Source organism: Vibrio sp. L85, assembly GCF_963871815.1.
Classification (GTDB): Bacteria; Pseudomonadota; Gammaproteobacteria; order Enterobacterales; family Vibrionaceae; genus Vibrio; species Vibrio harveyi.
Genome location: NZ_CAWMYL010000022.1, coordinates 173,015 through 230,685, shown reverse-complemented (window position 1 = coordinate 230,685; position 57,671 = coordinate 173,015). Strand labels below are relative to the sequence as shown.

General features: G+C 44.6%; 43 protein-coding genes (1 of these 43 cut by a window edge). 21 read left to right on the top strand and 22 right to left on the bottom strand.

The window, feature by feature from the left end; all coding sequences use genetic code 11:
• Window positions 1-1,064 carry the 5' portion of a GGDEF domain-containing protein gene (locus AACR11_RS05695; RefSeq protein WP_029789418.1) on the bottom strand. The gene continues 274 nt to the left of window position 1, outside the view, so only the first 1,064 of its 1,338 coding nucleotides appear in the window; it begins with the start codon at window positions 1,062-1,064; its stop codon lies beyond the left edge, outside the window.
• Window positions 1,065-1,404: 340 nt separating this feature from the next.
• On the opposite strand from AACR11_RS05695, the gene AACR11_RS05690 reads away from it, so the two are divergent.
• Window positions 1,405-2,229, top strand: coding sequence for a DUF2797 domain-containing protein (locus AACR11_RS05690; protein ID WP_029789419.1), 825 nt, complete (start codon window positions 1,405-1,407; stop codon window positions 2,227-2,229).
• A gap of 79 nt (window positions 2,230-2,308) precedes the next feature.
• On the opposite strand, the gene AACR11_RS05685 is transcribed toward AACR11_RS05690, so the two are convergent.
• Complete coding sequence (locus tag AACR11_RS05685; protein WP_029789420.1) at window positions 2,309-3,544, bottom strand: cysteine desulfurase-like protein; 1,236 nt, start codon at window positions 3,542-3,544, stop codon at window positions 2,309-2,311.
• Window positions 3,528-4,187 (bottom strand): 2OG-Fe dioxygenase family protein, encoded by a 660-nt coding sequence (locus AACR11_RS05680; RefSeq protein WP_005444497.1) that lies wholly within the window; start codon window positions 4,185-4,187, stop codon window positions 3,528-3,530. The genes AACR11_RS05685 and AACR11_RS05680 overlap by 17 nt, the downstream gene beginning before the upstream one ends.
• A 368-nt stretch (window positions 4,188-4,555) precedes the next feature.
• Here AACR11_RS05680 and trxB point away from each other — a divergent pair, with 368 nt between their 5' ends.
• From trxB to cydC, 3 genes are all read left to right on the top strand, one after another.
• Entirely contained in the window at window positions 4,556-5,515 is a 960-nt protein-coding gene (trxB, locus tag AACR11_RS05675; RefSeq protein WP_005444498.1) for a thioredoxin-disulfide reductase, read from the top strand.
• 103 nt (window positions 5,516-5,618) lie between these two features.
• Window positions 5,619-7,406, top strand: coding sequence for a heme ABC transporter permease/ATP-binding protein CydD (gene cydD / locus AACR11_RS05670; protein ID WP_029789421.1), 1,788 nt, complete (start codon window positions 5,619-5,621; stop codon window positions 7,404-7,406).
• Window positions 7,399-9,120, top strand: coding sequence for a heme ABC transporter ATP-binding protein/permease CydC (cydC, locus tag AACR11_RS05665; protein ID WP_029789422.1), 1,722 nt, complete (start codon window positions 7,399-7,401; stop codon window positions 9,118-9,120). The genes cydD and cydC overlap by 8 nt, the downstream gene beginning before the upstream one ends.
• 260 nt (window positions 9,121-9,380) lie before the next feature.
• On the opposite strand, the gene AACR11_RS05660 is transcribed toward cydC, so the two are convergent.
• Window positions 9,381-10,712: a D-serine ammonia-lyase gene (locus AACR11_RS05660; protein ID WP_029789423.1), complete on the bottom strand. Its 1,332-nt coding sequence runs from the start codon at window positions 10,710-10,712 to the stop codon at window positions 9,381-9,383.
• A 15-nt stretch (window positions 10,713-10,727) separates the two neighbouring features.
• A complete protein-coding gene (dsdX, locus tag AACR11_RS05655) occupies window positions 10,728-12,065 on the bottom strand; it encodes a D-serine transporter DsdX (RefSeq protein ID WP_029789425.1) in 1,338 nt (445 codons plus the stop codon).
• A 208-nt stretch (window positions 12,066-12,273) separates the two neighbouring features.
• On the opposite strand from dsdX, the gene dsdC reads away from it, so the two are divergent.
• The 4 genes from dsdC to AACR11_RS05635 all read left to right on the top strand — a co-directional run bounded on the left by dsdC (window position 12,274) and on the right by AACR11_RS05635 (window position 16,538).
• Window positions 12,274-13,221, top strand: a complete 948-nt coding sequence (gene dsdC, locus AACR11_RS05650; protein ID WP_005444507.1) for a DNA-binding transcriptional regulator DsdC — start codon at window positions 12,274-12,276, stop codon at window positions 13,219-13,221.
• A 182-nt stretch (window positions 13,222-13,403) separates the two neighbouring features.
• Window positions 13,404-14,354 (top strand): helix-turn-helix domain-containing protein, encoded by a 951-nt coding sequence (locus tag AACR11_RS05645; protein WP_009698116.1) that lies wholly within the window; start codon window positions 13,404-13,406, stop codon window positions 14,352-14,354.
• 549 nt (window positions 14,355-14,903) lie between these two features.
• Complete coding sequence (locus AACR11_RS05640) at window positions 14,904-15,917, top strand: helix-turn-helix domain-containing protein (RefSeq protein ID WP_017188162.1); 1,014 nt, start codon at window positions 14,904-14,906, stop codon at window positions 15,915-15,917.
• A gap of 234 nt (window positions 15,918-16,151) precedes the next feature.
• A complete protein-coding gene (locus tag AACR11_RS05635) occupies window positions 16,152-16,538 on the top strand; it encodes a hypothetical protein (protein ID WP_029789427.1) in 387 nt (128 codons plus the stop codon).
• 78 nt (window positions 16,539-16,616) lie between these two features.
• Here the strand turns inward: AACR11_RS05635 and AACR11_RS05630 are convergent, their stop codons facing one another.
• The 4 genes from AACR11_RS05630 to AACR11_RS05615 all read right to left on the bottom strand — a co-directional run bounded on the left by AACR11_RS05630 (window position 16,617) and on the right by AACR11_RS05615 (window position 22,376).
• Window positions 16,617-18,551 (bottom strand): diguanylate cyclase domain-containing protein, encoded by a 1,935-nt coding sequence (locus tag AACR11_RS05630; protein ID WP_029789428.1) that lies wholly within the window; start codon window positions 18,549-18,551, stop codon window positions 16,617-16,619.
• The gene (locus AACR11_RS05625) at window positions 18,548-19,720 is read right to left on the bottom strand and encodes a sugar ABC transporter substrate-binding protein (protein ID WP_017188164.1); all 1,173 of its coding nucleotides are present in this window, start codon (window positions 19,718-19,720) and stop codon (window positions 18,548-18,550) included. The genes AACR11_RS05630 and AACR11_RS05625 overlap by 4 nt, the downstream gene beginning before the upstream one ends.
• Window positions 19,721-19,887: 167 nt before the next feature.
• Complete coding sequence (gene serC / locus AACR11_RS05620; protein ID WP_026000106.1) at window positions 19,888-20,982, bottom strand: 3-phosphoserine/phosphohydroxythreonine transaminase; 1,095 nt, start codon at window positions 20,980-20,982, stop codon at window positions 19,888-19,890.
• Between the two features lie 131 nt (window positions 20,983-21,113).
• Window positions 21,114-22,376 carry a DUF945 family protein gene (locus AACR11_RS05615; RefSeq protein ID WP_009698120.1) on the bottom strand — a complete coding sequence of 421 codons (1,263 nt, stop codon included), beginning with the start codon at window positions 22,374-22,376 and terminating at the stop codon, window positions 21,114-21,116.
• Between the two features lie 185 nt (window positions 22,377-22,561).
• Between AACR11_RS05615 and AACR11_RS05610 the strand changes: the two genes are divergently transcribed.
• The 3 genes from AACR11_RS05610 to AACR11_RS05600 all read left to right on the top strand — a co-directional run bounded on the left by AACR11_RS05610 (window position 22,562) and on the right by AACR11_RS05600 (window position 25,752).
• Window positions 22,562-24,502: an ATP-binding protein gene (locus tag AACR11_RS05610; protein ID WP_009698121.1), complete on the top strand. Its 1,941-nt coding sequence runs from the start codon at window positions 22,562-22,564 to the stop codon at window positions 24,500-24,502.
• Window positions 24,499-24,996, top strand: coding sequence for a response regulator (locus AACR11_RS05605; RefSeq protein WP_009698122.1), 498 nt, complete (start codon window positions 24,499-24,501; stop codon window positions 24,994-24,996). Before AACR11_RS05610 ends, AACR11_RS05605 begins: the two co-directional genes overlap by 4 nt.
• A gap of 207 nt (window positions 24,997-25,203) precedes the next feature.
• Window positions 25,204-25,752: a hypothetical protein gene (locus AACR11_RS05600; protein WP_005442235.1), complete on the top strand. Its 549-nt coding sequence runs from the start codon at window positions 25,204-25,206 to the stop codon at window positions 25,750-25,752.
• A gap of 210 nt (window positions 25,753-25,962) precedes the next feature.
• Here the strand turns inward: AACR11_RS05600 and AACR11_RS05595 are convergent, their stop codons facing one another.
• A complete protein-coding gene (locus AACR11_RS05595) occupies window positions 25,963-26,550 on the bottom strand; it encodes a TfoX/Sxy family DNA transformation protein (RefSeq protein WP_005444533.1) in 588 nt (195 codons plus the stop codon).
• A 370-nt stretch (window positions 26,551-26,920) separates the two neighbouring features.
• Between AACR11_RS05595 and AACR11_RS05590 the strand changes: the two genes are divergently transcribed.
• From AACR11_RS05590 to AACR11_RS05570, 5 genes are all read left to right on the top strand, one after another.
• Window positions 26,921-27,841 carry an HDOD domain-containing protein gene (locus AACR11_RS05590; protein ID WP_079325592.1) on the top strand — a complete coding sequence of 307 codons (921 nt, stop codon included), beginning with the start codon at window positions 26,921-26,923 and terminating at the stop codon, window positions 27,839-27,841.
• A gap of 106 nt (window positions 27,842-27,947) precedes the next feature.
• Window positions 27,948-28,853 (top strand): lysine exporter LysO family protein, encoded by a 906-nt coding sequence (locus tag AACR11_RS05585; RefSeq protein WP_005444536.1) that lies wholly within the window; start codon window positions 27,948-27,950, stop codon window positions 28,851-28,853.
• Window positions 28,854-29,064: 211 nt separating this feature from the next.
• Window positions 29,065-29,577, top strand: coding sequence for a hypothetical protein (locus AACR11_RS05580; protein WP_005444538.1), 513 nt, complete (start codon window positions 29,065-29,067; stop codon window positions 29,575-29,577).
• A 121-nt stretch (window positions 29,578-29,698) separates the two neighbouring features.
• Window positions 29,699-31,345 carry a pyridoxal-dependent aspartate 1-decarboxylase PanP gene (gene panP, locus AACR11_RS05575; protein ID WP_029789430.1) on the top strand — a complete coding sequence of 549 codons (1,647 nt, stop codon included), beginning with the start codon at window positions 29,699-29,701 and terminating at the stop codon, window positions 31,343-31,345.
• 311 nt (window positions 31,346-31,656) lie between these two features.
• Window positions 31,657-32,511, top strand: coding sequence for a MurR/RpiR family transcriptional regulator (locus AACR11_RS05570; RefSeq protein WP_005444542.1), 855 nt, complete (start codon window positions 31,657-31,659; stop codon window positions 32,509-32,511).
• Between the two features lie 79 nt (window positions 32,512-32,590).
• Here AACR11_RS05570 and AACR11_RS05565 read toward each other — a convergent pair whose 3' ends face one another.
• Window positions 32,591-33,829, bottom strand: coding sequence for an iron-containing alcohol dehydrogenase (locus AACR11_RS05565; RefSeq protein WP_009702965.1), 1,239 nt, complete (start codon window positions 33,827-33,829; stop codon window positions 32,591-32,593).
• Window positions 33,830-34,189: 360 nt separating this feature from the next.
• On the opposite strand from AACR11_RS05565, the gene AACR11_RS05560 reads away from it, so the two are divergent.
• Entirely contained in the window at window positions 34,190-34,456 is a 267-nt protein-coding gene (locus tag AACR11_RS05560; protein ID WP_005428550.1) for a GrxA family glutaredoxin, read from the top strand.
• A gap of 181 nt (window positions 34,457-34,637) precedes the next feature.
• On the top strand, window positions 34,638-36,320 hold the full coding sequence (locus AACR11_RS05555) for an aspartate:alanine antiporter (protein WP_005444545.1): 1,683 nt from the start codon (window positions 34,638-34,640) through the stop codon (window positions 36,318-36,320).
• 113 nt (window positions 36,321-36,433) lie between these two features.
• On the opposite strand, the gene fabV is transcribed toward AACR11_RS05555, so the two are convergent.
• The 8 genes from fabV to AACR11_RS05515 form a co-directional block, all read right to left on the bottom strand.
• Window positions 36,434-37,636: an enoyl-ACP reductase FabV gene (fabV, locus tag AACR11_RS05550; protein ID WP_005444550.1), complete on the bottom strand. Its 1,203-nt coding sequence runs from the start codon at window positions 37,634-37,636 to the stop codon at window positions 36,434-36,436.
• 178 nt (window positions 37,637-37,814) lie between these two features.
• Window positions 37,815-40,100 (bottom strand): acyl-CoA dehydrogenase, encoded by a 2,286-nt coding sequence (locus tag AACR11_RS05545; protein ID WP_009698128.1) that lies wholly within the window; start codon window positions 40,098-40,100, stop codon window positions 37,815-37,817.
• Between the two features lie 68 nt (window positions 40,101-40,168).
• The gene (locus tag AACR11_RS05540; RefSeq protein WP_079325590.1) at window positions 40,169-40,795 is read right to left on the bottom strand and encodes a TetR/AcrR family transcriptional regulator; all 627 of its coding nucleotides are present in this window, start codon (window positions 40,793-40,795) and stop codon (window positions 40,169-40,171) included.
• A gap of 458 nt (window positions 40,796-41,253) precedes the next feature.
• Window positions 41,254-42,429, bottom strand: coding sequence for a Na+/H+ antiporter NhaA (gene nhaA, locus AACR11_RS05535; RefSeq protein ID WP_005444559.1), 1,176 nt, complete (start codon window positions 42,427-42,429; stop codon window positions 41,254-41,256).
• Between the two features lie 331 nt (window positions 42,430-42,760).
• On the bottom strand, window positions 42,761-43,885 hold the full coding sequence (locus AACR11_RS05530; protein WP_029789434.1) for a lipocalin-like domain-containing protein: 1,125 nt from the start codon (window positions 43,883-43,885) through the stop codon (window positions 42,761-42,763).
• Complete coding sequence (locus AACR11_RS05525) at window positions 43,885-46,338, bottom strand: ABC transporter permease (RefSeq protein WP_009698130.1); 2,454 nt, start codon at window positions 46,336-46,338, stop codon at window positions 43,885-43,887. Before AACR11_RS05525 ends, AACR11_RS05530 begins: the two co-directional genes overlap by 1 nt.
• Complete coding sequence (locus AACR11_RS05520; protein ID WP_005428554.1) at window positions 46,319-46,990, bottom strand: ABC transporter ATP-binding protein; 672 nt, start codon at window positions 46,988-46,990, stop codon at window positions 46,319-46,321. The genes AACR11_RS05525 and AACR11_RS05520 overlap by 20 nt, the downstream gene beginning before the upstream one ends.
• A gap of 129 nt (window positions 46,991-47,119) precedes the next feature.
• On the bottom strand, window positions 47,120-48,496 hold the full coding sequence (locus AACR11_RS05515; protein ID WP_005450606.1) for an MATE family efflux transporter: 1,377 nt from the start codon (window positions 48,494-48,496) through the stop codon (window positions 47,120-47,122).
• Window positions 48,497-48,591: 95 nt separating this feature from the next.
• Between AACR11_RS05515 and AACR11_RS05510 the strand changes: the two genes are divergently transcribed.
• On the top strand, window positions 48,592-50,052 hold the full coding sequence (locus AACR11_RS05510; protein ID WP_029789436.1) for a DUF2867 domain-containing protein: 1,461 nt from the start codon (window positions 48,592-48,594) through the stop codon (window positions 50,050-50,052).
• On the opposite strand, the gene AACR11_RS05505 is transcribed toward AACR11_RS05510, so the two are convergent.
• On the bottom strand, window positions 50,049-51,110 hold the full coding sequence (locus AACR11_RS05505) for a LacI family DNA-binding transcriptional regulator (RefSeq protein ID WP_029789437.1): 1,062 nt from the start codon (window positions 51,108-51,110) through the stop codon (window positions 50,049-50,051). The genes AACR11_RS05510 and AACR11_RS05505 overlap by 4 nt on opposite strands.
• Window positions 51,111-51,342: 232 nt before the next feature.
• Here AACR11_RS05505 and AACR11_RS05500 point away from each other — a divergent pair, with 232 nt between their 5' ends.
• Both AACR11_RS05500 and AACR11_RS05495 read left to right on the top strand, forming a co-directional pair.
• Window positions 51,343-53,445, top strand: a complete 2,103-nt coding sequence (locus tag AACR11_RS05500) for an alpha-galactosidase (RefSeq protein ID WP_029789438.1) — start codon at window positions 51,343-51,345, stop codon at window positions 53,443-53,445.
• A 133-nt stretch (window positions 53,446-53,578) separates the two neighbouring features.
• Window positions 53,579-55,300 (top strand): solute:sodium symporter family transporter, encoded by a 1,722-nt coding sequence (locus AACR11_RS05495; RefSeq protein WP_029789440.1) that lies wholly within the window; start codon window positions 53,579-53,581, stop codon window positions 55,298-55,300.
• A gap of 71 nt (window positions 55,301-55,371) precedes the next feature.
• Here the strand turns inward: AACR11_RS05495 and AACR11_RS05490 are convergent, their stop codons facing one another.
• Entirely contained in the window at window positions 55,372-56,034 is a 663-nt protein-coding gene (locus AACR11_RS05490; protein WP_029789442.1) for a DUF2913 family protein, read from the bottom strand.
• On the bottom strand, window positions 56,034-57,236 hold the full coding sequence (locus AACR11_RS05485; protein WP_005450614.1) for a Bcr/CflA family multidrug efflux MFS transporter: 1,203 nt from the start codon (window positions 57,234-57,236) through the stop codon (window positions 56,034-56,036). Before AACR11_RS05485 ends, AACR11_RS05490 begins: the two co-directional genes overlap by 1 nt.
• Window positions 57,237-57,671 lie beyond the last annotated feature (435 nt).

Genomic DNA, 57,671 nt, shown 5'->3' with positions numbered 1-57,671 from the left:
CGAACCAGGCGATCTTCGGGTTGAATCGAACTTGAGATTACCATGACGAACTCACGCAGAATATCATCACCCATCTGGTGACCGTACTTGTCGTTCACACGTTTGAATTTATCTAAGTCCATATACAAAATGGAAAATGAGTCGTGCCCCCATCGAACCTGTCGAGCTTGCTGCTCTAGCCAACTTTGTACCGCATGACGGTTCATCGCTCCAGTCAATGCATCACGGTGCGCCAGTTCAGCGAATTCATAATTTTGCGCACGTAACGTGTTGTTAACTTTCTCTAGATGACGATGACGTTTTTTCGCTTTGTTGTAAGCCATTTTGTTCTTTCGCATCTCGTGCAGTGAAAATGCCAAACCTAATGCCATCCAGGAGAACAATAAAACAAACAACAGCGTTGATTGCTGGACGTACGCACCTTCAAACTCAATTTTGTCGATCACGATCTTATGTTTACCAAGCGCCGCACCTGCACCTGTCGCTAAATCAATGCGTGTAATGTTAGAAAACTCCGGAGCAGAGTGCTCAATAGCAACATCATTGTCATTCAACCACCATGTCATAACTTGAAGGTTCTTAATTGGGATCTCAATAATCTCACTGAAATCGGAAGGAGAAAACTGCATACCATTGTATTTAATGGTGTATTCATCCGTTGGTATTGAGTAGGCAGAGTTAAAGTTTCTTAAATACAAACGTAGATTTTTGCTTGGGCTTTGCCCATCACCTGCAGCCTCGTAACGGATCTTCAAACGGACCGTGTGGTAACTAGAAAGATCCAACCCCTTGATTGCTTCTTTTACATCGGTGTACACGGAAATTCCACAGTATGGCCATGCGTACTTACTCTCTTTGAGATCACAATTTAAAGTCAAACTGTGGTTTTGATAGGTAATATCTGACTCACTCAGACCGCCCGCAATAGCGTCATTGGTTACATGGATATTGAACTTGTCTGGTGTAACTTCAAGTTTGCGGGTGTCACCAAGCAAGCTATATAACGCCACCAAACTGATGGTGCATATCGATAATGCAAAAATTAATCTATGTATCCATTTCATCACGACCAACCTAGTTACTGAGTATCATTCTGTTTATATCGACCAATGTACTGAATGTTATTTCACTTTTCAAATAAAGTTATTTATCAAGCCAAAAAGTGATTTTTAACTCAAATTCTCACTATTGATACATTACATATGGTTATACAACATGATCTTGCTCCAAAGTAGCCTGTGTATTTTCATTTAGGTGCTTGTGCGAAGCACTTCAAACCCTAATAGAATACATCGATTAAAAAACCAACAAAGAACACTCAAATCCCGCAACTTCGCTCCCTCTTCCTGCCTATCGAGCCCGGTTCGGTATATACTGTGCAAAAACACAATAATGAGTAATGTCATGTCAATAATTGCTACTGGTACGCTAAGTAAGATGCGTGCTTCTCTAGACGGTGCCGTAAGTTACCGTTTACCTATCGGTGATGAAGAAGTGGATCTAAGTCCGTTTCTTGGTCAAACACTTACCTTGACTCACACTGGCAACATTTACTGCTGCTCTTGCGGTAAGAAAACTAAAAAAAGCTATTCTCAAGGCCACTGTTTCGTTTGTATGAAAAAGTTAGCGAGTTGCGACATGTGCATCATGAAGCCAGAAACTTGTCACTACGAGCAAGGTACCTGCCGTGAACCTCAATGGGGGGAAGAGAATTGCATGGTAGACCACTTCGTTTACCTGTCGAATACGTCAAGCTTGAAAGTTGGTATCACACGTCATACTCAAATCCCAACCCGCTGGATCGATCAGGGTGCGACGCAAGGCCTACCGATCTTCAAGGTGAAAACCCGCCATATCTCTGGTCTGATTGAAGTAGAGTTAGCGAAACACATTGCCGATAAGACGAATTGGCGTACTCTATTAAAAGGTGATGGAGAACCAATTGAGCTACAAGAGCGTTTCGCTGAGCTGCTGCCATTGGTGGAAGATAAAATTGCTGAGATTAAGCAACAATACGGTGATGATGCTATTGAAGTATTAAGTGAGAACATCACTTCCCTGAGCTACCCAGTTCAGCAACATCCAACAAAAATCACCTCACACAACTTTGATAAGAACCCTGTCGTCACTGGCACGCTACAAGGCATTAAAGGTCAATACCTAATCTTTGATACTGGGGTGATTAACGTACGTAAATTTACTTCGTATGAGATTGAAGTGAGCGAATAAGCCTCGATTAATTGAATTTAGAGAAACGAAAAAGCTCGAGCCAAGTGCCCGAGCTTTTTGTTCTTTGAGTTTTCGATTCTTACGCGTCCAGTATGCTCTCTAACACATCAAATAACATATCGATCTCAGCTGTGGTGTTGTAGTGCATACAACCAATTCGCACCACGCCACCAGATTCTTCGAGCCCCAATTGGCGAAACAACCCGAGTGCGTAGAAGTGCCCGTTCCAAACGCAGATATTGTGTTCCCCCAACGTTTTAGCAATGAACTCTGGAGCGTATTTATCAAACGTAAGAGCAAACGTGGGTGTCCTCAGTTGGCTACTTTCATCGTTAATACCAAACAGATTCACCCCATCAAGCGCACCCAGACGCTGTAAGAAATGCGCACTTAATCGCTGTTCATGCTGATTATATAACGCATAGCTCTGCTCTAAACGCTGACGAAGTGATGCACCTTCATCACCAAATTGCGCTAAGTATTCGATAGCAGCAGTCACGCCTGCTAAACCTTCAAAACTCTGCGTTCCTGTTTCGAAGCGCCCTGGTCCAATATTCGTTGCGGGTTCCACTTTATACGGTTTGATACTGTGCAACCATTGGTCAGCAATGTAAGCAATACCGACATGTGGTCCAAAAAACTTATATGCTGAACACGCCAAGAAATCACACCCTACTGCTTGCACATCGACTAAGTGGTGCGGCGCATAATGAACAGCATCCACATAAACCTGAGCACCAATGCGATGCGCCAGTTCTACCACTTGATGAATATCGACAATTGAGCCAGTGGTATTCGATGCATAAGTCATAGCGACTAAGCGAGTTTTTTCGCTCAGCAGACTTTGCAGATGTTCTAGATCTAACGTACAGTCATGTTCGTTGATTCTCACTTGGTGAACAATGACGCCTTTGTCTTCTGCGGCTTGCTGCCAGCTAGATACATTGGAGTAGTGATCTAATGCCGAGACAATGATTTCATCTCCCTCTTTCCAATCGCGACTGATCGCACGGCTTAATTGGAAAGTCAGTGACGTCATATTGGCACCAAAAACGATATTACCGGATGAAGGTGCATTGAGCAGTGCTTGCGCAGACTCACGAGCGGATTGCATAACGTCAACCGTCGCTTGACTCGAGAAATAGTGCCCACCGAGATTAGAGTTAAAATGCCCAAGGTAACTCACCATACTGTCTAACACCGACTGCGGTACCTGTGAACCACCAGGACCATCAAAAAACGTTACTGGACGGTCGTTATGGTATTGCGCCAATGCCGGAAACTGCTCTCGAATTTGATTAAGATTGAAGTTCATTTCGTTTGTCCGTCGCTGTCAGTACAAATACATCCATGTGACCTTCTTGATCATTAATCACTGAGCGAATTGGAACGGCATTGTGCCACAGTTTGCTGTCTGCCAGCATTGCTACTTCCCCATTCTCCAGCACTTTACGGAAGAAAGGCGCTTGATTGTGGCTGCTGTAAAGCATGATGTCCCCGCCCATGATGTTGTGACGTCCCACGCCGACAAGCGCGATATGGTCAAAGCCATCTTGGTGCACGCCTTCGGGAGCAACTTGAGTTTCATCATAAATCGCTGTGATTCGAATCTGGTGAATTTCGATTTCCTGACCTTCTGGTAGGTGATTAGCATTAACAAACAACGCGCACATTTCACGGAAGCCGTCACTTGAAAGAATACCTTTCTCAATCGGCTCAAATTGACGAACGACATCACCTTGAAAGCGGTTGATATCCGATGACTGAACAAAGCTGTTCTTGTTTAAATCAATCACTTGACCATTTTCAAACCCCACGACGGAGTAGCGGCGTAAACGATACTGACCATCGGCATGTTCTGTCCGAGGTAGTCCTTCAAAGGAAGGAGAAAGTTGCTCAATCGCGGCCATGCTGAGCTGAGTTAAATGTAGGGTGTTCTCACGTGAATGTAACATCATTGGCTCCTTTAATGAGGCACATCTAGTTTGTTTTGATTAACATTTAATTTACATTCTAGGATACGCAAATATTCTGCAATTACCAGAATTTGACGTTGATAGCTTCAACAAAAACAAAAAAACAACATACATATCTAATATTTTGTTAAATATCAGTCTAAACATTCAGAACGGAGCATTCGCCACATTTGAAACTAGAACTCTCCACTATGAATAGAATTTTATTCTGGAATGGCACACTCGATGATAAACATCAGCAAGTTCTAACCTATAACCAATAATTCGGTTGGCTCCTTTCGTTTATGCTTTTAAAGCACTAAGAATTTCCATACAATCGGAGAAAATGTTCAGCCCTCTATGGAGCCATAATGAGCGACGTAAAACACTGTAAACTATTAATTCTTGGTTCTGGTCCAGCAGGTTACACCGCAGCAGTCTACGCAGCGCGTGCCAATCTAAACCCTGTGCTTGTGACGGGAATGCAGCAAGGTGGTCAGCTAACGACCACAACAGAAGTAGAAAACTGGCCTGGTGATGCAGAAGGCCTTACTGGTCCTGGTTTGATGGAACGCATGAAAGAGCACGCAGAACGATTCGAAACAGAAATCGTGTTCGATCACATTAACGAAGTGGAATTGTCTCAACGTCCATTCCGTCTAAAAGGTGACTCTGGTGAGTACACTTGTGATGCGTTAATTATCTCTACCGGCGCATCAGCAAAATACCTAGGTCTTGAATCTGAAGAAGCGTTCAAAGGCCGTGGTGTATCGGCATGTGCAACCTGTGATGGTTTCTTCTACCGTAATCAAAAAGTAGCGGTAGTGGGTGGTGGTAACACAGCGGTAGAAGAAGCGCTTTACCTATCAAACATTGCCTCTGAAGTTCACCTGATCCACCGTCGCGACTCATTCCGCGCTGAAAAGATCCTCGTGAAGCGTCTGATGGATAAAGTAGAAAGCGGTAACATCATTCTTCATACTGATCGCACTCTAGATGAAGTGCTAGGTGACGACATGGGCGTTACTGGCGTTCGTATCAAAGATGTGAACAGCGGTGCGACCGAAGATCTCGAAGTAATGGGCGCATTCATCGCAATCGGTCACCAACCAAATACACAGATCTTTGAAGGCCAGGTAGACATGAAAGATGGTTACATCATTGTTCAATCTGGTCTTGAAGGAAACGCAACACAAACCAGCATTAAAGGTGTGTTCGCAGCGGGTGATGTGATGGATCATAACTACCGTCAAGCTATTACCTCTGCAGGTACTGGTTGTATGGCTGCACTGGATGCAGAACGTTTCCTAGACGCACTTACTGACAAATAACTTTTCACATTTGTGTCATATCCTTAAAGCCCAGCGGTATTCCCGCTGGGTTTTCTTTTGTATACTACCGCCTCATTAAAACAATTATCATTAAGCCTTCACGATGGATAAGAAAAAGCAAAGCAGCTTGAATAAGTGGCTTAAGCAACAAAGTAAGTTAGCCAAGCGCTGGCTGATGGTTGCGATAGGCCTAGGCGTACTATCAAGCGTGTTTTTATTGGCTCAAGCAGCCCTGCTCGCCTCCATTCTCCACCAGTTAATCATTGAGCATGTCGACAAAAGTGAACTTGTTTGGCACTTCGTCGGATTAGGTGTCACCGTTGTTGGTCGCGCGGCCTGTACTTGGGGACGCGAAATTGCGGGATACCGTTGTGGTGAACAAATCCGCGTTTATATTCGTCAACTGATTCTCGATAAAGTCCACCAACTTGGTCCTGCTTACATCAAAGGCAAGCCAGCGGGCAGTTGGGCAACTCTGATTTTAGAGCAAGTAGAAGATATGCAAGATTTCTTCTCTCGCTACCTTCCACAAATGTCGTTGTCTGTATTGGTGCCTTTCATCATTCTGGTGGTGGTCTTCCCTATTAACTGGGCAGCGGGTTTAATTTTCCTAGTAACTGCGCCATTGGTCCCAATGTTCATGGCCTTGGTTGGTATGAAAGCCGCTGACGCAAACCGCAAGAACTTCAAAGCGCTACAACGTCTTTCTGGGCATTTCTACGACCGCTTACAAGCGATGACAACGATTCGTTTGTTCGATCGCACTAAGTCAGAAACCGAGACATTAAAAGGGGCATCAGAAGTCTTCCGTACACGTACGATGGATGTCTTGAAGATTGCCTTTCTATCTTCTGCCGTGCTTGAGTTCTTCACTTCGATTTCAATTGCGATTACTGCGGTATACTTCGGTTTCAGCTACATCGGTGAACTGAACTTCGGCTATTACGGCGCTGGCGTAACCCTCTTCGCCGGTTTGTTTATTCTTATCCTTGCGCCTGAATTCTATCAACCACTGCGCGATCTAGGCACTTTCTATCATGCGAAGCAGCAAGCAGTCGGTGCAGCAGAAAGCATCGTTGAGTTCTTAGAGCTAGACATTGACCAAGTGAAAGACGGCAATAAAGTCGTTGAGCAAAACGCAGCGATTCACATCGAAGCCAGTGACCTTGTTATCTTCAGTCCAGAAGGCAAACAACTCGTCGGTCCCCTAACCTTCTCTTTAGACGCCAACCAAAGCACGGCATTAGTTGGCCCTAGTGGTGCAGGTAAAACCAGCTTAGTGAACACCATCCTTGGCTTTATGCCATACAAGGGCAGTCTGAAAGTTAACGGTTGTGAATTATCTGAGCTGGACTTGTCTACATGGCGAAAAGCCATCAGTTGGATTGGGCAAAACCCGATGCTTTTACACGGCAGCATTCGTGACAACGTCACCTTGGGCAAGCAAGATATTCAAGACCAACAAGTCCATTCAGTACTCAACGACTCTCACGCCGCAGAGTTTGTTGAAATGCATGGCTTGGATTACCAAATTTCTGACCGCTCCGGTGGTCTATCTGTTGGTCAGGCACAACGTCTTGCACTTGCGCGTGCGATGCTACAAAACGGGCGTTTTTGGTTACTCGATGAGCCAACCGCCAGCTTGGATGCTCGGAGCGAGAAACTTGTGATGGAAGGCATCGGTAAATACACCGAATCCACCACTAACTTGATGATCACTCACCAATTGGCACCACTGCAAAATGTGTCTCAGATTTTGGTGATGCAAGAAGGTCAAATTGTCCAACGTGGTGATTACGAAACTCTGGCATCTCAAGATGGTTTATTTAAAGAAATGTTGGCTGCCAACCTAGCTCAACGTGAATCAGACAAGGGGAACTTAGATGCGTGATTTACTCCCTTATCTAAAACTGTATAAAAAGCACTGGTTTGGTTTGTCGCTGGGTATGCTACTGGCTTTCCTAACACTGGCCGCTTCCATTGGTCTGCTGACCTTATCAGGCTGGTTTATTTCGGCTGCTGCTGTGGCAGGATTGACCATAGCTCGCGAGACCTTTAACTACATGTTGCCTGGCGCAGGTGTTCGTGGTGCGGCAATGGCACGTACGGCAGGTCGTTGGGGTGAACGAGTGGTTAGCCACAATGCGACCTTCAAGCTACTAACGGATCTACGTATCTTCTTCTTCAAGAAGCTTGCGCCGTTGATCCCCGGTCGTGTTTCGACTTTGCGTGATGCAGACTTACTCAACCGTCTAGTGGCGGATGTAGATGCAATGGATCATGTTTATTTGCGTCTTATCAGCCCTGTGATTGTTGGCGTATTCGGCATCTTGTCGCTAACCGCAGTGCTTGCTTTCTTTGACTGGCATCTTGCCCTATTGCTTGGCGGTATTCTAACGGTAATGCTGTTAGTGTGGCCGGTACTGTTCTACAAACTGGGTAAGCATAACGGCGAACATCTGACACAAAATAAAGCACAGCTACGCGTGGCAACACTAGACTGGTTGCAAGGTTACAGCGAACTAAGCTTATTCGGCGCAGAAGAGCGCTACCGCAATGTGATTCTTGAGAAGCAAAAACAACTGCTATCCAACCAGTTTATCAACGCGAACCTAACGGGCATGGCGTCTGGCCTGCTGATGCTAGCGAATGGTTTAACGCTCGTTGCGATGCTGTGGTTTGCTGCGGATGGCGTTGGTGGTCGTGCGCCAGATCCTTGGATTGCGCTGTTCGCATTTGCCACCATGGCGAGCTTTGAAATTCTGATGCCAATCGCCGGTGCTTTCCAATACCTAGGTCAAACACTGACTTCAGCACGTCGATTAAACGAAATCACACTAGCTGAACCAGACGTTATCTTCCCTGAACGTTCTAAACGCGAAGATAAGCCGTTAGATATTGAGTTCAGCAAGGTAGATTTCACCTACCCTGATGGTCAGCAAAAAGTACTGAAAGATCTAACGCTATCACTGCCACTAGGCTCGAAAACGGCGATTGTTGGTCAAACTGGTTCAGGTAAATCAACACTTATTCAATTGCTTTGTCGCTACTGGGATGTAAACCAGGGTCAAGTGAGCATCGGTGGCGCACCTCTGCAAGATTGGAGTGAATCTGATCTGCGCGCGGCAATCACAGTAGTAAGCCAACGTGTTGATGTTCTTAATGGCACATTGCGTGACAACCTGCTGCTTGCAGCCCCTGAAGCCACGGACGAGCAGCTAGCTGATATTCTGATCAAAGTGGACTTGGCGAATCTCTTAGAAGAGCCAGGATTGAACGCTTGGTTAGGTGATGGCGGACGTCAACTGTCTGGTGGTGAAAAGCGTCGAATTGGTATTGCGCGCGCTCTATTGCGTGATGCCCCAATCCTGCTTCTTGATGAACCAACTGAAGGTCTAGACAAACGCACCGAGCAAACGGTAATGGCACTGTTCAAAGAGCACTTTGCGAACAAAACCGTGGTATTTATCACCCACCGTTTGATTGAGCTAGAAAGCATGGACAACATCTGTCTGATGGAGCAAGGCGAGATCATCGAACAAGGTAGCCACCAAGCGCTACTAGCTGAGAAAGGTCGTTACCACCAGCTATTACAATCTCTGTAGTCTGGAATTAACATAAACAAAGGGCTCATCCATTGATGAGCCCTTTTTTATACCAATCACAGTAAGCAAGTGTTCAAAGTTAACGCAGGAAAAACGCTTGAGAACAAGGCTAAAATTTTCGATAAGTAGTTACTCTACAATTAACTTACTTTGAAACGAAAAGTAAACAAAGTTATCAAGCGTTATAACCAGCTAGAATGACCAGCTATTTGCTACGATTGGTATTACTCTCGCAGTTCCCAAAGCAAGAGCAAACTCGATTATCGACCAGATTTCGCAAGGTACGCCGACATTTCAGCCTCTGGCACCATGCCACCACCCGTCGCCCAAACTAGGTGAATGGCGTTCTTCATCTTATCTTCACTAAATTGCATTCGAGCTTGGTAAACTTGGTCTTGTGAAACGTGAACTGCCCCCATCATGCCCGCCAATGCAGAAGGCTCTAAACGAATGTCTTCTTGTTCACTTAGCTCACCCAGATGATGGTACATTCGCTCATCCGTCATGGTGTAGTAACCATCAAGCAGTCTTTCCATTGCTCGTCCCACAAAACCAGACGCACGCCCTACCGCTAGACCATCAGCGGCAGTAATGTTGTCGATACCAAGATCTTGCACCGCGATGTCATCATGTAAGCCAGTGTGCACCCCAAGCAGCATACACGGAGAGTGTGTCGGCTCCGCGAAGATACAATGAACGTGGTTACCAAATGCCATCTTCAAGCCAAACGCCACACCACCAGGGCCACCGCCCACCCCACAAGGTAGGTAAACGAACAGAGGGTGCTCCGCGTCAACGATGATACCCATATCATCAAACTGTTGCTTCAAGCGTTCGCCTGCAACGGAATAACCTAAGAACAAGGTCTGAGAGTTCTCATCATCAATAAAGAAGCAAGTTGGATCTTTCTCCGCTTCTTTGCGTCCCTGCTCTACAGCAACACCGTAATCTTGCTCGTACTCCACCACGTTTACGCCATGAGAACGCAGCTTATTTTTCTTCCACTCTCGTGCATCCGCTGACATATGAACCGATACCGAGAAGCCAAGTTTTGCACTCATGATGCCGATAGACATACCGAGATTCCCTGTCGAACCTACGGCAATGCTGTACTGCTGAAAGAACTGACGAAACTCTTCACTGAACAATTTGCTGTAATCATCACTTTCACTTAGAAGCCCAGCTTCAATCGCCAACTTCTCTGCATGTGTTAGTACTTCATAGATGCCACCACGCGCCTTTATTGATCCTGAAATAGGCAAATGACTGTCTTTTTTAAGCATCAAACGTCCAAGAATTTGAGTGCCGTATTGCACTTCCAAGCATGACTTCATCTTGTCGATTTCAACAACGTTCGATTCAATAATTCCGTTAGAAGCCACCGTTTCTGGGAAGGCTTTCATTAAGTATGGAGCAAAGCGTTTTAGTCGTTCACTCGCGTCTTTGATGTTGGCTGCACCTAAACCAACGTACGGCAGACCTTCTTCAAGTGTGGTGATATTTGGGTTGAACCAAACCACCTCTTCTAACCCAATGAGTCGCTCAACCAAAGGGAATTCTGCTACTAGTGCGTTTACGTTATGCGTAGTCATTATTGTTTACCTTTATTAGATCATGTACGACAGAAGGAATGTGCCTGCTAATGCAACAAAAGAGGCAATGAATGTCGCTGTCGTGTAGTACTTGAAGATTTCTGTCATCGTGGCTCCGCAATATTGCTTCACCAACCAAAAGAGCGAATCGGTCACTATCGTACAACCAATTGCGCCAGAGCCTATAGCCAGAGTAATGATTTCTGGACTTACGTTCGGATAAAGTGGGAGTAATGGAGCCACAATTGCCGTCGCGCCCATCATGGCAACGGTGGCAGAGCCCACTGCCGCATGCAGAATAATCGCGACAAGCCATGCAAGAAGGATCGGATGCATATCGAGATTAGAAAGTAACTGTGCCAATACATCCGCCAAACCACTGCCCTTTAATACGCCGTTGAATGCACCACCAGCGCCAATAATCAGCAAGATGTTAGCAATCGAAGAAAATGCACCTTCCGTTTTCTCAAGCAGTACACTCATGCCCATGTTCTGCTTAATACCTAACATGTAATAAGCAACAAAAGCGGCGATAAACATTGCTGTAATTGGGTTACCGATAAACTCCAAAGTGGTGTACAGCGCACTGCCATGTTCCATATTGAGTTCTGCCGCCGTTTTTAACAGCATCAGCGCAATAGGTAACATCACGGTGAATAGCGTCGCCCCCAAAGATGGTAATTGTGATTCATCTTTCACTTCTAATGAGGTGAACTCTTCAGGTACAGTTTTGAAAGGTAGACGAGCACCCATCACCTTCAAGAACAGCGGACCGCCAACTAAAGACGCAACCAAACCTATGAGTAAGCCATAGAAAATCACAGAACCGATATCAGCACCAAGCTCATTGGTCACAAACAATGCGGCAGGGTGTGGAGGAACAATACAGTGCACGGCCATCAAGGCGGTACAAAGCGGAATGGCGAGATTTAAAAGTGAGGTATTGGTTTTTTTCGCAATCGAAAAAGCCAGTGGAATTAACAGCACTACGCCAACTTCCACGAATAGAGTAATTCCGCAAACAAGGCCGATTAACACCATAATGACTTCAGGTGATAGCCAGCGAATCTTTTGTAGGGTAAGCCCAATTCGCTCAGCCGCCCCAGACACTTCCATCATCTTGCCAAGTATGGTGCCTAAACCAATCACGACAGCAAGAAAACCAAGAGTGCCGCCAATGCCACTTTCGATAGCACTGACCGTCTCTAAAGGTTGCATGCCCATCATCCCACCAACGTAAAAACTGGCGAGTAACAGCGCTAAAAAAGGATGGAGTTTAAACTTAACGATCGCAAAAACGATCATTAAGATACTCGTTATGAGGGTAGTAATGACCCAAAGGTTGGATTCCATGTTCAGACCTATGTTGTTGTTTTAATTGACTGCAATTAAACGAGGAATCCATAGCCCTGACAAACGATCAAAACTCACCTTTAGATGAAGTAAACTTAAACAAAAGCGTGATTTATACGACGTTTAGTGAATTTTTCGACCAATAGATGAATCCAACTATAACAACGCCATTATTATGTGTTCTATCAAGTTCGACTCAATAACGCACATGTATACCAGAGACAATATTTTCGCCAAGAACCAACGCATCAATAGTTTTCAACTTTCCAAGCTTCATACTTTTGAAGTGGCAGCACGACACAGTTCATTTTCTCTTGCAGCAGAAGAACTCTCCATGACGCCCAGCGCCATCTCTCACCGTATCAACAAGCTCGAAGAAGAACTTGGCATTGCCTTGTTTACCCGCTCTCACCGAAAAATCACGCTCACTGAAGAAGGGGAACGTATTTATCTCGCCTTGAACAGAACACTCAACGAGTTAAACCAAGAGGTCATGGAAGTCAGAAATGGCGAAGTCTCCGGAGAGCTAACGATTTACTCCCGCCCTTCTTTTGCACAATGTTGGCTTGTGCCTAGGTTGTACCTATTTAAGCAAAAGCACCCTTCCATCGAGCTGAATATTCTTACTGGCAATGAGAACGTCAATTTCCAAGGTTATGGCATCGATGCCGCGATCTATTTCGATGAGCAAATGCCAGAAAAGTTGTGGTCGAAAGAATTGATGAGCGAAGAGATAATCCCGGTCTGCACTCAAACATATGCAGAACAATTTAACCTATTTGAAAAGCCAGCGAATTTGGTAAACGCCACCCTACTTCACGACAACCAAGCATGGGATTACAACTCCCATCACGATGAATGGACACTGTGGGCAAAGCAAAATGGCATAACAGACATTGACGCTATTCCAAGCATTTCATTCGACCGATCCGATTTAGCCGTCAGTGCTGCTATGCACAATGCGGGGGTTGCTATCGGTCGATTATCGCTGGTGGAAAAACGACTTAAATCCGGCGAACTGATCACCCCTTTTAGAAACCAAACTCTGCAATGCAAACAGAAATATTATGTCGTTACGGCTAACGAAAAACATTCTCGAAAGCTTGAGCTTTTTATTAACTGGCTAATTGAGCAAATCAGTATAACGAGAATATAAGAGAAAATGATTCAGAAGATCTATTACTTCACGCGCCGATTTAGCGTCACAAACAAGTGTTAAGGCTGACTGAAAAACCAGCGCCTTCATTAGAAAGCGCTGATGCTTGAGCTTTGTCTGTCTCTCCCTATAATGACCCAACAATCAATACCCCAAACAGAACAAACTTGGTGAGGTAGTTAATGTTCGGTGATTATCTAAAGCAATTGAGATATCAACTTGGATTAACGCAAAGGGAGCTTGCGACAAAATTAAACTTGGCAAATCCAGAGTTTTCATCTGTGGATTCAGTCACTATTAGTCGCTGGGAAAGGAATGCAACGGCTCCTAAGACCGTCAAAGCAATTAAAGTGCTACGTGAGCTTACCTTAGATCTCAGACCTTTTTTGCTCTCTTTGCCTTCTCCGGAGAACGAAACGTTTTTGGACGATATCATTTATGAACGTTACTACTCACAAAAAGCACTATTACTTTCTTCTGGATATGAAGAATTAAAACCCCAAGAAGAAGCGCCTATTATCGAAGAGGCACTCTTTGCTCATGACATCGACACTCACCTCCCACGGTTACATAACTTCTTCCTAAATGCCGATGCTCACTACCCAGGAATGCTGGACCTTGATTTCTTAGCATTAGATGAAGAAAACAAATTGATAGCCAAGGTGTATAGAGATAGTGAGTCCAACAAGGTAAAAGGACATTCAATTTCCTTCTTATTTAAAACAAAGGACCTCGACGAACACTTTACCAATCCTAACCAAACACTGCCATTTGAGCTCGTGCGGTCTTATTCGGAGCAGTATCAATTCGCCATGTGTTGTTTGAGTCGTTATGCCATGAGTGAACAAGTCTTCATGAAACTGCACCCAACGTTTGTGGATTACATCGCGAGCAAATCCAATATTACTGAGATTTACTACTATGCCTTCGATAACAAATTCAGTGATTATCTAGTGGACCTTGGTGCCAAAAAAGTCGCGTATGACAGCCCAGCTCGGACCGGCTCTGTCAAAATCGGTCGAAAAGCATATCGAAAGTGTTTATTGAAATTGGATACTGCCGTGCTGTTAGCTCAGCCAGCGATGATCTACCTGCTCCACCAACATCAAACCAACATGGCTGCTCAAAGATAAATATAAAATGACTATGCAACGTTATTAACGGCTTTAGTTCGTATATTCCTAAGTATAAGAGGCTGAAATTCACCTAAAGAACACCATTCCATTAATACCTATTATTTTCTTATGAAATATATTCTCTTTGATGAACATTTCTCATTTTTAAGATAATGGCAAAAAATATTAGCTCGAATTAAAATTCAATTATTTTTGTTTGGACATTGATAAATAAAACAATAAAATCATTATTATTCATATGGTTATATGAAAGCAAAATAATATCCTTCATTTTCAACTAGGCATCTCATGCCTATAGAATACGCACAATGCCTTCTCAATTAAACGACAAACATAATACGATTTGCATGATATTTATGAGCAGCACGACATAAATATTAATGCATTTCCAACTTCCTATATGTCTCATCAATTTTAAATGATTGTACCGTACCGGAATACCATTTCTCAAAATTGACACATTTGGCAGAGAAATGTCATGCACATAACTTAAACGAAAAATAACAATTAGCTATGGACATGTTTTAAACCTATGGGGGAAGTAAAGTGTTCGGGAGTTATCTAAAATCAATAAGAACCACATTAGGGTTAACTCAGGAGCAAGCATCAATAAGACTAAATCTATTAGGTGGTGATTTAGCAAATATAGACTGTGTTACTTTTAGCCGATGGGAAAGAGGAATCACTCAACCGAGTCTAAGCCGACGAGTCAGAGTGCTTCGTGCATTTGAAAACAACCTGCTGCCATACCTTTGTAATTTAGGGTTAGATACGCCTTTAAAAGACGAGGTTGAACAGTTTGAATTGTCTTTGAAACAAAGATACCAAGACGCAATGTCTATCATCTCAGGGATTGACTACAAAAATGCTTACCCTGTTGTGTATGATCATATTGAAGAGGAAGAACTGAGCCAAAATAATGAGCAAGAATTCATTAATAGTCTGAACAACTTTCATAATCAGCTTAAGTCTTTAAATATTAAACATAGTCTTGCGACTATTGATTTGGTTGAATATCAGAAAGACAATCGAGCAATTGCTTATAAATACCTTTCCAAAGGTGAGCTAGTCGGTCATAACATTGGTATGTTTTTTACTGTGCCCACATTGGAAAATGAGCTAGATAGAACTAAAAAGCAACGCTTACCTATCGACACGATTGACCTTAGATTAACCAAGCCATTGAGAGAGAAAGGAGTATATTCTTACTACGCCATCAGTCAGCACTCCAAAAATGAACGCGTATTTCGTAAACAGCTGCATACAGAGTTCACTTTCTTGGCTCAAAACGCGCATATCCATCATTATTACGCAAGTGTCACTTTAAAGAGCTCGGTCGATGTGATGTTTAAAATGGGCTTTAGTGTTGCGGCTTACGAAGGAGAAAGCCCGGTAGGTGCAATCAAAGTTGGCGCTAAACGCTATACTCGCGCAATCATGTATATTGAAACCAGTGAGCTGTTTATTCAGCCAGAATTTCTCTATTTATTGACGTGTTGTGGTGTTTGTACTCATCGCCAATGTGACAGTTGTACAGAACACCCTAATTGCATTTGTTAAACAAATACCGGCTTTTACGCTTTGCTGTCGATTGTTAGTTTAGATTCACTGTGCCTTCATATCGCTATCTTTGACTTCTGATAACGGTTCACAGCTCTATAGCGGCATTCAAATGATTGCCGCTATATCACTTAGCAATCAAGATGCTCATCAATTCTCAAATGCTATCCTGCTCAACATCTAAGTCGTTAAGATCTATACCCAAGCGCTTTAATTTATTAGCAGGTGAAACGCATGAAAAAGATTCGCTATCCATTTAATTTGCACGGGACACTCTCAATTCAATATCGGGATAAAGTTAATCCAATATTTCTAGACACTAATGAAGAAAACCAATCCATCATTGATATTGATGACTTTGCAGTAAGAGCATTCAGCTATGAAGCGGAAGATCGTCTATTAAAAATCTCACTACAAAAAGCGGTAAATTTATCTGAAATAGCTGACTGTGATTCAGTATTGACGGGCATCGAACTTAAACAAAATAATATCAAACTTGATATCGTCTATTGCCTATATAACGCAGGCATTGTCAGCTCTAGTATCTCCTATCCTCTCGATGATGATTCGCCGATTGAATCCATTGCTATCGCGAAACCCCTGACTCTACACCTTAACTAACCTAACGTTTAAAACCGGATACGAAAAAGCCCTTAATTCGGCAAGAACAAGGGCTTTTCTGTCTGCGATTACTCATTATTACTTCTGATAGAAGGCGCGTTTTTTCTCATACATAGCTTCATCCGCGATCGAAAACAGATTTTCAATCGACACAGATTCACTTGAAGCCCCTCCAACAGAAAACTGAACTGGGTAGCGGTTATGCTCGGATAGCTCAACCCACTTATTCTGTTGAGATACCTCAAGACGTGTAATCAACTCGTTTAGAGCGTCAATACTCAAGTCTTTTGCAATGACGGCAAATTCATCACCACCAATTCTGTACAACAAGGATTTTCCGTTGAGAACCGACTTGATGAGTTGCGTTGACTTAGCAATCAAAACATCGCCACGGTCGTGCCCATAATTGTCATTGAGGTTTTTTAAGCCGTTTATATCAATCACAATAATAGCCATAGATTGCCAATGTCCTTGAATGACGGATTGGCAAGCAAACTCATAGTCTTCGTCAAACGCCTTACGATTAAAGCACTTTGAGAGTTTGTCTCGACGTGCGAAATCTTCTAACTCCAGCCACGAGTATAACTGCTTCTTAAATAGCTCCAATAAAATGCGATCTTCTCCTGTCATGACATAATTTCCATAACAGAAATAACCAATTTCAGCTCCCGTAGAAGATCGCATGGTTTTCGCATTTTCGCTGCGCGGTTTTTCAAAACTAAAGCGCATGTCTGAGTCAGGAAACAAGCGGGAGAGCCCTGAATTAATCACTTCCGGAATCGCATGGAACCCTACCCCTGCATGGCTAGTGGTAAAGTTAATCAGCGTCATGAGTTTTGCTTGGTGCGCTTCTTCGCGTGTTAAGTTTGCCCGCAACTCCGCCGTTTGCTCTTCAACTCGATGCTCTAGCTTTTGGTTGAAGTTCGCAAGTTGCGCGTTAGTATCTTGAACTTGTTGGTTGGCGTTTCGCAGCGCTTTGTTTCGTACTTCCAACTCATCCATCTGACTGGTCAATTGCGCCCAAAGCGAATCCAATAGGCTCATCAACTGTCTAAACTCTTTAAATTGAAAACGCTTAGGCGATAAATCTGGTCGTTTATTCGTTTTAAATCGACGCACGACCACTTCCATCTGACGAATAGGTTCTGTAAGCCATCGGCTTGCCACAATCGCAATGCATAGAGTCACAACCAAGGTCGCAATGATGATATTTAATAGCTGTTGCTTCGATTGCGTCAGTTCTTGGTTTCGTGCTGCGTCTGACACAGTGTGAATCATAGTCACTTCTAATGGCTTCACAAAACTGTTGTTCTGGACGGTAATTTTACTCAAATGATGCGTGGTATCCCCCTTGGTATTACTCACCGCACCATAGTGGAAGTTAACGCTTTCTTGAGCATATAAGAATGGTTGCGAAATTCGGATTAAATCCTGATATGACACTAAAACAACCAAATAACCTTGCGGCTCATACTCTGAACCTGGCAGCAGCGTGTACGGCAGTAACGGGCTGACAAAGGCGATACCACTTTGCCCCCCATTTAATACCAGCCCCTCATCAAAGTAAGTACTGTGATACATCTTACCTTGCTTATAAATATCTTCAGCGGCTCGAATTTTGGTCAGCAGCTTACTGTTTTCTAGGTGATATACTGAGCCATTGCTTTCGTACATTGGTTGCCAGTTTTTATCGATAATGTAAGTCGTACTGACATTGACCGCCAACTCTTCAAATGTCTCTATCATTTGCCAGATAATGGATGAATACAGGACGTTATCCATGCCTTGAACGAGTAAGCGATCCTTGGAATACCAGCGAGTTAAGTTCGCCACAAAGGTCAGGTCTTCACCTATCGTTTCTTGGATACCTTGATTGGTATTTTCCAGTTTAAGTTCTTTTTGCACCAACAAATCGGTTTGGTGCTTATCGATCATACTGGTGCCCACCCAATAAGCAGGCAGTAACGACCCTACCACCACAATCAAAGTTAAGATGCTACGCAAACTTATCATAAGGATGCTTTCCTACTCTTGTGAATGTGATTTGAATGTTTATTGATGAAGTCCACCACAAATTGAGCGGCGCCGTGTGCAGGCATGCCTGCTTTATAGCGCTTATATCCGCGAATCAACGCTTCCCAAGTCACCGCCATTTCTACGGTACTTGGCATGGCATAAGCGGGGGTCAGCTCTTTGTACAAATCGCTATAGTAGGTGTTCTCTTCGTCATACCATTTGCGGTTGATTGAGCGATTGGTAGAGATCAAGTTCTGGTTGATGATGACGTCTTCAATAAACTCCGGCTTTTGTACGATCATCGCCAGAGTACGCATTGCTTTTTTCTTCGCCGGATTGCGCATTGCTTCAGCATTAAATGCCAACACCTTACCGCCACTCAGTGAGTGCATGTGATGATTATTGTACGTCGGTAAACTGCTGATTCTGAGTTCTGTTGAGAAGTGTTGCTTCAGCTCACCTAGCGCCCAATCACCATCAATGAGATATGGCGCTTTCCCTTCAATGAACAACGCTCGCGCTTGATCTTGGTTGTAATCATCAATCACCACACCTTCTTTAGGTAAACGACCATAAAACTTAAGAGCCGCCGCCAGTGCACCAACATCAATATCGGTGATAGGTTGCGTTCTATGATCGGAAAACATAGGCACAAACGACATCAAGAAGTACATGTTCGGATACTGCATTGCGAGCGTGCTTTTGCCCTGTTTGGCATCTTCAATAAGCTTTTCCCAAGTTGGCTGTACTTCGTTGGTCAGCTTCGTATTCACATACAAAACCAAGTGATTACCTAAACCAAGCGGTACCCCATAAATGGCGTCGTCCACGGTGACGAGTTCCAGAGCTTTTGGCTCTATGCTTTTCTCTTCTAACCAGCTTGGCGGAATTTGGGCGAGATCAAAGTAGTCATGTAGTCCCAAGAAATCAGAAGGAACCCAAATAACATCAGGCACGGTAATACCAGTTTGCTTGGCGAGTAGTAGTTCTGAACGGATATTGTTTACATCGAACTCTCTGATCGCGAGTGTGTTGCCTGTTTCGGCTTCGAAGCGCTCGTTAATTTCTGCGACGGTAGAATATTCAATGCCACTCCAAACTTGGATCTCTTGAGCGGAGACCAAGGAGGAAAACAGAAATAACAACAACAGGCTCAGGTTTCTCACTAGAATTCTCGAAAATTGATGGTATTACAAAAGTAGCGAACGACTGGTGCTTATTCAAAAGTGCCGACAGGAAATGTGCGGGTGCTTCCATTGGTGGTTCACCCTACCATAGAAAGCAAAAAGCGCCGCAATTGCGACGCTTTCAAAGATTATATCACAGTTAGTGATTAAGCGTACTCTTGCTCGAACTCACGCATAAAGTCCACGAGAGCTTGCACTCCTTCAAGCGGCATCGCGTTGTAAATTGATGCACGCATACCACCAACGGCACGGTGACCTTTTAGTGCCTTCAGTCCTTTTGCATCTGCCAACTCTAGGAATGTGCCATCAAGTTCTGGTTTTGCTAGTTGGAACGGTACGTTCATCAGAGAACGATTCGCAGAGTGCACTCCGTTACGGTAGAAATCAGACTGATCGATGTAATCGTATAGCAGTGCTGCTTTTTCACGGTTTACTTGCTCGATCGCTTTTACGCCACCCTGCTCTTTTAACCACTTAAACACTAGACCTGATAAGTACCAAGCGAATGTAGGAGGCGTGTTGAACATCGACTCTTTTTCTGCCAACACTTTGTAGTCAAGAATACTCGGTAGCACTTCTTTCGCCAAACCAAGAAGATCGTCACGAACAATCGCAATTGCAATGCCTGATGGACCAATATTCTTTTGTGCACCAGCGTAAATGACACCGTATTGAGAAACATCAATTTCACGAGAAAGAATGGTCGAAGACATATCTGCAACAATTGGTTTATCCGTTACTGGCAGATCGTTGATTTCAATACCATCAATGGTCTCGTTCGGGCAAAAATGGACGTAAGCCGCATCTGACGAAATTTTCCATTCTGTTGCAGGTAGAACTGCCGCTTTACCGTCAATCACCGTTTTTGCGTTGAACACGTCAGGTTCACAGTACTTTTTCGCTTCTGCTACTGCGCTTTCTGCCCAGTAACCACCATCAATGTAGGTCGCAGTTTCCGCGCTACCTAATAGGTTTAGTGGAACAGCGGCAAATTGAGCACGAGCACCACCTTGGCAAAACAATACTTTATAGTTGTCTGGGATATTTAAAAGATCACGAAGGTCTTGCTCTGCTTCTTCTGCAACCTTAATGAACTCTTTGCTTCGGTGACTGATTTCCATCACTGAAGTCCCAAGACCTTGCCAGTTGATTAGCTCCTTTTGTGCTTGCTGCATGACTGCTTTTGGCAGACCTGCAGGCCCTGCACTGAAGTTAAATACGTTGTCCGTATTTTGTTCCATGATGCTCATTGCTCCTGCTAAGTAAAGATTACGAAATTAATATCACGTTTTTGCAGGGATAAAAACAAGAAAAGAGGTCTTACGACCTCTTTTTAAACTGGAAAAGCTAAAAACTTACTTTGTAAACTTCTCTATTGCATCAATGCAGGCATAAGCAGTGCGATTAAAGGAAATTCTTGTCCATTTTCGAACTTCAATTTCCCATCAGAAATTTGTGCTTTTAGTTCATAGCCCTTGTCTTTTTTCTCAATAAGTTCCATCACCATCAACTCGTCAACGCCTTCTTGAATGAATGGGTACAGATCCACCAACTCATCAGAGAAGTAAGTATTCAGCGAGCCTTTTGTCGCTGTCATTAGCTTCATCGGGTCTTGCGTGATGTGGTCGGTACCTTCCGGCACGGATAATTGCCATTCATTACGGAATTTGCCGTCTCCAAATGCAAGAGATAGCTCGTTGACTGATAGGTTAAAGCCTTTGCTAAACAAAGTATCAATATGCGGCAACAGCTTTTGAATCTCTTGCTCATCTAGCATTGGTGAACTTTGGTAAATCGACATAATTTGATCGAACGACTGGCTGTCAATATCACCGATAGCGAAATCAAGCTTGAAGTTATCAACGTCTGTACCATCCGTTAAACGCATTTGCTTAGCGTCTAATACCAACTGGGTGTTCAGTTTGTCGCCAGATTCATTCAGGGATGTATTGCCACTGTAGCTTGCGTTCTCGATTAGGAACATCGGGGCAAGTTGCGCATCAACAATATCCAGTTTTTGTAGAGAGAAAGATTGCTCCCCTAGCCAGTATCCTTTTGCTTGCTTACCTTTGCCTTCACCTTTCAGCTCTGTTAGATGAATCTCTTCACCATTTTCAAAGTCGATTTGTACCGAAGGAATCGACACTTGGTAGTTTAAATCACCCAGCACAGTCACATTACCTTTAACTTGCGCAGGACTAGATGAAAGGTGCATACCTTGAGCGTCGTTTTGGTAATTCCAACTTGCTAGGTTAAGCGTGAAATCCGTGTTTCCGTTGAGCTGAGTTTTACTGTGCATCGTCAACGGTAGGAAGTCCGCGTCAACGAGTTTAGAATCTGCACTTAAGCTCGTTAAACCATGTGTTACGTCGCTGGTCACATCAAAAGCTGTCGGAAGACCATCACGCTCAAGCTGCGCTTTGATTTCTGGGTCGACAACGGTGTAACGCGTCAGAACGACCGAAGACAGATAACCGCGGTCATATTCCACGATTTCACCTTTGACCATTTCATCGTTCATATTGGCGATGCCATCTTCAATGATAGTTTGACCAATCTGACCAACTGCTAACGGCCAACACAGCGCAAGAGAAATAGCGCCACCAATGGCACCGATTTTTTTAAGATTTTCCATAACGTCACTTATTGAGTATTTGTGCTCAGTCTAACCCAAACCCAAAGCGGATAAAACATTGAGATATATCAGACTATTGATGGTTATTTTAGTTCATTAATCGAGAACAATACTCAGCTCTCAACCATTTCTATATTTAATTGATATGTTGTTGGTGCCAAGTTTTAACCGGAGCTCAAACCACTGTGAACCGTTACGCCGTATTGTGCCTCGACAATAATCCAATCAGTGCCGAACAGTTTCGATTGGAGTTGTCTGCCTTTTCGAGCAAGTTTGATATTCTCTCTGTAGAATCGATAGAAGAAGCGCAGAGCGCTCTCGAATACCTCGAAGAAAGAGAACAAAAGGTTGCGCTGGTTATTGCGAGCCATCATGCACATTTTAATGGCGTTGACTTCCTCATCGGTCTCGACCGCAAGCCACACACTGAGCAAGCTCGCAAAATCCTTATTAGCTGCTCGTCCGATATTGAGGCCATTTTAACCGCCGTCAATGAAGGACGCCTCGATCACTGCTTAACCAAGCCTCTTCCGGATAAGGTCCTGTTCAATACGGCGCAAAAAGAGCTGACCCAGTTCATTCTCCGTCATGATAGAGAAGACTTGCTCAACTACAGCCAAATCCTCGACCAGCATAAATTGCTGCGCGCTCACATCGAAAATCAGATGAGCAACTATCAAGCAGGGTTCTTGAACGACTACCATGCCCTCTCTGATGGGGAACTCGCAGAACAAGTCATCACGGCGTTGCAACACTTCTTTGAACAAAATGACGATACCAAGGCTTGCCGTACCTACTCTCCTGAACACCTACTTACGATTGAAGGCGAGCCAAACAGTTTCTTGTGGTTTATTACCAGTGGTGAGGTAGCGCTCTACAAACGTGATGAACTTGGCATGCAACGTGAAGTGGTGCGCCATTCAAAAGGGAACATTGTCGGCGGCATGTCATTTGTCACCGGAGAGAGTTCGTTTTCAACTGCACTCACCCTAACAAAAACGGAAGTCATCAAGCTTGACAGAAATGTCTTCCGTAAGGTGATGCAAGGTGATTCTAACTTACTACCTCTGTTTACCAACTTGTTGCTACGTCACTTCAACCGACGATTGCAACGCAGTATCAACACTAAGTTGCAACTGCAAAAAACATTGGAATCATTGGAGTCCGCCCACCAGCAACTCATCGAACGCGAAAAAATGGCGATGCTGGGTCAACTTGTTGCGGGTGTCGCACACGAATTAAACAACCCCATTGCAGCTATCTTGCGAGGGGTAGAAAACCTAACTCTGACACTTGAAAACCTACTCACTCAGCTACCTAGTTACGAGGTTCAAGAAAAAGGCATTGGTTTACTGACAAGAGCTCAAAGCGCCAAACCGGCTTCGACCGCAGAACTCAGAGAGCGAGTAAAACAATTGAGTTCCAGCCTTCCCGACAGAACATTAGCAAAGAAAGTCGTTAATCTAGGGCTTGAGGGCGACCAAACTTTGGTTGCACAACTTAACCGTCAAAACGCCGACTCATTGGATTCACTTGGCACGTTAGAACAATATCATCAAGTCGGCGCATCACTTCGCTCAATCAATGTTTGCGCAGCTCGCATCGCTGATATGGTAAAAAGCTTAAAAGGCTACGCGCGCTCAGACGACGAAGGTTTACACTTTGCCAACTTACATGAAGGCATAGAAGATACGTTGGTGATCTTTGAGAACAAACTCAAGATGCATAAGGTCACAACAAACTACGCAGAACTTCCTAATACACTCTGCCAACCCATTGCTTTACAGCAAGTTTGGACGAATCTGATTTCCAACGCCATTGATGCCTTTCCTGATAAAGGCGAACTCACTATTCAATCTCGCTTGGTAGAAAAAAACCAACAAAAGTATGCCGTAATTTCATTTACAGACAACGGATGTGGCATCCCCGAATCGCAACAAAAAGCCATTTTTGAACTCAACTTTACAACCAAGAAAGAAGGTAATTTCGGTTTAGGTATCGGACTGTCTATCTGCCAACAGATTATGGCAAGCCATAAAGGCTGGATAGAGGTGGAATCTGAGCTCAACCATTTCACTTGCATGACCGTCTGGTTACCTATCACTCAAGAAGGAGATGAAGTATGACTAAATATCTGATTTTATGTGTGGATGATGAAAGAGAAGTCTTAGATAGTGTCCTTCAGGATTTGATGCCATTCGAAGAGAATTTCGTTGTTGAGGGTGCGGAATCTGTCACGGAAGCAAAACAGGTGATTGAAGAAATGGCGGAAGACGGTATTCAGCTTGCCTTGATTCTGTGTGACCACATCATGCCGGAGCAAACTGGCATCAGCTTTTTAATCGAACTCAGTCAAAATGGTGACACTAAATCATCTCGCAAGCTGCTCTTAACGGGTCAAGCTGGCTTAGAAGACACCGTTGAAGCAATCAATCATGCGAGCCTCGATTACTACATCGCCAAGCCTTGGAAAGGTGAAGAGCTCAGAGACGCTATTGTTTCGCAACTGACTGCTTTTATGATAGAAAATGATGACAACTTATTATCGTGGACATCCATCCTAGACGCAGAGGCAATCCTCAACGCGATGGCACAACGACGTGCAAGCTTTGGTGAATGAGAGCTGGGATAGAAAAACAAGTCATATTCGTCATCAACATGGCGCGTTTTTTGCTGATAAAACGGCACAATGAGTCATTTGACAAAACATCGACACATTTTTGTTGGTCGTAGACCTTCGTTTTTATTATGATGTCGAACAAATCAGATTACGGTTCAAGTGGTTACTTGGATCCATGGAACTATAAGACAAGGTTTATCGTTAGTTATGCGTAAAACACTATTAGCCGCTGCCCTTTTGTTGGCATCAAGCCAAGCTCTAGCTGCGAACGACTACAACGCTCCAGCAACAATGAGCAACTTTAGCTACGACTACATGGAAGCTCGCATTGGTGCTAGCCCAGTAACGTTCGGTGCTGGTTTCAGCAAATCAATCCACCCAAATGCACACGTAATCGCGCGCATCGACTCTGAGTTTGATGGTGATTTCGATTCAGCAGCAGGTTTTGGTTTCCACTCACCACTAAACAACTGGGCTGACCTAACGGGTGCAATGCTAATGCGCGTTGTACAACCGTCAAACTCAAGCAGCACTGACGTTGGTATGGAACTTAACTTAGGCGTGCGCCAATGGCTTGGTCCTCAACTAGAAGTTGGTGGTAAAGCGGGTTACGTTTCTATCGACAACGATGACGATTGGATCGGTTCTGTTTACGCTCGTTTCCACTCTACAGAGCTATTCTCTCTGGGTGCTGAAGCGCGTATCAACGACTTCTACGGTGATCAAGTAATGTTCACTACTCGCTTTAAGTTCTAAACGCCTACTGAGCGTACTTTCTTAAAGTATGAACTAAAAAACCGAGGCATTTACCTCGGTTTTTTTGTATCTACAAACTGTCTTGTTGCAATGACTAACTCAAATGAAGTGGCCAAAAGCATCAACTTCCTTTTGTCGCTTTCAACACTCACCTTTTATGACTCGCTAACTTCATCCTAAACGAGTCAATCATCGTGAAACTAAAGCGATTTATTCACACATTGCCAGCAGTTGTTTCTTGCGTGGTTCTTGGAGCAGCTTCCAGTGAATACCATCAGTGGCGCCAGCAAACTTCCATAGAAGCTTCACATCAACATCACTACCGTATGTCACTCTTACTTTATTAAATACTTCTACTGGTCCTAGTTCCAAAAACGTTTCTACGTCATCAATACCTGCTTTTTTGACCATACGCTCTAGCGTCAACTGCATATTTGGTAGGTCACGCAAACGTCTACTGGCTGAAGACTTTTGGTATTTACGTTCCTTAATAGAACATTCAATCGATTTTTGTAACAACGCGTCTAGACCCGCAAAACCTGAGTCAAATAGATCGGTTACATCATAGTAGTTAACGGTTGCCGTCGTTTGTTTTTTGACGTGCTTATATTTTTCACAGTTTAGTTGAGTAAATTCTTCATCTAACCCGTTACCACCACGTAAATAACAACAGTCGTTACTTACTAGTGCGAACATTGCGTCGTTGCTGAATAAACCAATCCCGCCAAACATTGAACGTTTTTGGTACTCACTAAAATTGCTTACATAGTTAAAAAAAGCTTGGTCTGTCATGTCCATTGACCTCTGTAATTGGAATAAATTACCCCGATTAGCGATGTCACCAGATGAACAGCAGCTTATAGCGAATTATAAATTGTCGATATGTTGGCGATATTTTTGTGAATTGCGCTCACCAACTGTCTTAATCATACTTAACGTTGAAAAATAAGTTAGGATCTATGTCACAGTTGCCGAACTACAAATTCCACATACGTGATTAGTTTCACATTTACTCATCCTTAAGCGATGTTTTTTTGACACAGCAACTGCCAAAAATCAAACATCATGGTGATAAATGCGGCAATTGCGAACGTGAAATAGGTATTTAATTGATAAGCAACATAGTGTGGAGGTACACTGTACGAAAGCTCTCTAGCACAACGTCATAATGGAACATCTATCATTTTTTTGGCTACCAAATAATAAAGATAAGCTTATAAAAGCACTCGAATCTGAGTTCGCTCACCTAGTAGAACAATCAATTTCTACCGGGAAAATCTCCCTTCCTCCTATCCCTGATGTCGTACTTAAAATCCAGCAACTCTGCACAGAAGAAAACACCACGATTTCCGACGTCGCAAATGCGTTACTAGAAGATCCTAGTCTTGCTGCGGTTGTGGTTCGCGTCGCGAATTCCGTGATTTTTAATCGCCGTAATATTACCTGTAATGACCTAACAACAGCGGTATCTCGCTTAGGCATTTTACGAGTGAGGGATATCGTCACAGCTCAAGCAATTGAACAGTTAAAGCATTCGGTCAACCTTTCTAAAGACTGCAATAGTATATTGGTGAAAAGTGCCGCGGTTTCTCGTGAGCTAGGCGCAACTATGGTATTGGTTGTACAAGAGTTCCGTAAGCATGAACCAGCGACATACGGTCACCTAGAGCAAGAAAAAGCGCTATTAGTAGGTTTGTTGGCGGATATTGGTCTGTTCTGTCTCATCAACGAATACCACTTATATCTTGATCGTGGTAATTACTTAGATGCAGATATTGCACTACAAATATTCCAAACGCGCTGTTCTGCGACAAGCAAATTAGTATTGGAGAAGTGGGGTTTTGACAATGTTTTCCGTGAGGTTTCATCGAATGAAAAATATGAAGCATCGCGCCCAGAAGTCAGCTACCTAGATATTGCTCGTATCGCAAACCACTTATTAATGTTCCGTAACCAAGATGAACGCATTGAAGATCATGAAGTGGAATTCAATTTAACGGGTGCAGAAATCTTGTACGAGTTGAGCAATATGAGTGATACTGACTTCCATTGTGAAATTAAAGAAGTTCTAAGCGCAAGCGGTCTTTAATCTCTCAATACTTCATTTTAAGCCACGCTAAGCATCAGATAGTATTCTGAGCTGTTTATGCGTGGCTACGTATTTTGCTTACCTCATAAAGGAATCATTGAGTTTTATGTTCTCAGGGATGCTATTTATCTTTGCCCCATTGGTGGTGGGCTACTTAATTCCAATTTCTCAGGCGTCGGTACTTGAAAAAATCAACAAGTCGACCTCATACCTGATTTACGTCATTCTCTCCTTGATGGGTTTAAGCCTTGCTGCACTCGACAACCTCGGCAGCAACTTGCAAACCATCTTGCTTTACGCTGGTACTTTCTTCGTCTGTTTGGGCGCTTGTAACCTACTTGCCTTGCCGCTAGTCGATAAACTGCTTCCTTTGCAAACCGACCAAAACCAGAAAAAACTCCCACTGTCTTCTATGGCATTAGAATCAATCAAGCTTGTTGTCGTCGTTGGTGGTGGTTTGATTGCCGGTTTGATCTTGCCAATTGGTCTTTCTTGGGTGGATACAGCGAGCGAATGGATTTTATTTCTTCTACTGTTCTTTATTGGCATTCAATTGCGTAATAGCGGCTTAACCCTTAAGCAGATTCTGTTGAACAAACAAGGCATGGCGATTGCGACAGTCATTATTGCAACTTGTATGCTCGGTGGTGCAATTGCCTCAGTGATCTTGGATTTACCACTCTACCAAGCGCTGGCAATGTCTTCTGGCTTTGGTTGGTATTCGTTAGCTGGCATCTTGATGGGTGATGCATTTGGTCCCATTTTTGGCGGCGCTTCCTTCTTGATTGAATTGATGCGTGAGTTGGTCGCATTAGTTGCTATTCCATTGTTTATTCGCACCTACCCTTCAACAGCCATTGGTTACGCAGGAGCAACAGCAATGGACTTTACCCTGCCAGTCATCCAGACAACTGGGGGTGTTCGATGTGTGCCTGTCGCAATCGTAAGTGGTTTTATTTTGAGCTTATTGGTGCCTGTCATGATGCTTTTCTTTGTGTCTCTTGCTAGCTAGATCTCAGGAATATTCATTAACATCCATTACAATACGGCAAAAATTCAAATACCCACGTAACCTCAAAATGCTCAATTCAAAGAGAATTTTCTGGATTACCGCTTAGTTATCGAGCCCTTTGATTTTTAAACTCTTGGATCGGTAATCAGTGACAGGCAAGGCATAGTGCCTATTGGGGTTACAAAGGGAATTCAACCAAAAAGGAATAACAATGAAACGCTTTGTCGTTGCAGCGCTCCTCGCTACAAGCTCAACTTTTACCTTTGCTGCTGACCAGCAATGTCTTGCAAACAAATACGACGGTTATATAGACGCCTCTTTACAGTGGTATCAAGACCTTGTAGACCTAACCGTTACTCAATACCCAGATTTGAAAGAAGTAAGTCAATGGTTCTTAGAAGGCCGACAACACCACTTTGAATTAAACCGTGAAGCGGTACATTACTTCCTGAAAAATGATCCTAGCCGTGTTGCTACAGAGCAACCTGTTGAAGCGTGGCTCAAGCTAGAACAACACGATGTGAAGCAGCTTGCAACACGCAGTGATGAGCTCGGTCAAGCTGCACAAAAAACGTTTAGTGATCGTCAATCGGCGAACCATCCTAAGAACTATGACCTACGTTCTGCATTTGCTGACTTATTGAGCCACCCAAAACAGATCGATTCTGCGCTTAATAAGTACAATCAATCAATTGCTAAGATTGAAAAGCAGAAGTGTGAATAAACCTCGCCCTAGAATTTCATTTCAGCAACATGGGTTTCAATAATTAAAACGGGACTTTGCGCCCGTTTTGGTTTAGATTGTGCCGCTCGCATTACCAAAATAACTACAAAGATTCTTTGCTATGGTTAAGGAACAAAAAACCGCTGACGTTAGCTTCGAGAGCTTGTTAAAGATCTTCACAATTCCTGAAGGTCCAGATTCTACGTTGACCAAAATCGACGAGAGTCTCTCCCAGAACTTGAACAAATTTCTTCGTGAACACATCGTGGCAGAAGAAAAGCCTTTACGTGAAATTGAGAAAGACTTTTCTTCTGCTCAGATTCCTGAGCAACCAGAGTTCGTGTCAGACCATACCGAGCACCTACTAGATACCTTGGTATCTCACTCGGTTCATACCTCTGCGCCAAGCTTTATTGGTCACATGACTTCTGCCCTGCCGTATTTCTTAATGCCGCTGTCGAAGATCATGATCGCCTTGAACCAAAACTTGGTAAAGATTGAAACTTCGAAAGCATTCACACCACTTGAACGCCAAGTACTTGGTATGCTGCATCGCCTTATTTATGGTCAGGACGACAAGTTCTACCGTAAGTGGATGCACAGCGCGAAGCACTCTCTCGGTGCATTTTGTTCTGGCGGTACCATCGCGAACATTACTGCGCTTTGGGTTGCTCGCAATAAAGCACTAAGAGCAGATGGCGCATTCAAAGGTGTAGAAAAAGAAGGTCTGTTCAAAGCCATGAAACATTATGGCTATGAAGGACTCGCAATTCTGGTTTCTGAGCGTGGGCATTACTCACTGAAGAAAGCTGCCGACGTACTTGGGCTTGGTCAAGAAGGATTAGTTGCCGTCAAAACAGACGCAAACAACCGCATTATCGTTGATGACTTGAAAGCAAAAATTGCGGAACTTGAGTCGCAAAGTATCAAGCCTATTGCAGTGGTTGGTGTTGCTGGTACGACAGAAACCGGTAGCGTTGACCCGCTTCCTCAAATCGCTGAAGTGTGTGCTGAACACGATTGTCACTTCCATGTGGATGCAGCATGGGGTGGTGCGACACTGATGTCGAACAATCATCGTCACCTACTTGGTGGGGTCGAACTTGCAGATTCTGTGACGATTGACGCGCATAAACAACTCTACATCCCTATGGGTGCAGGTATGGTTCTGTTTAAAGACCCAGATGCGATGAAGTCTATCGAGCACCACGCACAATACATTTTGCGTAAGGGCTCAAAAGACCTAGGTAGCCACACCCTTGAAGGCTCTCGCTCCGGTATGGCGATGTTGGTTTACGCGGCAATGCATATCATTAGCCGACCTGGTTATGAACTGCTGATTGACCAGAGTATCGCCAAAGCGCGCTACTTCGCTGATCTTATTAACGAGCAAGAGGACTTTGAGTTAGTGTCTGAGCCTGAGCTTTGTCTGCTGACTTACCGTTATTTGCCAACCAATATGCGCGCAGCATTAGAGAAAGCACAAGGTACGCAGAAAGAGAAACTGAATGAGTTACTCAACCAACTGACTCAGTTTATCCAAAAGCGCCAGCGTGAAACAGGTAAGTCCTTTGTGTCACGTACTCGACTGAACCCAGACCAATGGCAACGCATGAACACCATTGTATTCCGTGTTGTGTTAGCGAACCCATTGACGACCAATGACATTCTAAGTGCAGTATTGGACGAGCAGCGCGAAATTGCTCAACAAGCCCCAAGCTTAATGGCAAAAATTGAAGAAACTGTCGACGACATTCTCAATTCTTAAGCGCCAATGTGAGTTACATCAAATTGAAAATTTCTTTCTTTTTGATGTAACTCAATCATCATTATTGTGCCACTAGAGCAACAAACCATCGATCCCACATCCAATTCTGTAGTTTTTACAACATTTTGTTTGAGGCTTGTCAAATTCTCACGAAATAGTAACCGTATTTGGTTTAGCCAGATTGAGGATCGGGTTTATACTGAGTTTATGGCGCTGGTAGTTTTCGTTAACGCCCCTCTAGACCGAGAAGCCTTTGGGTTTCCATTCGTTAGCAGAGCCAGCGAGTTGTTCTCTATACCCTCGTGAACACTATGAATACATTAGAAAAAATTCAAAAAAATCTGGAGAATTTCAGTAAGTCAGAGCGCAAAGTTGCGGAAGTGATTATGGCGTCTCCACAAACTGCAATTCATTCAAGCATTGCAACGTTAGCTAAAATGGCTGACGTGAGTGAGCCTACTGTTAACCGTTTCTGTCGTCGTCTGGATACCAAAGGTTTCCCAGATTTTAAACTTCACCTTGCGCAAAGCCTTGCCAATGGTACACCTTACGTTAACCGTAATGTGGAAGAAGACGATGGTCCTGATGCCTACACGCACAAGATTTTCGAATCGACAATGGCGTGTTTAGATGTCGCAAAAAACAGCCTTGATGCGATGCAAGTTAATCGTGCAGTTGATCTCCTGACTCAAGCGAAGCGCATCTCATTCTTCGGTCTAGGTGCTTCTTCTTCTGTCGCACGCGACGCTCAAAACAAGTTTATCCGCTTCAACATTCCTATTACTTGTTTTGAAGATATCGTAATGCAACGCATGAGCTGCATTAACTGTAGTGACAATGACGTTATCGTTCTGATTTCTCACACGGGTCGTACTAAGAGCCAAGTTGAGATTGCGAACCTTGCACGTGAAAACGGTGCAACCGTTATTGCAATCACAGCAAAGGACTCACCACTAGAGAAAGCGAGTTCACTGGCTATTACACTAGACGTGCCAGAAGATACCGACGTGTATATGCCAATGGCAAGTCGCGTAGTACAAATGACGGTTATCGATGTCCTAGCAACAGGCTTCACGCTGCGCCGTGGTACTGGCTTCCGTGAAAACCTAAAGCGAGTAAAAGACGCATTGAAAGACAGCCGCTACGATAAGCTAAGTCAATACTAACGAATCGACTTAGTCTGTAATAAAAAATAGAAAGGGGAGCTAAGTAGCTCCCCTTTTCGTATCTGTTCAGGTCGTATTTCTATTGATTCACATCCGATAGATCTGAGCGAGACTCCAGCACTTCTACTGAACTTACGTGATGCGAACTCTCTCCTACACACGCATCGCTACAATCACAAACTTGACGAAGAATGTACACCAACCGATCCTGCGTAAGGGGTAAGGGGTTGCCTTTGATTGCTACTGACTTCAAAGCATCATCCGCAACTTGCTCAAAAGAAGTTTGGCATACTCCAAACTTACCTAACTGAGGTAGCGCTAGCTTATCTAACACCATTTTCACCCAAAGCACGCCATCGTGCTCATTGGCATTAGTTCGGTCCGTCACTAATTGCGCTAAACGCTTATAACGACTGATCACATCACTTCGTCCTGCTTGCTTTGCCGCATTGATATTCTCTTGCATCACATGCGGAGCCAGACGTGCAGTAATCACACTATGCGGCGCATCAAGCTTGCCTCCCAATGCGGAAGCTAAACCATGCGCAGCGCCGAGCTTGGCATTTGTGATTGCCATTCCGCCTAAAAGTGCCGCAAAAGAAAGGTCTGATCTGGCTTTGTGACTGTCTTGTTTACACCCTGCAATTACTGAGCGGCTTAAGCGACGTAAACCTTCTTCACACACCATATCGGTAAGAGGATTTGGATCACCACAAACGTAGGCTTCCATAAGGTGAGTAAACGCATCCATCGCGCCACGACCAGAGGTATACTGATCAGTACCATAGGTTAAGGTTGGATCAACAATCGCAACGTCTGCGAGCATTTCCGGGCTTCTTAAGCTAACTTTCACTTGGTCTTGCCCCGATTTAAGCACAGCATTTCTGGTTACCTCTGACCCTGTGCTTGCTGTCGTAGGAATAGCGATAAAATGAATCGGCTTGGTTTTCAAAGGCACGTTTCTTCCAACGACTTCGACGTAGTCATAGACGTCACCTTGGTTAGGTATGATCGCCGCAAGCGCTTTGCCCATGTCAATGACACTACCCCCTCCAATCGCGATAACCATATCAGGTTGGAACTTACGTCCAAGCACTGCGGTTTCTTCTACCATTGTGATATTAGGTTCACCATTGATGGCAACGTGCTGATAACGCATGTTCTGCGCTTTTAGATAATTAATGATAGGTGTAGCACGTTGCGTATCTTTACCAGTCACCAGTAAAACGCTGTAGCCAAATTGATTGATTACAGACAGCGAAGATTGGAGTGCTCCCTCGCCGAAGATAATCCGTGTCGCAGTCATAAACTGAAACATACACTTCCTCCCCAAAACAACAACTCACACTAGAGTGCTATGCTTTCCACCAAAAAAAGTTGACCAAGTGCACCTTGCCGCCATTAACCCTTCAAAAAGTATGTTTTTATGCGTCACTTCACATACTTACGTCATGTGCTTTTGCGGTTAAGAATCATTCTAAAAAGTGACTTTTCATGGCTTTAAGCTTAGTGCGTGTTTAGTTTTTATACGATAGATTTCGCCTATCGAGACAAGAGGTAAATGCTGCTTTATTTCCGTATCTGGATCGGGCATAGTTGTCTCAAGAAACGAAAGCATGTACCGACATGAAGTCTAGTTGTGCTTTCACAAAGAATAGATTTTAGGAGAAATAAGATTATGTTCGTAGTTATCTTTGGTCGCCCAGCTTGCCCATTCTGTGTTCGCGCGAAAGAGCACGCAGAAACACTTAAAGCAAAACGTGATGACTTCAACTACCGTTACGTAGACATCCACGCTGAAGGTATTTCTAAAGCTGACCTAGAGAAAACAGTTGGTAAGCCAGTAGAAACTGTTCCTCAAATCTTCATCGACCAAACACACATTGGTGGTTGTGATGATTTTGAAGCTTACGCAAAAGAGCACCTAGGTCTATTCGACGAGTAATCCAAATTACTGAATTTTTAAAAGCCGCTATTAGCGGCTTTTTTATTGTTTATTCAATTTGTTATTCCCTTACGTCAAGTAATAGTAAAACCTAAAAAAATTCACTTATCTTTTTGCTATATTTAGTTACAATTCGCAATTCTTAATCTTTTATTTGGCACACACTTTACCGAGCCACACAGTGAACATAGACGTCGTACACCTTCTTGAACAAAACCCTATTCTTCTAATCTTCGTCGTATTAGCAATTGGTCTTGCCATTGGTAAAATTCGCTTTGGGAACCTACAGTTAGGTAACTCCATAGGCGTCCTCATTACTTCTCTTGTTATGGGTCATCTTGGTTTCTCCTTTAACGCAGAAGCCCTAACCATCGGCTTTATGCTATTTATCTACTGTGTAGGTATTGAAGCTGGTCCAAACTTTTTCGGCATATTTTTCCGCGACGGTAAACATTATTTTATTTTGAGCATGACCGTATTAGTCTCAGCGGTAGGGTTAACCTATTTCTGTAGCCATTACATGGGACTCGATTTTGGTTTATCTGCGGGTATGATGGCCGGCGCTCTTACCGCTACGCCTGTATTGGTGGGCGCACAAGATGCGTTGAATTCTGGTCTTGCAACCATCCCACGAAACATGGATTTTTCTTTGGTATTAGAAAATCTATCGGTTGGTTATGCGATGGCTTATTTGGTGGGTTTGATCAGTATGATCATGTTCGCCAAACTGTTGCCAAAACTGCAAAAGCAGAATCTATCCGATTCAGCTCAGCAAATTGCGCAAGAACGTGGATTGGGTAACTCTAGCCAACGTAAGGTCTACTTACCAATCATCCGCGCGTACCGCGTTGGTCCTGAGCTAATTGACTGGACAGATGGTAAGAACCTTCGCGAATTGGGCATTTACCGCCAAACAGGCTGCTACATAGAGCGTATTCGCCGTAATGGTATCCTTGCTCACCCAGACGGTGATGCAATCCTACAAGAAGGTGACGAAATCGCATTGGTAGGCTTCCCAGATAGCCATGCACGTCTTGATCCAAGCTTTCGCAACGGTAAAGAAGTATTCGACCGTAACTTGCTGGACCTTCGAATCGTCGAAGAAGAGATCGTGGTTAAAAGTGATGCAATTGCTGGCAAGCGCCTATCTGATTTGAATCTATCGGAATTCGGCTGTTTCTTGAACCGCGTAGTGCGTGCTCAAATTGAAATGCCAATGGACTTGGACATTGTTCTAGCCAAAGGTGATGTGCTCCAAGTAAGTGGAGAGAAGAGTCGTGTTCATGGTCTCGCTGAGAAAATCGGTTTCATCTCGATCCACAGCCAGATGGCAGACTTGCTCGCATTCTGTAGCTTCTTCATTCTAGGTATTATGTTTGGTTTGGTGACCATGACGTTTGGTCAAGTGTCATTCAGCCTAGGTAACGCAGTTGGCCTGTTGCTTTCAGGCATCACGCTGGGCTTCCTACGAGCGAACCACCCTACTTTCGGTTATGTACCGCAAGGGGCATTGAATATGGTCAAAGACTTAGGTTTAATGTTCTTTATGGTTGGCATCGGCTTAAGCGCCGGTGGCAAGATGTTTGAACACTTAACTCAAGTGGGTCCACAAATCATCGGTTTGGCATTTATCGTTAGTGTTGTGCCTGTCGTGCTCGCGTACCTAGTTGGCGCTTACGTACTTAAGATGAACCGTGCTCTACTCTTTGGTGCCATCATCGGTGCTCGTACGTGTGCACCAGCAATGGACGTAGTGAACGAATACGCGAAGTCGACTATTCCAGCCCTTGGCTACGCAGGTACCTACGCGATTGCCAATATCTTAATGACTTTAGCCGGTACGATTCTGATTATTTTGAGTTAATCTCTTTGAGCGCGCTTTTCAGGTGTGTTCAAGCAGCGCTCATTTTTCAGCACAGAGATTCAAGACACAAAAAAGGCGCTCAATGAGCGCCTTTTTAATACCGTTAGAAACGATTAGATTTGAGTGAAATCTGTTTCTACTGCTGGGTTAACGTCTGCTTCGTAATCCACACCGTCAACACCAAAGCCGAATAGCTTCAAGAACTCTTCTTTGTACTCAACGTAGTCAGTCAGCTCTTTTAGGTTTTCAGAGGTAATTTGTGGCCATAGATCTCGGCAGTGTTGCTGGATATCTTCACGTAGTTCCCAGTCATCCAGACGCAGACGGTTTACTTCATCTACTTCTGCTGCGCTGCCGTCTTCTTTGTAAAGACGTTGGCTGAACATACGGAAGATTTGCTCCATACAACCTTCGTGTACGCCTTCTTCGCGCATTTTCTTGAACACCATCGCGATGTAAAGAGGCATGACAGGAATTGCAGAACTTGCTTGAGTCACAACAGACTTAAGTACCGCTACGTTTGCGCTACCGCCAGTTGTTGATAGTTTCTCGTTAAGTGCTGCTGCTGCGCGGTCTAGGTCCATTTTCGCTTTACCTAGAGCACCATCCCAGTAGATCGGCCAAGTAAGCTCTGTACCGATGTAGCTGTACGCCACAGTTTTGCAGCCATCTGCTAGAACGCCAGCTTCTGATAGTGCATTAATCCATAGTTCCCAGTCTTCACCGCCCATTACGGTTACTGTGTCTTGGATTTCTTGCTCAGTAGCAGGCTCTACGCTTGCTTCGATGATTACGTCTTTGTTGGTATCAACAGCAGTCGACGTGTAAGTTTCACCGATAGGCTTAAGTGCTGAACGGATCAGTTCACCCGTTTCTGGCATTTTACGTACTGGAGAAGCCAGTGAGTAAACCACCATATCCACCTGACCAAGGTCTTCTTTGATCAGATCGATTGTTTTCTGTTTTGCTTCATTTGAGAAAGCGTCGCCGTTTAGGCTTTTCGCGTACAGACCTTCTTCACGAGCTAGCTTCTCGAAAGCAGCCGCGTTGTAAAAACCTGCTGTACCTGGCTTCTTCTCTGTGCCTTCTTTTTCGAAGAAAACACCAATAGTTGAAGCGCCGCCACCAAATGCCGCAGCGATACGAGAAGATAGACCATAGCCACTTGATGCACCCACAACAAGAACGCGTTTTGGCGCGTTTTTAATTGGACCTTGCGCTTTAGTGTAAGCAATTTGTTCTTTTACGTTAGCTTCACAACCCACTGGGTGCGTAGTAGTACAGATAAATCCACGAATTCTAGGTTTGATGATCATATTCAACTTCCTTTAAAAAACGTTGCTAGGATAAAAGGTTCAGCCCTACTTCGCACCTAATTTCTGTAAAAATGCTGCGAAAATGCAAGTGGTTGGAGCACTCAACAAAAAAGCTATAGGCTCAAACACGAAAAAGCACCTCAATTGAGGTGCTTTTCTTATTTTATGCGCGGTCGTATTACGCTGCCGAGTTCAAATGCGATTTTTTGCTTGGTGCATTAGTACGAACTTCTGAAAAGTCGTGGCTAAAATGGTCGACTTGAATCGCTTTATAGCGCAGTTTGTCTGCTGCCATAATTTGATCAATTTCTTGCTCAGTAAGTACGTCCGCTTCGAATGCTTGTTGCAGGCGGTCATGCAATAAACCTTTACGCGCTACCTTGCCATCTTTCGCTGCTTTCATCAGTTTGCGTTCAAGAGGCTTCACGTCGTACATCGCAAGGAACGCTCGTTCCATGAGCCCTACGCTATCATCCTCTGATTGACCGATGTAGCATAAGCTCGTCATTCGGTCACGTTGAGCTCCAGGCGTCATCATTGCCTCAGCAAGGCTCACACAGAGCTCATCGCTTGGAGCTTTGAAGTGATTACCCAATGGGAACAACAGACCTTTCAGAACGCCACCGACGTATTTCACTGGGAAGTTTGAATACGCTTCATTAAGCGACTTCGATGCATTGTACAAACAGTGCTGAACGGCATAGTGCACAAAGTTCAAATCACCTTGTTGACGACCTTCATCTTCGTACTTCTTAAGTGCAGCGGACGCCATGTACAAGTAACTCAAACCATCACCAAGGCGTGCAGAGATCATTTCTTTACGCTTCAGATCGCCACCTAGAGTTAACATTGCAAAGTCTGCGCTCACTGCAAGTGCGCGGCTTAAGCGCGTGATGTCTTTATAGTATTGCTGCGTAGGACCGCTCATGTGCGCTTTAACAAAGCGAGAACCTGTCAATGCCGCGCCAAGAGCACCAAAAGTATTACCCATCGCATGTTTAATATGTTTGAACAACAATTCGTCAAACTCTTTTGCGCCTTCTTTTACATCTGGGTTTGCTGCTGCTTCCATTTCTTTCAAAACATATGGATGACAACGTGTCGCACCTTGACCGAAGATCATCAAGTTGCGAGTCAGGATGTTTGCACCTTCAACGGTAATCGCAACGGGAATACCCAAATAGTGCTTAGCTAGGTAATTCATTGGGCCATCTTGAATTGCACGTCCTGCATGAATATCGAAAGAATCGTTCAGGATAGTACGAGCCATTTCGGTCATGTGGTATTTGGCAATTGCGGTCACGATGCCCGGCTTCTCCTTCATATCCAGAGAAGTGGTTGTCAGCGTTCGTGTCGCTTCCAACAGGTAAGTTAAACCACCAATGCGACCCATCGCTTCTGCCACACCTTCAAACTTACCAATCGACATACCAAACTGCTTACGAACATATGCATAAGCACCGGTTGTACGCGTTGTAAGGTGACCAATCGCGGTGCCAAGTGCAGGAAGAGAGATACCACGACCAGCCGATAGACATTCCACCAACATACGCCAGCCTTTACCTGCGTATTCGGAACCACCAATCAACCATTCCATTGGAATGAATACATCATTACCGCGTGTTGGACCGTTCATGAATGCAGAGCCTAGTGGGTCGTGACGCTCACCGATCTCCACACCTTCATGATCTGCTGGGATAAGTGCACAAGTAATGCCCACGTCTTTTTTGTCGCCAAGTAGACCATCAGGATCTTGAAGCTTAAATGCCAACCCAAGAACTGTTGCTACTGGCGCTAGAGTGATATAACGCTTATTCCAGCTAACACGGATACCAAGAACTTCTTCACCTTCGTGAGTTCCGTAACACACTACGCCTTGATCTGGAATGCCACCGGCATCAGAGCCCGCTTCTGGACCTGTAAGGGCGAAACACGGAATGTCCGTACCATCTGCTAAACGAGGCAACCAATAATCTTTCTGTTCTTGAGTACCATAGTGAGACAGCAACTCACCAGGCCCCAGAGAGTTTGGAACCATCACTGATACCGCAGCACTGATACTACGTGTTGCGATGCGAGAAACGATGGTCGAGTTAGCCAGTGCTGAGAACTCACGACCGCCATACTCTTTTGAAATGATTAACGAGAAGAAACGCTCTTTGCGCAAGTATTCCCATACTTCAGGCGAAAGATCTCTGTCTTCCTTAACGATCTTTTGGTCATCAAGCATTTCAAGCAATGTTTCGAGTTCATTGTCCATGAAAGCTTGTTCTTCAGAAGAAAGCGCAGGTTTTGGATAATGATGTAACGTCGTAAAGTTAGGTTTGCCTGAGAACAGCTCAGCATCCCACCATACGCTACCCGCTTCCATCGCTTCTTTTTCCGTGCTCGACAATGGAGGCAGTACTTTCTTAAACATTTTGAATGCCGGGTCACTAATCCATTTTCTTCGTAGAGAGCTCATAGTTCAGATCCTTTTGTTCACGTCACCGCTCGCGGCTTTAACTTATTTTATTATTGATTTAATTTCGTTTACTTGGCTGACATACCTGCCGACAAGTATGGAATCAGAAGATCAACGACAGACTTTGCATCGACCTCTTTTTCAAACTTACTTTCTGCAATCTCGGTTAACGCTTGGCTTGATGCCATAGTGAAAACACAAGTGCCTAGTGTGAAGTGCAATCGCCAGAACAACTGTTCTTCCGTCAATTCCGAATTTGCTTTCATGATGGAAAACATAAACAGCTTCTGCACTTCCTCATATCTTGTACTAATAAACCAACGTAAATGACCTTGGACATCGGTATATCCACGACCAATTAGCAACATAAATAACGCAGTACCATTCGGACGCACATCATTCAGTGCTCTTAGAGGCAAACGTAGCGATTCAAACACTTCATCCATGTTGTAATCATCGCGCGTGTTTAACTCGATCAAAGACGTCTTAATATTTGGCATTAGCGCTTCTAGGTATCGGTCTAATACTGCCCTCACCAGCGTTTTCTTATCGCCAAAGTGGTAGTTAACCGAAGCTAGGTTGACATTCGCCTTACCAGTAATGGTTCGTAGTGATGTGTCATTGAAGCCGTATTCTGCAAATAGTCCTTCTGCTACATCGAGTATTTTTTCTTTAGTTGTACTTCTCGGGGCCATTTCAATCACTCGTATTAAACAACTGTTTGAAATATACTCCCGAAACCTGAGATTAACAAATGATTAACATCACACTTTCAAGCATTGGTCTGACCAGATAAAAGAAGTGCGAACTTAAAGGAATGAATTTAAAGCGAATATTGTTTTGTGAAAAAAAATTCTAAAAAAAATGGAACTGTTTGGAATTGTCTCGGTCTGAATTACTGTAACAACTAGGGCATTTAAAGTTTCACAGGCCGTCAAACTTGTTTCTATCTAGTTGCTACATTGCTGCTTTTTCTTATTAACTCCTATGTTTGTATCCGCCCAGACAATTTTTCGTCTGGGCTTTTTTTCGTCTGTCATTTGAGTTTGCCGCCTTCACTTAACCTTGTATTACGTTGAACAAACTTCACCGATCCTCGGATACAAAAAAGCCCCCCTGTCGGGAGGCTTTCGTTAAATTATTCTATCTTAGCTTACGCTTTTTTCTCGCTTGCGACTTCTTCAGCCGCTTTCTTTGGCAAGGAGAAGTGCAGTAGTGCGTAACCAATTACAGCAGCTGTCGTTGAGCCCATCAGGATACCTAGTCGAGCGTAAGTATCAAATTCTGGACTTACATTGCCAAACGCAAGTGACGAGATGAAGATCGACATGGTGAAGCCGATACCACACAACACGGACACAGCGAAAATATGTACAAAGTTCACACCTTCTGGCAGCTTAGCCACGCCCATTTTCACTGCAGCCCAGCTAAATGTGAAGATACCAAGTGGTTTACCAACCAAAAGACCCAGCGCAATACCCAGAGGCAACATTGAAGTCAGACCTGACATCGATACGCCTTCTAGTGAGATACCTGCATTTGCAAAAGCAAACAGAGGAAGAATGCCGAATGCTACGTATGGGTGAAGTGCGTGCTCCATGTGTTTCAGTGGAGAGTGCTCGCCCTTCTTGCCTTTAAGTGGGATAGCGAAGCCGATAACCACACCTGCAAGTGTTGCGTGAACACCAGATTTAAGTACGGCAAACCATAGTATCGCACCGACAATCATATAAGGTGTTAGCTTGGTGACCTCTTTTGCGTTCAGCATGAACAAGACACCCGTCATGATGAAGCCGACAATCAATGCCATCGTTGATAGGTCGCCAGTGTAGAACAGCGCAATAATCACAACCACACCAAGGTCATCAATGATCGCCAACGCAAGTAGGAAAACCTTCAAGCTGATAGGAACACGCTTACCAAGAAGCGCCATGATACCTAGAGCGAACGCAATGTCTGTTGCCGCAGGAATTGCCCAGCCAGAAATCGCTTCTGCATCACCTGCGTTGAAAGCAACGTAGATAAGTGCCGGAGCTAACATACCACCTACCGCTGCAATTGCAGGGAAGATTGCGGTTTCTTTTGATTTAAGTGCGCCTTCAAGCAGCTCACGCTTTACTTCAAGACCGATTAATAGGAAGAACACAGCCATCAGGCCATCGTTGATCCAGTGAGACACTGACATACCAAATACATAAGTATGCAGCATTGCTTGATAACTTTCGCCAAGCGGTGAGTTTGCAATGGTCATAGCGATTGCTGCTGCAATCACAAGAAGGATACCGCCTGCGGATTCCATTTTGAAAAAGTCACGAATGACATCGTTCATGGTTTCGCCCTTATATTTATTATCTTAATAAACGATTAACAAAGAATGATGAGAGTGTATAGCTGCTGAAAATTTTAGAATAATCGCTTGTTTAGAGTTTAAACTTCGATTTTTCCGAGGTTTCATTTACGAAACATCGTATTTTTCAACAAGAACATAATTATTTACAAGACCTGCCTATCTCCTTATAAGCTCAATCTATTCACATAGACTACTATTAAGTTAGTATAATATCTGACTAATTTTCGTGATTAACGTGCGGTTTTACACCGAAAACTGCGTGTTTCAGTAACAAAAAAGCCACCCTTGTTGGGTGGCTTTTTCGTTGTTTCTAGTAACCGGTGAGTTGCATAAAACCCCAGGCTTCATTGGAACCCGATGCGAGTATCGGTCCTTCCCAATATGGAATCACAAAAGGAAGCCACATGTCCGATTTTATGATCCGTGTCGTTAAATTGATGTTTTGCCCGGGGACATTGATGATCCACTGAAGCGGTAGCCTTCTTCCATTAGACAAGTTAGTGACGTGCAGTGGCGTCATCGTCAGCTCTTTTTCTGTTAGGTTTATCACCTTGCCAGAACGCGTTGATAGTGTGCCGAATAAATGAGGAACCTGACCATTATGACGATAACGACTCACTGTAAGCGCTCGTCCATTATCAAGGTTAAACACAAACCAATCCCAACCTTGCTGCCCTTCGCCAATCAGACCACTTCCCCACTCCTTCTGTGTCCATCCAGAGCCTGATACCGGGATTTCACGTCCATTAAGGGTAAGGGTACCTTTGACATTGAGAAACGGCGCACTGAAGCTAAAAGACGCGATAGATTGCAGCGCATGTTTAACTTGGAACCCTTTGTCACCATTAACAACAAAAGGACCGCTCGTTGTAGTATTTAAGTCAATTGCAAACGTATCGGTCGAGACATCAAGATTTCCTGGGAATGGTGTGGAGCCAAGCGCACGCCAAGTCCAGTTGTCAATCCATAAACGGAAAGGACGATTCGTCATGCCCGCCTGCCCAATCCCTCCACGAGCGACACGCTGCTCTTTCCAAACATGCGAGCCAGAACTGACGACAATATGAGAGATAAACAATTGTGGGTTTTGCCAACCTCGAGTATCACGCTCGTCGGTAGCAACGCGGAAATAACTCCATTGAATGTTGTAAACCTTGCCGTGCTTGTCTTGCACCTTCGCAAAGTAGTTCCACCATTCATGTTGGTAATCTGGATGAAAACGGAAATCATGCGGCAGCGAAACGTGCTCATTTGGTAGAACTGGCTCGAAGATAGTCTTACTTTCGCGCTTTAATACATCGCTGATTTCACTTTGTTCAGTTGCTGTCGCTTCCGCCCAATACGTAAAATAAAGAGTCATGCCCGCGAGGGTGACAAATACGACAAACACTAATGCAGAAAGAGATAGCAGCTTTTTGAGTTTCATGTTTTTCACTACAGCGCATCCCTCAATGACTTCATTGGTGTGCTCTTAATCATCCTGATAACAGGTAAAGCTCCTGCTATCATGATCGCCAACATTGCCCATGCGATCGTTTGAGCGTATTCCCAAGGAATCGTCTGTAACTCTAGCGACCAACCAAATGATTGTTTAATGATGATATCAACGATCAAGTGTGCCAATGCTAAACCAAGTGGGACCGCAATGATGGCTGAGATGGTACCGAAGACAAATAGCTGTAAACCACCCAACATGACTAGTTCTTTGCCTGATACACCCATACACCGCAGTAGTGAGAAGTGTCTTTGCCGAGAAAGTTCTCCCGCAAGTGTTGCAAAGAACAAACCAAATACCGCAATGATCAGAGTGATGTTGCCCAAGGTGCCTGCAATAGCAAAGGTATGGTCAAACACACGCATAGCTTGGTTGTAGATATTGTTGTTATCAAAGACTCGGTCTTGGGACAAACGGAATACGTTCTCTAATCTACGCTTCAAGCCTTCGCCATTGACATTATCTTCCAGCAAAACACCAAGTCCAACATTACCAGAGCCCGCAAACGCGTACAGCCAATTACGATGAGACATCATGATTTGGTTATATGGGTTGCCATAATCGTAGTACACGCCAACCACTTGCCAACCTCCCCCTAAAGGAGGTTGAAGGTCGATATAGTCGCCAGGGCGAATGTCGAGCTTCAAAGCCATGGATTCACTTACCATTAAACTCTTAGAATGGTGCAAGTGATACCAGTAATTTGGAACGCCTAGTTTCACCGTAAGAGAGTCCAACTCCCCTTCTGAAGAACCCGTGCTCACCACTTGTAATGCACCGCGCTCAGTAGGGACATCTTTTTCCCAACGCCACCAAACAGCATCCACTTCGGGTTGCTCTTTTAACCAAGCACTCATGCGTGCTGCTGAGTTATTAGTTGGGTAAATATAGATATCAGCCGCAAGGCGTTGGCTCAGCCACTTATCCGTTGTATCACGGAAGCTGCCCACCATGGTTTCCACGCCAATGTTCGCTGCCAATGCGAGCATAAATGCCATGGTTGCTACACCACGATAACTCATACTTGCTGCAGCATCGGCAAAGAACCAACGTACACGAACCCAACGTAGTGAGTAAGAGAAGCTTTGGAACATATGCCACATCAAAAACGGCATAAACAACGCCACACTGATCAGCATGAGTGCGATAATCGCAAATCCCGACTCTTGAGTTTTTGGCGCTTGATAGACGGCAACTGCAGCTACACAGAACGCACACGCCGCGAAAGCCTGCCAAGAGAACTCTCGCCCAGCAAAACGCATCAGAGACAACCGAGAAGAAAGTCGAATCGGTTGTGACTTTAACAAGCGAATCAGCGGCCACAGACACGAAATCAAAGCGCCCATCGCTGACATTGCCAAACTGTACAGGCTCGACTCCCATGACCAGCCAATCGTCAAACCGACGTTTGCGTCATAAAGATCGCTCAAGCTTGAAGAGACAGCAGGGATAAGCTCATTTGCCAAAATAAGACCAAAGAAGTTACCACACGCCCAAGCAACAAGAACAAGGATGGTCAGTTCAAGCATGAGCGCTTGCGCCAATTGCATGCCATTCACCCCCGTTTGACGGAGGATACCAACCAAGCGCTGACGTTGAATAAAAGACAACGACATTGCTTGATAGAAGATGAATAAGCCAACTAAGAACGACAACATACCCATCGCCGTTAAGTTCATGTGGAATGCTTTTGTCAGTGACTCTAATTCGGAGCGGCTGTTACGCACCAGTGTCATACCGTTTGGCAGCATATTTTTTAGTGCCAACATTTTCTCTTCGGACATTTCACCACAAGCAATAGCGGACAAACCGGAGCTGCGCTTAAGCATACGAAGAAGAGAAATATCGGTAACGAGGCGAGTGCCAGAGAGTAAGTTGTCCGTATCGACTTTTAGCGGTCCAAGTCGACTGCCATCATTGAGCTCAATAAAGTCGCCATCATTCCATTGCATGTGTGCAGCCAGATCTTGGCTAGCAAGGATAGGATACGGAGGCTTCATTAAAGACAACATAGGAAGGTCTTTAAGTGATTTACCTTGGTGAAGCGGCAACAGCGCTACAGGATCAACGCCTACTAGCATCAGGCTTAAGTCGGCTTTCGTATCGAGATGAAGAATATCAAAAGGCGCACATTGGTTGAAACCAGCGCGACGTAATTGAATATAAAAGCCCTGAGGAATTTTGTTAGCAGAATGCTTAGTACGAATACGGTAAGGCAAAGGGTTTGAAAAAAGTTTCTCACCGGTTTCGTAGCTCTGTTTAGCGTGTTGGTTAATAGAAGTCACACCGACAAGGAGGGACACCCCGAGGGTTAAACCAAGCCAAACAAGAATGATTTGAAGTGGATAGCGACGGTAATGACCGAGTAGTGCCTTAACTACGGGCCATAACATGTAGCTGTCCTCCTTGAAGACGGATTCGACCTTCCATGTGTTCTGCCACTTTTTCACTGTGTGTCACCAGCAGCAAAGTACACTCTAACTGGCGAGCAAGACTCGTTAGCAAACGCATTACCGCTTCAGCATTACGCTCATCCAAACTACCAGTTGGCTCATCGGCAAGCAGGATTTTCGGTTCCATGTACAAAGCACGAGCAATCGCTGCACGTTGTTGCTGACCACCAGAGACTTCTTCAGGGTAACGACCTAAAAGCGGCATAAGGTCTAGAGCTGAAAGAATTTGACGCCACAAGCCTTTATCTTCTGGTAAGCCTTTTAATTGGCGACAAAAACGGATGTTGTCAGCGATGTTCAAAGTAGGAAGTAGGTTAAACTGCTGGAAGATATTACCAATATTGTTGCGGCGGTATAGAGTTCTTAAGTGCTCTGGAGCGCTGTGCATGGCGAAACTTGGGTACTGGATCTCGCCAGAATCAGCGGTATCAAGACCAGCTATCAAGTTAAGTAAGGTACTTTTACCTGAGCCACTTTCCCCCATTAATGCAACTTGTTCACCTTGTTGTAATGTTAATTCTGCCCCTTGTAGTACAGGATGAAATTCTCCCCCGTCTACATAGCCTTTACATAGGTCTGACAGTTTTAACATTGATTTTGCCGCTCAAATGGTGTTTAAAAATTGGAATCAGAATCTACACTAAAATCCTGTTGGTAGGAAGTATTTTGAATAGTTGATCACACTATCAGAGTACAAATGCAACTTGTCTCGCGACACCATTCAAGCTTCGATCAAATTTTTCATCCATTTCTTGCTCGCCATGCGGTGTAGACATGTTCCCCACTTCACCACTTCTTCGGTCAAAAACAGCAAATAAACCCACTGAGGCTCAAAACCAAGATAAATTGCACCAAAAGCAGCAAGAGGGATACTGATCACCCATTGCGCGATTAGATCTTGGTATAAACAGAACTTCACATCCCCACCAGCACGAAGTACACCAACAATAGCCATCATAGGTACAGAGCGAAGAACCACACCGATCGCAAGAATCACCATAAACTGTTCAGCTAGGTGGCGCGTTTCTGGCGTTAGAGCACTAAAGGCATCGAGAATAAGTTGGTTTGAGAGCAGAAGTAAAATCGCGACAACAACAGCTATCAACACATTGAGAATCACGGTTGCCCACGCTTGGTAGTAAACCGGACCAAAGTTCTTTGCGCCTAATTGATTACCCACCAATACCGCAGCAGCGTTAGATGAACCAATCATCATAGCAAGAGCAATCGACTCTACGGGCGTCATTACTGACAATGCCGCTAAGCCTTGCACGCCTGCTTGTCCCATAATCGCGTGATAAGCAAACAAGCCGCCCGCCCATGCTAGGAAGTTAAATGTTGTCGGAAGGGAAAGTTTTAAGAAACGGGTGATTTTATCCAACACTAAGCTGGCACGAATGTCATCCAAGCCAAAAGCAATGATGTGCTTTTTAAACCACAGATAACTGAATAAACAGGTTACTTCAATTGCGCCACTGATGACCGTCGCAATGGCAGCCCCTTTAATCCCCATCGCAGGAAAGCCAAATTGCCCAAAAATAAGCACCCAGTTAAGAAAAATATTAGACAGAATGCCGATGCCGCTAAAAAACGTACTTAACCCCGGTTGATGCATGGCGCGTAGACCCACCGCCATACTGGCAACACAAGCCACGGCAAACATGCTGACCGATGAGATCACCAGATAATCGGCACCAAGACGAATCACTTCTTCTGAATCTGTTGTCAGACGCATAATGGGCTCGGGGAACAACACAAATAACACGACAGTGAAAGCCGCGAATACCATGGAGATCATCCAAGTGAGTGAAGTACTCTGGCGCACCCCCACTTTATCGCCCGCCCCCCAATATTGCGCCGTTAACAACGCACCACCAGTTGTTACGCCAAGCAACATAATTGTAGTAACAAAGGTCGCTCTAGCTGCAACACCCACAGCCGCAATTTCTGCCTCGCCCAGCTGACCAAGCATCAACACGTCTACTAAGCCACGGCTGGAGAACATCATACTCTGTAAAGTAATGGGTAATGCGATAGCAAATAGTCGACGTAAAAACGACTTATCAGCATGAGTAACCAATTGTGAGAAAAAAGTCATGCTCGCTCCGACGACAACTTATTGATAGAACGGGAAAAGTGTCTCATGATTATACCCAGTGGTGACTAATCCACCAGCAATAAAAAGGACTCAGAATGAAAAAGGTGTTGGTACTTGGGGCTTCAGGATACATTGGTTCACAGCTTCTTCCACAACTGCTTGATAAAGGTTACATTGTCACGGCAGCGGCGCGTCATATTGACTATTTAGAATCCCGAACTCAGCCACACCCTAATCTCACACTCACTTATTTAGACCTCGCCGAAGCAGAAGCGACGCTCGAAATCGTGAATGATTTTGATTTGGTTTTCTTCCTTGTGCACGGTATGGCGCAAGGTCACGACTTTGTTGAATACGAATTAAACCTCGCAGAGAACTTCAAAAATGCCCTTGAGAAAAGTCGTGTAGAACACGTTATTTACTTAAGTGCAATTCAGCCTCAAACTGGCAACTCTCAACATTTGGCAGCACGCAAAGCGACGGGAAAGATCATTCGCCAAGCCGGTGTGCCTGTTACTGAACTTAGAGCTGGCGTCATTATCGGTCCCGGTTCTGCGGCATTCGAGATCATGCGCGACTTTGTCTATAACCTGCCGATTCTAATTGCACCTAAATGGGTAGACTCCAAAGCCAACCCAATCGCCCTACCCAACCTCAATCACTATTTGCTTGAATTGGCAGAAACCAAACCAACAGAAAGTGAAATTTATGAAGTTGGTGGTCCAGATACACTAAGTTATCGCGATCAATTTGAAGTAATCTGTAAGGTCACTAAGAAACCTTACCGACTTTGGTCAACACCCCTGCTGACACCTAAAATGGCATCGTATTGGTTAGCTATTGTGACATCTGTCCCCGCAAGTATTGGTAAAGCGCTACTTGCAGGTTTGGAACACGATTACATTGCTGATACCAAAGCCATTCATGAGCGATTCCCTCAAGAGCTGATCAGCTATGAGCAGTCCGTTACAGACACCATAGCAACTGAAGGGACTTTTGTGCGCAGTAATGTTTGGGGATTTGAGCCTGCAGCACTCAAACGTTGGCAACCAGGCTACGGGTACTATCCAAAACAAGCGGGAGCTAACATCAAGACCAAAGCCTCTGCGGAATCACTTTGGAAAGTCGCGCAAAAGATCGGAAGCCCGGAAAAAGGCTATTACTTTGCCAATCTCCTTTGGCGAACCCGCGAGTGGCTCGATATCTTCTTTGGTGGTGGGAAACCTATTCGAGTTTCACCACCAGGACCAGAGCTTAAGGTGGGTGACTTCATTGATTCATGGAAAGTCATTCGCTGTGAAGAGAACCAGTTCCTCTCACTGTTCTTTGGAATGAAAGGACCGGGACTTGGTCGTTTGGAAATCACGATTAAAGACGATGGCGAAGAGCGTGAGTTCGACATTACCGCATGGTGGCACCCACAAGGCTTTCCGGGCTTACTTTACTGGTTTGCGATGATGCCCGCGCACCTATTTATCTTTAAAGGAATGGTGAAAGCCATCGCCAAAGAAGCAGAAGTGCTGGAAAGCCAAAGCAAAGTCCAACCTGACGGTTAAGGCAATAATCGGCGGATATTTTCTAGATGAGCAAGTATTTCTTGCTTGTCATAAAGTGTATCCGCCTTTGCTGATGTGCTTTGTCGTTCAACCAAGCTGACAGGCAATACTTCTGACACAACACCTTGCCCTTTTTCCATCTGACTCAGCACTAACTTGACCGCCCTTCGTCCAAGTTCGTTGAAATCTTGCTTAATCGTTGTCAGAGGGGGTGAGAAAAATTGGCTATCTTGAATGCCATCAAACCCAACCACAGATACGGTTTTAGGTACATTAATACCCGCCTCCGAAAGCGCGCATAACACGCCAAGCGCCATCTGATCATTCGCCACCAATACAGCATCAAAAGGTACACCTTTTAACACGGCGTCTTTAACTGCGTTGTAGCCACTGGCAGCTTGCCAGTCCCCCTCATAGAATGCCGTTTGCATCAGTCCATGCTGCTGAATCTGTGACTGCCATTCTTGGTAACGAATCTGAGAAGCCGTGGATGCCTTGGGTCCAGAAATGCACACAAAAGACTCGCGTTTGTGCTCAATTAAATGGGAGATCGCCAAATTTGCCCCAGATTTATGATCACAACTGAGAGAATTAACGGGCGTCCCCTCGGGTACATCGATAAAAACCAGCGTGAGCTGACTGAACTGCTCCACTAGGGTCTCTGCCATCTCTCTGGTTACCGGAGCGTTGATAATAATGGCATCAACTTGTTGGGCAATAAGCTCTCGGATTGCAACTCGGAATTCCTCAATGGAGTTGTCACCTAACACTGCTAGCGCCGTCGCGTAATCCATCTCATGCGCTTGGTTGCGAACACCATTAGCAATAAGAGCCACACCGTGCAGTGAGATATCCAAAGAGACAATACCGATGATCCGCGACTTCGCTCGGCTCAACATTTGTGCCCCTTTGTTCGGCACGTATCCAAGCTTTTTGATTGCGTCGTTAACTCGCTTTCGTGTTTCTTCTGCGACGTTATCCGCGCCGTTGGTTACGCGCGATACGGTTTGCGTCGAGACACCTGCTAACCGTGCAACATCTTTAAACGTAACTGCCACTGCGTTCTCCTATTCTGATTTGCTGTTCACTCTACCAAATTCATTCGAATATTCTCGTGAACAATGTCGTAAAAAACATGAAAAAATGTTCCCGAAAACAGCAGATCTAGCACACAAAACCACGCTCTAAAACCTGTTCAAAGTCACATTTAAACGGCTATTCAATCGAAATAAAACCAAACAAGCGCATGATTATTTGTAGACTAAATGTTTGCGAAAACAGAGAAACAACATGCAAAAAATTGTTCACTTAAAATCCAAGAATCACAGCATGATCATTAAAGTGGATCGTGTTCCTGAAATCCTTCATTGGGGCGCAAAAATCGCTCAGATCGATCCCGATTTAATGCTCTCAACCGAGCGCCCTATATCTCAGGCTCGCCTTGATGTCGACGTGCCGTTATCACTTTGTCCTGAGCTTGGTAGTGGTCACTTTAATGCGCCTGGGATTGAGGGGCATCGTAATGGCGAAGACTGGGCTCCCGTGTTCACAACCACATCCATTGAGCACGATGACAACAGCGCGACATTTACTCTGCAAGATGACATTGCCGGTCTTGAATTATTGATTGAGCTACAACTCGACTTTAACAGTGATGTGGTACAAAAACGCATCACCGTAAAAAACACGACTGCCGGTGAGTATTGCTTGGGTAAGCTCTCCTCTACTCTGCCACTTCCTAACTATGCAAACGAGCTGATGACGTTCCACGGGCGTTGGTGTCATGAGTTTCAGACTCAGCGTCTGAGCTTTGAGCATGGTGGCTTTATGCAAGAAAACCGCCGCGGTCGCACCTCTCACGAAAACTTCCCAGGTTTGTTCGCGGGCACCAATGGCTTTAGTGAGCAATTGGGGCAAGTTTGGGGCTTTCACCTTGGTTGGAGTGGTAACCATCAACTGCGTGCCGATGTTCGTAGTGACGGTCGCCGTTTTGTTCAAGCAGGTGAACTACTACTGTCTGGTGAAAAGCGCTTACAAAGCGGTGAAACCTACCAATCACCATGGCTTTACGCGACATACAGTAACTCGGGTTTGAATGGAATATCAGAGCGATTCCACCAGTTTGTTCGTGCCAATATTATTCAATTTCCAAACAACAAGCCTCGTCCTGTTCATTTAAACACGTGGGAAGGCATCTACTTCGATCATAAACCTGAATACATCATGCAGATGGCGACCGAAGCCGCCGAGATGGGTGTCGAGCGCTTCATCATTGATGATGGTTGGTTCATAGGTCGTGATGGCGAACGCGCTGCTCTCGGTGACTGGTACTTGGATGAAACAAAGTACCCAAATGGTCTTGAGCCTGTCATCAAGCACGTAAACAACAAAGGCATGGAGTTTGGTCTTTGGGTTGAGCCAGAGATGGTCAGCCAAGACTCAAATCTATATCGCCAACACCCAGATTGGGTATTAAGTCTGCAAGGCTACCACCAGCCCTCCGGTCGCTGGCAATACGTGTTGGATTTGCAAAACCAAGATTGCTTCAACTACCTGTTTGAACGTTTGAATGACTTACTGACTCGTTACAACATCGGCTACCTGAAATGGGACATGAACCGTGAATTGGTTCAACCGGGGCATCAAGGTAAACCTGCTGTACATGGTCAAACGAAAGCGCTTTACCGCTTGCTGGACGAGCTTCAAGCAACACACCCTGCGGTTGAAATTGAGTCTTGCTCTTCGGGTGGTGGTCGTATTGATTTTGAAATCCTTAAACGCACTCACCGTTTCTGGGCTTCTGATTGTAACGATGCGCTGGAACGTCAAGCGATTCAACGTGGTATGAGCTACTTCTTCCCACCTGAAGTTATGGGCGCTCACATTGGTCCTGCAGAGTGTCACTCAACCAATCGTCGTCATGCGATCAACATGCGTGGAGTGACGGCGTTAAGTGGTCACATGGGTGTGGAGCTCGATCCAGTAAAAGAAAGCGCGGAAGAAAAACAAGCGTTTGCTCATTACATTCAACTGCACAAACAGTATCGCGATTTGCTTCATTCTGGACGTACTTTCCGCATCGATCCTGCCGATCAAAACCAGAACATCTATGGCGTTGAGAACGGGCAAGAAATGCTGATTACGGTGTGTCAGTTGGCAATGCCAAATCATGCGCTGCCATCTCCACTTCGCGTTAGCTGTGCGGATGAAAACGCCCGTTACGAAGTCAAGATTGTTGAAATGCCAAAAACCAGCTTCCAGTTGATGAAGCAACGTCCGCAATGGCTAGACAAAACCCTGACGTTAAGTGGCGATAACTTAAAGGAAATTGGGGTGACGCTTCCGATTCTCGACCCAGAATCGGCACTGATTGTACACCTTAAGAAAATTTAAACCTCTATCTGTGCCCTCTAGCGACCGGGTTTCAACTTCGCGTTGTTCCTGATAAAACACTCCTATACGCGCTAGAGGGACACCCTACAACTAACAAGCAAAACTTAATTGCTTAACTTGTTAAGGAAACAAAATGTCTATTACAGTATTACTTTCGTTCTTGCTGTTTACAGGCTTTGTTGTGGTGTTCACTTACAGCAAAGTTAAAAACGATAAAAACACCTCTCAAGACGGTTTCTTCCTTGGTGGACGAAGCTTAACAGGTGGGCTGATTGCCAGCTCCTTGATTCTTACCAACCTGAGTGCTACTAGCTTTGTTGGCATGAGTGCACAATCCTACACCCACAACATGAGTGTGATGGGTTGGGAAGTGGCCTCTGGCGTCACACTGGTTATCATTGCGCTGCTGCTTGTCCCTCGCTACCTCAAGCAAGGTATCACCACCATTCCTGACTTCTTAGAAAGCCGTTACGACATGTCGGTGAAGAAGTTCGTTACCCTGTTGTTCTTGTGCCAATACGTCATCAACATTCTACCTACCACTCTTTACGCTGGCGCAGTGGTACTGGGCGAAATCTTTGATGTGCAAGGTTTATTGGGTATTTCTGAGTTCAGCTCTATCGCCCTTATTTCTGCCACTATTGGTTTGCTGGGTTTCTTTTACGCGATTTACGGCGGTCTAAAAGCCGTGGTAATTGCAGACACGATCAATGGCGTAGGCTTGATCACCGGCGGTTTGATGATCCCTGTATTTGGTCTGATGGCATTAGGCGGCGGTAACTTTATGGAAGGTTTAGACGTATTGCTGACTGCCGCCCCAGAAAAGCTGCAATCCGTAGGTAAAGAAACCGATCCACTGCCGTTCTCTACCCTGTTCACAGGTCTATTGTTGGTGAACTTGTACTACTGGGGTACTGACCAATCCATTATCCAACGTGCACTTGGCGCGAAGAACCTGAAAGAAGGTCAGAAAGGTGTGATTCTCGCGGGTGCGATTAAAGTTATCTCTCCACTTTTCCTAATCATTCCGGGCATCATTGCTTTCCATATGTTTGGCGCAGATGCAGGCAACCCAGACACGATGTACACACGCTTGGTGAACGAGGTATTGCCTAAGCCGCTTGTTGGTTTCTTTGTTGCGGTCATGTTCGGCGCAATCCTAAGTACCTTTAACGGTGTATTGAACAGCTCAACAACCTTGTTTGCTTTGAACGTTTACAAGCCACTATTTGGCAAAGGCAAATCGGATGAAGAGTTAGTCGGGAAAGGTCGTATCTTCGGCGTTATCATTGCGATCATTTCGGTCTGTATTGCCCCTTTCATCATGTACGCACCAGAAGGCTTGTTCCAATACCTACAAATGGTTGCGGGCTTCTTTAGTGTGCCTATCTTCACCATCGTATTTGTAGGCTACATTTCCAAACGTGTACCGGCTATTGCCGCTAAAGTTGCTTTGGTCGTATTTGTTAGCTCTTACGCTGCGATGCAATTGGTCTTTGGTACACCAATCCACTTCCTACACCAATTGGCGATTCTATTCGTCGTGTGTACTGCTCTGATGTTTGCGATTGGTCACTTCATGCCACGTGAAACAGACTACGTAATGCCTGTAAATGAGAATATCGATGTGACGCCGTGGTCATTCCGCTTTGAAGCATCAGCGGTCATCATCTACATGGTATTGGGCGCTTACGTAATGTTCTCAGACTTCGGTTTTGTCTCAAGCGATCCGACTATCATGCAAGTGTACGGGTTCTGTGGTCTGGTCTTGATGTTCGGTGTGGTTTCTAACTACTTCATCAAGCGTAGAAAGCATAAGCAAGTGACTAAACTGAATGACATGTACATGCCATAAATAAGATCGATAAGTCACGGATATAAAAAATCGGAGCACAGGCTCCGATTTTTTATGATGCGATAGATGAATTAGTCTGCTTTAAATGACAGTGGAATCTCTGCCAATTGATTGCCTTCGTTCGCAGGGAAGATAAGGTACTCACCGTGGTATTTCACCATTGATTTGTAGTCAGTGACCTTGTGCACCATGTAACCTGCTTGCGATGCTTTTTCAACGAACTCTGCGTGGTTACCGCGAACAAACCAACTCATCGGTTTTACCAACAGCTCACCATCAAAACAGCTTTCACACTGGTCAGCACATAAGGCTAGTGAGTTTTGACCTTCTGTGTAGATTTGTACTTTACCGCAACCAACTAACTGCTCAGAAGTTGACACTTCCCAGCCCGCTTGCTCCATCGCATCAAGAAACGCTTCAATGTCAGAATCTTTGATCACTTTAGACTCTTCACCTTCAGGGAAAAACTGCGCGTAAAAGCCTGAGATGCGTTTAAAGATAAATAGCAAACCAGCATCGTTGCCTTTTGAGCGACCTGCTTTTTGCCAACGCATTAGATCATCACCTACAGTGCGACCAAAACGCTGTGACTTCAGCGCCTTGGTTACCCAACGAACCAAGTAATGATTGTTCGCTACTGGTGCATTTGCCAATTTACCAGAGCGATGCTCTTGGTCTAAATCTGCCAAAGCAGCGTTAACTAAATTTTGAATTTCTTTGGTGTAATTAGACATTACGCCTTTCTTCCTAAAGTCCAATAAAACAGTGCAGACAGCACTGAACAAGCAAACATAACAACGATCATCGGCCACGCAACGCCACCGGGCATTGCTGCAACAAGCGCACCAATCAATGAACCTGTGCCAAAGCGCAGAGTACCAGCAAGTGAAGATGCAGTGCCTGCCATCGTTGGGTAGCCACTTAACAGCAGCGCCATCGAGTTACTACCAATCGTAGACAAGGTTCCGATAAACAGCACTACAAATGGCACGATGCCCCACAAACCAAGATCAAGCATCCAACCAGCAAACAGTCCAATACCAGCAATCAACTGGATGGTTAGACCGAAGCGCAGCATAAAATGGGAACCGACCTTTTTCACCATGCGACCATTGAGACTGGTCATGATGATCATTGCCACAATGTTCAAGCCAAATAGGTAACCAAATTGGTCTGGCCGAACACCGTATAAATCGATATATATAAATGAACCCGCAGTCAGGAATGCAAACATGCCTGAGAACGAGAACGCACCTGAGAGCATTAACCCTAACGCTTCAGGGTTAGAACACAGACGTGCATAGTTACGAATCGTGGTTCTGAATCTTAATGGCTGACGGTTTTCTGGTTTCAATGTCTCTGGAATCATCCATAGAACAAGCAAGATCACCACAACCGCGAAGATAGCAAGCACCCAAAAGATTGAACGCCAACCGAACCAGATCGCGAGGTGACCACCAATCATCGGTGCAACCAAAGGTGCAATCGTGATCACCAACGTCACGAATGACATTGCACGCGCAAAATCTTCACGGTCAAACATGTCTCGTACAACCGCTTGGATAATCACAGCCGCTGCCGCACCAGCAAAACCTTGTGCCGTACGCACATAAGTAAGCGCATCAATACCGTTAGTCGTTGCACTGACTACCGCTGCCAAACCAAAAAAGAGCACACCTAAAATGAGTACAGGTCGGCGACCATAGCTGTCGGCTAACGGACCATGAATCAGCTGACCTATTGCGAAGCCTGCTGTATAAGCCGTTAACGTAATCTGTACAGCACCTGCGGTTACACCAAGATCTTTAGCGATGGTTGGCATAGCCGGCAAATACATATCGATAGCAAGTGGCGTCAACGCACCAATTGCACCGAGTACAAGGAACAATAAAAAGCTGATTTGTGACTGGGGAGCACTTTGGGCTTTTTCTGTCATTGCCTTACCTCTTGTTGTGTCCTCCCATCAACATTCCACATTGATTGAGATAGATGATCGACGCTTCCCTTACCCCGAATCCGTAACAATCACGGAGACAGTGCATAGTATCCTTACTATTGAGAAGATCATAAAAGACGAAAGTATACCAAGGCGGTCTTGCCTAACTCGACGCTAAAACCTGCATGATGAGTATGCAGAACGAAAAAGTAACCGAGCTAAAACGAAGAGGCGATGACGTTAACACCGTCTGTACTTATCGTCAGTAAGGACCAACAAGAGAAAAGACTTTTCTCAGATTAAATACAGTTCTGCCTGCGTTTATGAGCGGCGAATGCGCGTCTTGTTCAGACACTAAGACTTATTTGGTAGGAATCCCCATTCTGAGCGATTTCCTACCAAAACACTAGTTCCTATCAGGAATTAAACAATTTC

Bases quoted from the DNA above. Each gene is read 5' to 3' on its own strand.
- cydD (WP_029789421.1), top strand. From the start codon at position 5,619: ATGGATAAGAAAAAGCAAAGCAGCTTGAATAAGTGGCTTAAGCAACAA.
- AACR11_RS05495 (WP_029789440.1), top strand. From the start codon at position 53,579: ATGTCTATTACAGTATTACTTTCGTTCTTGCTGTTTACAGGCTTTGTT.
- panP (WP_029789430.1), top strand. From the start codon at position 29,699: ATGGTTAAGGAACAAAAAACCGCTGACGTTAGCTTCGAGAGCTTGTTA.
- AACR11_RS05525 (WP_009698130.1), bottom strand. From the start codon at position 46,338: ATGTTATGGCCCGTAGTTAAGGCACTACTCGGTCATTACCGTCGCTAT.
- AACR11_RS05595 (WP_005444533.1), bottom strand. From the start codon at position 26,550: ATGGACATGACAGACCAAGCTTTTTTTAACTATGTAAGCAATTTTAGT.
- trxB (WP_005444498.1), top strand. From the start codon at position 4,556: ATGAGCGACGTAAAACACTGTAAACTATTAATTCTTGGTTCTGGTCCA.
- AACR11_RS05615 (WP_009698120.1), bottom strand. From the start codon at position 22,376: ATGGAAAATCTTAAAAAAATCGGTGCCATTGGTGGCGCTATTTCTCTT.
- AACR11_RS05490 (WP_029789442.1), bottom strand. From the start codon at position 56,034: ATGTCTAATTACACCAAAGAAATTCAAAATTTAGTTAACGCTGCTTTG.
- AACR11_RS05540 (WP_079325590.1), bottom strand. From the start codon at position 40,795: ATGGCCCCGAGAAGTACAACTAAAGAAAAAATACTCGATGTAGCAGAA.
- AACR11_RS05645 (WP_009698116.1), top strand. From the start codon at position 13,404: ATGTTCGGTGATTATCTAAAGCAATTGAGATATCAACTTGGATTAACG.
- AACR11_RS05580 (WP_005444538.1), top strand. From the start codon at position 29,065: ATGAAACGCTTTGTCGTTGCAGCGCTCCTCGCTACAAGCTCAACTTTT.
- AACR11_RS05560 (WP_005428550.1), top strand. From the start codon at position 34,190: ATGTTCGTAGTTATCTTTGGTCGCCCAGCTTGCCCATTCTGTGTTCGC.
- dsdC (WP_005444507.1), top strand. From the start codon at position 12,274: ATGTATACCAGAGACAATATTTTCGCCAAGAACCAACGCATCAATAGT.
- AACR11_RS05520 (WP_005428554.1), bottom strand. From the start codon at position 46,990: ATGTTAAAACTGTCAGACCTATGTAAAGGCTATGTAGACGGGGGAGAA.
- AACR11_RS05605 (WP_009698122.1), top strand. From the start codon at position 24,499: ATGACTAAATATCTGATTTTATGTGTGGATGATGAAAGAGAAGTCTTA.
- cydC (WP_029789422.1), top strand. From the start codon at position 7,399: ATGCGTGATTTACTCCCTTATCTAAAACTGTATAAAAAGCACTGGTTT.
- AACR11_RS05570 (WP_005444542.1), top strand. From the start codon at position 31,657: ATGAATACATTAGAAAAAATTCAAAAAAATCTGGAGAATTTCAGTAAG.
- AACR11_RS05685 (WP_029789420.1), bottom strand. From the start codon at position 3,544: ATGAACTTCAATCTTAATCAAATTCGAGAGCAGTTTCCGGCATTGGCG.
- AACR11_RS05690 (WP_029789419.1), top strand. From the start codon at position 1,405: ATGTCAATAATTGCTACTGGTACGCTAAGTAAGATGCGTGCTTCTCTA.
- AACR11_RS05600 (WP_005442235.1), top strand. From the start codon at position 25,204: ATGCGTAAAACACTATTAGCCGCTGCCCTTTTGTTGGCATCAAGCCAA.
- AACR11_RS05565 (WP_009702965.1), bottom strand. From the start codon at position 33,829: ATGTTTCAGTTTATGACTGCGACACGGATTATCTTCGGCGAGGGAGCA.
- AACR11_RS05590 (WP_079325592.1), top strand. From the start codon at position 26,921: ATGGAACATCTATCATTTTTTTGGCTACCAAATAATAAAGATAAGCTT.
- fabV (WP_005444550.1), bottom strand. From the start codon at position 37,636: ATGATCATCAAACCTAGAATTCGTGGATTTATCTGTACTACTACGCAC.
- AACR11_RS05660 (WP_029789423.1), bottom strand. From the start codon at position 10,712: ATGACTACGCATAACGTAAACGCACTAGTAGCAGAATTCCCTTTGGTT.
- nhaA (WP_005444559.1), bottom strand. From the start codon at position 42,429: ATGAACGATGTCATTCGTGACTTTTTCAAAATGGAATCCGCAGGCGGT.
- serC (WP_026000106.1), bottom strand. From the start codon at position 20,982: ATGGAACAAAATACGGACAACGTATTTAACTTCAGTGCAGGGCCTGCA.
- AACR11_RS05680 (WP_005444497.1), bottom strand. From the start codon at position 4,187: ATGATGTTACATTCACGTGAGAACACCCTACATTTAACTCAGCTCAGC.
- AACR11_RS05510 (WP_029789436.1), top strand. From the start codon at position 48,592: ATGAAAAAGGTGTTGGTACTTGGGGCTTCAGGATACATTGGTTCACAG.
- AACR11_RS05500 (WP_029789438.1), top strand. From the start codon at position 51,343: ATGCAAAAAATTGTTCACTTAAAATCCAAGAATCACAGCATGATCATT.
- dsdX (WP_029789425.1), bottom strand. From the start codon at position 12,065: ATGGAATCCAACCTTTGGGTCATTACTACCCTCATAACGAGTATCTTA.
- AACR11_RS05635 (WP_029789427.1), top strand. From the start codon at position 16,152: ATGAAAAAGATTCGCTATCCATTTAATTTGCACGGGACACTCTCAATT.
- AACR11_RS05585 (WP_005444536.1), top strand. From the start codon at position 27,948: ATGTTCTCAGGGATGCTATTTATCTTTGCCCCATTGGTGGTGGGCTAC.
- AACR11_RS05545 (WP_009698128.1), bottom strand. From the start codon at position 40,100: ATGAGCTCTCTACGAAGAAAATGGATTAGTGACCCGGCATTCAAAATG.
- AACR11_RS05630 (WP_029789428.1), bottom strand. From the start codon at position 18,551: ATGATAAGTTTGCGTAGCATCTTAACTTTGATTGTGGTGGTAGGGTCG.
- AACR11_RS05485 (WP_005450614.1), bottom strand. From the start codon at position 57,236: ATGACAGAAAAAGCCCAAAGTGCTCCCCAGTCACAAATCAGCTTTTTA.
- AACR11_RS05515 (WP_005450606.1), bottom strand. From the start codon at position 48,496: ATGACTTTTTTCTCACAATTGGTTACTCATGCTGATAAGTCGTTTTTA.